Origin of the sequence: Neptunicoccus cionae (assembly GCF_014643735.1) — a bacterium.
Classification (GTDB): Bacteria; Pseudomonadota; Alphaproteobacteria; order Rhodobacterales; family Rhodobacteraceae; genus Amylibacter; species Amylibacter cionae.
The window spans coordinates 976,392-1,033,444 of record NZ_BMKA01000001.1; the positions used below are offsets into that span (position 1 = coordinate 976,392).

52 protein-coding genes, 1 tRNA gene and 2 pseudogenes (1 of these 55 only partly in view) are annotated in these 57,053 nt (G+C 55.3%); 28 read left to right on the plus strand and 27 right to left on the minus strand.

Annotated features, from left to right (window positions below; genetic code table 11):
• Positions 1–119 carry the beginning of a Hint domain-containing protein gene (locus IEX10_RS04270; protein WP_188671209.1) on the minus strand. Its footprint begins 805 nt before the window's first position, so only the first 119 of its 924 coding nucleotides appear in the window; the start codon lies at positions 117–119; its stop codon lies beyond the left edge, outside the window.
• Between the two features lie 423 nt (positions 120–542).
• Between IEX10_RS04270 and IEX10_RS04275 the strand changes: the two genes are divergently transcribed.
• The 4 genes and pseudogenes from IEX10_RS04275 to IEX10_RS04290 all read left to right on the plus strand — a co-directional run.
• Positions 543–1,634: an ABC transporter ATP-binding protein gene (locus tag IEX10_RS04275; protein WP_188671211.1), complete on the plus strand. Its 1,092-nt coding sequence runs from the start codon at positions 543–545 to the stop codon at positions 1,632–1,634.
• 91 nt (positions 1,635–1,725) lie between these two features.
• Positions 1,726–2,826, plus strand: coding sequence for an extracellular solute-binding protein (locus tag IEX10_RS04280; RefSeq protein WP_188671213.1), 1,101 nt, complete (start codon positions 1,726–1,728; stop codon positions 2,824–2,826).
• 78 nt (positions 2,827–2,904) lie between these two features.
• Complete coding sequence (locus IEX10_RS04285; protein ID WP_188671215.1) at positions 2,905–4,209, plus strand: ABC transporter permease; 1,305 nt, start codon at positions 2,905–2,907, stop codon at positions 4,207–4,209.
• Between the two features lie 36 nt (positions 4,210–4,245).
• A pseudogene (locus IEX10_RS04290) lies at positions 4,246–5,067 on the plus strand (ABC transporter permease); the annotation flags it as partial.
• Positions 5,068–5,133: 66 nt separating this feature from the next.
• Here IEX10_RS04290 and IEX10_RS04295 read toward each other — a convergent pair.
• The 7 genes from IEX10_RS04295 to IEX10_RS04325 form a co-directional block, all read right to left on the minus strand.
• Positions 5,134–6,072, minus strand: a complete 939-nt coding sequence (locus tag IEX10_RS04295) for an AEC family transporter (RefSeq protein WP_188671217.1) — start codon at positions 6,070–6,072, stop codon at positions 5,134–5,136.
• Between the two features lie 13 nt (positions 6,073–6,085).
• The gene (locus IEX10_RS04300; RefSeq protein ID WP_188671219.1) at positions 6,086–6,886 is read right to left on the minus strand and encodes an MBL fold metallo-hydrolase; all 801 of its coding nucleotides are present in this window, start codon (positions 6,884–6,886) and stop codon (positions 6,086–6,088) included.
• Positions 6,886–7,686 (minus strand): TatD family hydrolase, encoded by an 801-nt coding sequence (locus IEX10_RS04305; protein ID WP_188671221.1) that lies wholly within the window; start codon positions 7,684–7,686, stop codon positions 6,886–6,888. The genes IEX10_RS04300 and IEX10_RS04305 overlap by 1 nt, the downstream gene beginning before the upstream one ends.
• A 23-nt stretch (positions 7,687–7,709) precedes the next feature.
• Positions 7,710–8,840, minus strand: coding sequence for a DNA polymerase III subunit delta' (locus tag IEX10_RS04310; protein WP_188671222.1), 1,131 nt, complete (start codon positions 8,838–8,840; stop codon positions 7,710–7,712).
• Positions 8,828–9,451, minus strand: a complete 624-nt coding sequence (gene tmk, locus IEX10_RS04315; protein WP_188671224.1) for a dTMP kinase — start codon at positions 9,449–9,451, stop codon at positions 8,828–8,830. Before tmk ends, IEX10_RS04310 begins: the two co-directional genes overlap by 13 nt.
• Positions 9,452–10,579 (minus strand): D-alanyl-D-alanine carboxypeptidase family protein, encoded by a 1,128-nt coding sequence (locus tag IEX10_RS04320; RefSeq protein ID WP_188671226.1) that lies wholly within the window; start codon positions 10,577–10,579, stop codon positions 9,452–9,454.
• A 122-nt stretch (positions 10,580–10,701) separates the two neighbouring features.
• Positions 10,702–11,616, minus strand: a complete 915-nt coding sequence (locus IEX10_RS04325; protein ID WP_229678417.1) for an SPOR domain-containing protein — start codon at positions 11,614–11,616, stop codon at positions 10,702–10,704.
• Positions 11,617–11,878: 262 nt separating this feature from the next.
• On the opposite strand from IEX10_RS04325, the gene IEX10_RS04330 reads away from it, so the two are divergent.
• From IEX10_RS04330 to IEX10_RS04340, 3 genes are all read left to right on the plus strand, one after another.
• Positions 11,879–11,966 (plus strand) — tRNA-Ser (locus tag IEX10_RS04330).
• 256 nt (positions 11,967–12,222) lie between these two features.
• On the plus strand, positions 12,223–13,449 hold the full coding sequence (locus tag IEX10_RS04335) for a hypothetical protein (protein ID WP_188671228.1): 1,227 nt from the start codon (positions 12,223–12,225) through the stop codon (positions 13,447–13,449).
• A 154-nt stretch (positions 13,450–13,603) separates the two neighbouring features.
• On the plus strand, positions 13,604–14,068 hold the full coding sequence (locus IEX10_RS04340) for a c-type cytochrome (RefSeq protein ID WP_188671230.1): 465 nt from the start codon (positions 13,604–13,606) through the stop codon (positions 14,066–14,068).
• Positions 14,069–14,192: 124 nt separating this feature from the next.
• On the opposite strand, the gene IEX10_RS04345 is transcribed toward IEX10_RS04340, so the two are convergent.
• The 4 genes from IEX10_RS04345 to IEX10_RS04360 form a co-directional block, all read right to left on the minus strand.
• Entirely contained in the window at positions 14,193–14,717 is a 525-nt protein-coding gene (locus IEX10_RS04345; RefSeq protein WP_188671232.1) for a bactofilin family protein, read from the minus strand.
• Positions 14,707–16,047, minus strand: coding sequence for a DUF5930 domain-containing protein (locus tag IEX10_RS04350; RefSeq protein WP_229678418.1), 1,341 nt, complete (start codon positions 16,045–16,047; stop codon positions 14,707–14,709). The genes IEX10_RS04345 and IEX10_RS04350 overlap by 11 nt, the downstream gene beginning before the upstream one ends.
• 141 nt (positions 16,048–16,188) lie before the next feature.
• Entirely contained in the window at positions 16,189–17,001 is an 813-nt protein-coding gene (locus IEX10_RS04355; RefSeq protein WP_188671234.1) for a ferritin-like domain-containing protein, read from the minus strand.
• Positions 16,998–17,459, minus strand: a complete 462-nt coding sequence (locus tag IEX10_RS04360) for a peroxiredoxin (protein WP_188671236.1) — start codon at positions 17,457–17,459, stop codon at positions 16,998–17,000. Before IEX10_RS04360 ends, IEX10_RS04355 begins: the two co-directional genes overlap by 4 nt.
• 140 nt (positions 17,460–17,599) lie before the next feature.
• Here IEX10_RS04360 and IEX10_RS04365 point away from each other — a divergent pair, with 140 nt between their 5' ends.
• From IEX10_RS04365 to katG, 6 genes are all read left to right on the plus strand, one after another.
• On the plus strand, positions 17,600–20,887 hold the full coding sequence (locus IEX10_RS04365; RefSeq protein ID WP_188671238.1) for a YhdP family protein: 3,288 nt from the start codon (positions 17,600–17,602) through the stop codon (positions 20,885–20,887).
• 48 nt (positions 20,888–20,935) lie between these two features.
• Positions 20,936–21,994, plus strand: a complete 1,059-nt coding sequence (queA, locus tag IEX10_RS04370; protein WP_188671240.1) for a tRNA preQ1(34) S-adenosylmethionine ribosyltransferase-isomerase QueA — start codon at positions 20,936–20,938, stop codon at positions 21,992–21,994.
• A 106-nt stretch (positions 21,995–22,100) separates the two neighbouring features.
• Positions 22,101–23,375, plus strand: a complete 1,275-nt coding sequence (locus IEX10_RS04375; protein ID WP_188671242.1) for an MFS transporter — start codon at positions 22,101–22,103, stop codon at positions 23,373–23,375.
• 93 nt (positions 23,376–23,468) lie between these two features.
• The gene (locus IEX10_RS04380; RefSeq protein ID WP_188671244.1) at positions 23,469–24,047 is read left to right on the plus strand and encodes a DUF924 family protein; all 579 of its coding nucleotides are present in this window, start codon (positions 23,469–23,471) and stop codon (positions 24,045–24,047) included.
• Positions 24,048–24,177: 130 nt separating this feature from the next.
• A complete protein-coding gene (gene lpdA, locus IEX10_RS04385; protein WP_188671246.1) occupies positions 24,178–25,572 on the plus strand; it encodes a dihydrolipoyl dehydrogenase in 1,395 nt (464 codons plus the stop codon).
• Positions 25,573–25,798: 226 nt separating this feature from the next.
• Positions 25,799–28,006: a catalase/peroxidase HPI gene (katG, locus tag IEX10_RS04390; protein ID WP_188671248.1), complete on the plus strand. Its 2,208-nt coding sequence runs from the start codon at positions 25,799–25,801 to the stop codon at positions 28,004–28,006.
• A gap of 71 nt (positions 28,007–28,077) precedes the next feature.
• On the opposite strand, the gene IEX10_RS04395 is transcribed toward katG, so the two are convergent.
• Entirely contained in the window at positions 28,078–28,851 is a 774-nt protein-coding gene (locus IEX10_RS04395) for a hypothetical protein (RefSeq protein ID WP_188671250.1), read from the minus strand.
• A 200-nt stretch (positions 28,852–29,051) separates the two neighbouring features.
• Between IEX10_RS04395 and lipA the strand changes: the two genes are divergently transcribed.
• Positions 29,052–30,005 carry a lipoyl synthase gene (lipA, locus tag IEX10_RS04400; RefSeq protein ID WP_188671252.1) on the plus strand — a complete coding sequence of 318 codons (954 nt, stop codon included), beginning with the start codon at positions 29,052–29,054 and terminating at the stop codon, positions 30,003–30,005.
• Positions 30,006–30,051: 46 nt separating this feature from the next.
• Here the strand turns inward: lipA and IEX10_RS04405 are convergent, their stop codons facing one another.
• The gene (locus tag IEX10_RS04405; RefSeq protein ID WP_188671253.1) at positions 30,052–30,963 is read right to left on the minus strand and encodes a cytochrome c; all 912 of its coding nucleotides are present in this window, start codon (positions 30,961–30,963) and stop codon (positions 30,052–30,054) included.
• Between the two features lie 149 nt (positions 30,964–31,112).
• Between IEX10_RS04405 and guaB the strand changes: the two genes are divergently transcribed.
• The 3 genes from guaB to IEX10_RS04420 all read left to right on the plus strand — a co-directional run bounded on the left by guaB (position 31,113) and on the right by IEX10_RS04420 (position 35,593).
• Positions 31,113–32,567, plus strand: coding sequence for an IMP dehydrogenase (gene guaB / locus IEX10_RS04410; RefSeq protein WP_188671255.1), 1,455 nt, complete (start codon positions 31,113–31,115; stop codon positions 32,565–32,567).
• Between the two features lie 3 nt (positions 32,568–32,570).
• A complete protein-coding gene (locus IEX10_RS04415) occupies positions 32,571–33,740 on the plus strand; it encodes an RsmB/NOP family class I SAM-dependent RNA methyltransferase (RefSeq protein ID WP_188671257.1) in 1,170 nt (389 codons plus the stop codon).
• Between the two features lie 77 nt (positions 33,741–33,817).
• Positions 33,818–35,593, plus strand: coding sequence for a hybrid sensor histidine kinase/response regulator (locus IEX10_RS04420; protein ID WP_188671259.1), 1,776 nt, complete (start codon positions 33,818–33,820; stop codon positions 35,591–35,593).
• A gap of 27 nt (positions 35,594–35,620) precedes the next feature.
• Here the strand turns inward: IEX10_RS04420 and IEX10_RS04425 are convergent, their stop codons facing one another.
• Positions 35,621–36,217, minus strand: a complete 597-nt coding sequence (locus IEX10_RS04425) for a sulfotransferase family protein (RefSeq protein ID WP_188671261.1) — start codon at positions 36,215–36,217, stop codon at positions 35,621–35,623.
• Positions 36,218–36,409: 192 nt separating this feature from the next.
• Here IEX10_RS04425 and recA point away from each other — a divergent pair, with 192 nt between their 5' ends.
• A complete protein-coding gene (gene recA, locus IEX10_RS04430) occupies positions 36,410–37,486 on the plus strand; it encodes a recombinase RecA (RefSeq protein WP_188671263.1) in 1,077 nt (358 codons plus the stop codon).
• A gap of 305 nt (positions 37,487–37,791) precedes the next feature.
• Here the strand turns inward: recA and IEX10_RS04435 are convergent, their stop codons facing one another.
• A complete protein-coding gene (locus IEX10_RS04435) occupies positions 37,792–38,406 on the minus strand; it encodes an OsmC family protein (RefSeq protein ID WP_188671266.1) in 615 nt (204 codons plus the stop codon).
• Positions 38,403–39,146, minus strand: coding sequence for a methanethiol S-methyltransferase (mddA, locus tag IEX10_RS04440; protein ID WP_188671267.1), 744 nt, complete (start codon positions 39,144–39,146; stop codon positions 38,403–38,405). Before mddA ends, IEX10_RS04435 begins: the two co-directional genes overlap by 4 nt.
• Before the next feature lie 151 nt (positions 39,147–39,297).
• Between mddA and IEX10_RS04445 the strand changes: the two genes are divergently transcribed.
• Together IEX10_RS04445 and IEX10_RS04450 are read left to right on the plus strand one after the other, a co-directional pair.
• Positions 39,298–39,999 carry a winged helix-turn-helix transcriptional regulator gene (locus IEX10_RS04445; RefSeq protein ID WP_188671269.1) on the plus strand — a complete coding sequence of 234 codons (702 nt, stop codon included), beginning with the start codon at positions 39,298–39,300 and terminating at the stop codon, positions 39,997–39,999.
• 117 nt (positions 40,000–40,116) lie between these two features.
• Positions 40,117–40,323 (plus strand): annotated as a pseudogene (locus tag IEX10_RS04450) (helix-turn-helix domain-containing protein); the annotation flags it as partial.
• Positions 40,324–41,151: 828 nt separating this feature from the next.
• On the opposite strand, the gene IEX10_RS04455 reads toward IEX10_RS04450, so the two are convergent.
• Genes IEX10_RS04455 through IEX10_RS04485 form a run of 7 tightly spaced genes read right to left on the minus strand, consistent with a single transcriptional unit; the run spans position 41,152 to position 45,472 of the window.
• Complete coding sequence (locus IEX10_RS04455) at positions 41,152–42,504, minus strand: dihydrolipoyl dehydrogenase family protein (RefSeq protein ID WP_188671271.1); 1,353 nt, start codon at positions 42,502–42,504, stop codon at positions 41,152–41,154.
• Positions 42,505–42,524: 20 nt separating this feature from the next.
• Entirely contained in the window at positions 42,525–43,955 is a 1,431-nt protein-coding gene (gene merA / locus IEX10_RS04460; RefSeq protein WP_188671273.1) for a mercury(II) reductase, read from the minus strand.
• Position 43,956: 1 nt separating this feature from the next.
• Positions 43,957–44,094 carry a hypothetical protein gene (locus IEX10_RS04465; RefSeq protein ID WP_188671275.1) on the minus strand — a complete coding sequence of 46 codons (138 nt, stop codon included), beginning with the start codon at positions 44,092–44,094 and terminating at the stop codon, positions 43,957–43,959.
• Positions 44,095–44,478, minus strand: a complete 384-nt coding sequence (merF, locus tag IEX10_RS04470; protein WP_188671277.1) for a mercury resistance system transport protein MerF — start codon at positions 44,476–44,478, stop codon at positions 44,095–44,097.
• Entirely contained in the window at positions 44,475–44,726 is a 252-nt protein-coding gene (locus IEX10_RS04475) for a hypothetical protein (RefSeq protein ID WP_188671279.1), read from the minus strand. The genes merF and IEX10_RS04475 overlap by 4 nt, the downstream gene beginning before the upstream one ends.
• Positions 44,727–44,743: 17 nt before the next feature.
• Positions 44,744–45,049 (minus strand): heavy-metal-associated domain-containing protein, encoded by a 306-nt coding sequence (locus IEX10_RS04480; RefSeq protein ID WP_188671282.1) that lies wholly within the window; start codon positions 45,047–45,049, stop codon positions 44,744–44,746.
• Positions 45,050–45,064: 15 nt separating this feature from the next.
• Positions 45,065–45,472 carry a mercuric transporter MerT family protein gene (locus IEX10_RS04485; protein WP_188671284.1) on the minus strand — a complete coding sequence of 136 codons (408 nt, stop codon included), beginning with the start codon at positions 45,470–45,472 and terminating at the stop codon, positions 45,065–45,067.
• Between the two features lie 91 nt (positions 45,473–45,563).
• Here IEX10_RS04485 and IEX10_RS04490 point away from each other — a divergent pair, with 91 nt between their 5' ends.
• Positions 45,564–45,962 carry a MerR family transcriptional regulator gene (locus IEX10_RS04490; RefSeq protein ID WP_444543227.1) on the plus strand — a complete coding sequence of 133 codons (399 nt, stop codon included), beginning with the start codon at positions 45,564–45,566 and terminating at the stop codon, positions 45,960–45,962.
• Positions 45,963–46,270: 308 nt separating this feature from the next.
• Entirely contained in the window at positions 46,271–46,453 is a 183-nt protein-coding gene (locus IEX10_RS04495; RefSeq protein WP_188671288.1) for a helix-turn-helix transcriptional regulator, read from the plus strand.
• A gap of 69 nt (positions 46,454–46,522) precedes the next feature.
• Here the strand turns inward: IEX10_RS04495 and IEX10_RS04500 are convergent, their stop codons facing one another.
• Together IEX10_RS04500 and IEX10_RS04505 are read right to left on the minus strand one after the other, a co-directional pair.
• Positions 46,523–47,638, minus strand: a complete 1,116-nt coding sequence (locus IEX10_RS04500; RefSeq protein WP_188671290.1) for a hypothetical protein — start codon at positions 47,636–47,638, stop codon at positions 46,523–46,525.
• 624 nt (positions 47,639–48,262) lie between these two features.
• Positions 48,263–48,829 (minus strand): recombinase family protein, encoded by a 567-nt coding sequence (locus IEX10_RS04505; protein WP_188671292.1) that lies wholly within the window; start codon positions 48,827–48,829, stop codon positions 48,263–48,265.
• Between the two features lie 86 nt (positions 48,830–48,915).
• On the opposite strand from IEX10_RS04505, the gene IEX10_RS04510 reads away from it, so the two are divergent.
• The 6 genes from IEX10_RS04510 to IEX10_RS04535 all read left to right on the plus strand — a co-directional run bounded on the left by IEX10_RS04510 (position 48,916) and on the right by IEX10_RS04535 (position 55,846).
• Positions 48,916–50,358: an NCS1 family nucleobase:cation symporter-1 gene (locus IEX10_RS04510; protein WP_229678419.1), complete on the plus strand. Its 1,443-nt coding sequence runs from the start codon at positions 48,916–48,918 to the stop codon at positions 50,356–50,358.
• Between the two features lie 137 nt (positions 50,359–50,495).
• The gene (locus tag IEX10_RS04515; RefSeq protein ID WP_188671294.1) at positions 50,496–51,902 is read left to right on the plus strand and encodes an NCS1 family nucleobase:cation symporter-1; all 1,407 of its coding nucleotides are present in this window, start codon (positions 50,496–50,498) and stop codon (positions 51,900–51,902) included.
• Positions 51,903–52,793: 891 nt separating this feature from the next.
• Positions 52,794–53,936 carry a sensor histidine kinase gene (locus tag IEX10_RS04520; protein WP_188671295.1) on the plus strand — a complete coding sequence of 381 codons (1,143 nt, stop codon included), beginning with the start codon at positions 52,794–52,796 and terminating at the stop codon, positions 53,934–53,936.
• Positions 53,933–54,538, plus strand: a complete 606-nt coding sequence (locus tag IEX10_RS04525) for a response regulator transcription factor (protein WP_188671297.1) — start codon at positions 53,933–53,935, stop codon at positions 54,536–54,538. The genes IEX10_RS04520 and IEX10_RS04525 overlap by 4 nt, the downstream gene beginning before the upstream one ends.
• A 106-nt stretch (positions 54,539–54,644) precedes the next feature.
• The gene (locus IEX10_RS04530) at positions 54,645–55,127 is read left to right on the plus strand and encodes a GlcG/HbpS family heme-binding protein (protein ID WP_188671300.1); all 483 of its coding nucleotides are present in this window, start codon (positions 54,645–54,647) and stop codon (positions 55,125–55,127) included.
• A gap of 56 nt (positions 55,128–55,183) precedes the next feature.
• A complete protein-coding gene (locus IEX10_RS04535) occupies positions 55,184–55,846 on the plus strand; it encodes an ankyrin repeat domain-containing protein (RefSeq protein ID WP_188671302.1) in 663 nt (220 codons plus the stop codon).
• A gap of 234 nt (positions 55,847–56,080) precedes the next feature.
• Here IEX10_RS04535 and IEX10_RS04540 read toward each other — a convergent pair whose 3' ends face one another.
• The gene (locus IEX10_RS04540) at positions 56,081–56,761 is read right to left on the minus strand and encodes an NYN domain-containing protein (RefSeq protein ID WP_188671304.1); all 681 of its coding nucleotides are present in this window, start codon (positions 56,759–56,761) and stop codon (positions 56,081–56,083) included.
• Positions 56,762–57,053: the final 292 nt, after the last annotated feature.

The following is a 57,053-nucleotide window of genomic DNA, read 5'->3' on the forward strand; positions in this document are numbered from 1 at the left end:
TTTTTGATCTTGCTGCTTTTTATGCAAGTACCGGTGCGGAAATTGGCAAATCCGCCTTTGGTCACTGAAAACGGAGTGGTATTGGCGGCAATTGTATAGGTGTGAAGATTTGCAGACATATCCGATACTCGCTCACTAATTTATGCGCCGAAAGTTAAAACTGAATTAAATTATTGTGGCTGGCGCTTAAAAAATTGATGGCGGTCAAATGAGGCGCAAATGGGGCAGCAATTTGCTCAAACTTGGTTTTCTCACTCCCTTCAAATCCTATCCAGAGCGGCGTTTGCCGCTTGGAGGGGCATGGGCCTGTTGCCGCGATAGGTGCCAAATGTCTGACACTGTGTCGCAATTTAGCATTTCAAGGCCGTTTTTGACGGTTGCTATTCCGTGTCATGTTTGCTTAGTCTGAAACCATACCAACAGGGTCGCTTGGCCTGAACACAAAAAAACGGGTTAAAAACAGCCCGATAAAAATCCGGTCGCACAGATCGCACAAATTAAAAACGGGTCTTCAGGCCTGAAAAGTCAACTGGGAGATAGTTTTGACTGCAAATTCGCACGACGACGCATTTGTCGTATTTGATCGCGTTCAAAAAAGCTATGACGGCGAGATACTTGTTGTAAAAGATCTCAATCTACAAATTGCAAAGGGTGAGTTTCTGACAATGCTCGGGCCGTCAGGGTCCGGCAAGACGACTTGTCTTATGATGCTCGCCGGATTTGAGACCGCCACAAGCGGGGACATCCGGTTGGGTGGCAGCCCGATTAACAATATACCGCCTCACAAGCGCGGCATTGGCATGGTGTTCCAGAATTACGCCTTGTTTCCGCATATGACCGTTGGTGAAAATCTGGCGTTCCCTCTGGAAGTCCGCAAAATGGGCAAATCCGAGCGGGAAGCCAAGGTGAAACGCGCCCTTGATATGGTTCAGATGGGTGAGTTCGCAGGGCGGCGTCCGGCGCAGCTTTCGGGCGGGCAGCAACAACGGATCGCTCTGGCGCGGGCGCTGGTATTTGATGCGGAACTTGTGTTGATGGATGAGCCGCTGGGTGCGCTTGATAAACAGCTGCGCGAGCACATGCAGTTTGAGATCAAACACATCCACGAAAATCTCGGCATCACCGTGGTTTACGTGACCCACGACCAATCCGAGGCGCTGACCATGTCAGACCGGATCGCCGTGTTCAACGATGGTGTGATCCAGCAACTGGCCCCGCCGGAAGATCTGTACGAGCGGCCGGAAAATTCCTTCTGCGCGCAATTTATCGGTGAAAACAACACTTTGATGGGCACAGTTGAGTCAGTTTCTGACGGCGTGGCTGCGATTACACTGGATGATGGTGCCAAAGTACGCGGGCTTGCCGTGAATTGCGGTGGCCCTGGCAGCCGGACTACCATGTCGCTGCGCCCTGAGCGGGTTTACGTGGGCGGCGAGGAAGGGCTTGTCACCACAGAGGCCGAGGTCAAGGAATTGATCTATCTCGGCGATCACATTCGCTGCCGTATGCATGTACACGGAAACGACGAATTTGTCGTCAAAGTGCCCAATGCGGCCGGACACACCCACCTTCAAGTGGGCGAGAAAACCATGATCAGCTGGGAAACAGCTGACTGCCGGGCGCTCGACGCCTAGGGACACAATTCCACAAACACCGACCGTTCAGCACCCGTGGACGGATGGGCCAACTATAGAACGGGTAAACTGTAAACAAGGAGAAGTTTCTATGAAAATGAAGTCAATCATTCTGAGCACGGCAGCCGGCGTTGTTGCCGCATCTGCAGCCGGCGCGAAAGACATGACTATCGTATCTTGGGGCGGTGCTTATTCTGCCTCTCAGGATGCGGCCTATCACCAGCCTTATATGAAGGCAAATTCTGACGTAAACATCATCAACGACGAAAGCTCCGCCGAAGCGGTGGCCAAACTGCGTGCGATGGCGGAAGCTGGCAACACAACTTGGGACGTTGTGGATGTTGTTGCATCCGATGCGATCCGTCTGTGTGACGAAGGTCTGGCGATGGAAATCGACGCGGACACCATGCTTGCGGACGCACCTGACGGGACCAAAGCCTCTGAAGATTTCGGCGACCTGCTGGTTTCCGAGTGTTTCATCCCGCAAATCGTATACTCCACAACATTCGCCTACCGCACTGACGTAGACGCATGGGGCGGCAAAGAGCCAAACAACATCTGTGACGTGTTTGATCTGGAAGCTTTCCCTGGCAAGCGTAGCCTTGAGAAGCGTCCAATCAACAACATGGAGTGGGCGCTGCTGTGCGACGGTGTCGACAAAGCTGACGTTTACGATGTTCTTGGCACTGAAGAAGGCCAACAGCAGGCGCTGAACAAGTTGGATTCCATCAAAAGCGAAGTGATCTGGTGGTCTGCCGGTGCCGATACGCCACAACTGCTGGCTGACGGCGAAGTTGTTATGGGGTCCACTTATAACGGTCGTCTGTTCTCTCTGATCGTTGAGCAGGAACAGCCTGTAAAAATGATGTGGGACGCGCAGGTGTTTGACCTTGACGGTTGGATCATTCCAGCAAACCTGAGCGACGAGCGTAAAGAAGCTGCTCTGGATTACATCATGTTCGCAACAGACACACAGCGTCTGGCCGATCAGGCGAAATACATCTCCTACGGTCCAGCCCGTGCATCTTCTGCGCCACTGGTAGGCAAGCACGAAGCTCTGGGTATCGACATGGCGCCACACATGCCAACCGATCCGGAAAACGCCAAGAACACGTTCCTTTATAACTACGAGTTCTGGGCCGATTACCGCGACGATATCGACGCTAAATTCCAGGCTTGGCTGGCTCAATAATATATAATTCAGGGCGGCTTTCGGGCCGCCCTGATGCCCTGAACCCGATGGTTTCAACAGGTGGACAGTACTAAGATCATGGCAAACACAGCAGACAGCTCCCAACAAATCGCCCATTCCGCGCCGGTCACAGGTCCGGTGTTGGGCAATGACGGACGCCCCCTTAAGGCCAGTCTCGCCAAAAGCTTGCGGCGCCAGAAATTGCGCGCGCTTGGCCTGATCGCCCCGCTGCTGATTTTTGTTCTTCTCACCTTCATAGCCCCGATTGCGGATATGTTATTCCGCTCGGTCGAAAATAATATCGTCGGGGATGTTCTGCCCCGCACGGTTGTCGCCCTGAAAGACTGGGACGCAACTACCGGTGAACTGCCCGATAACGCCACTTTCAAAGCGATGGCGCTGGATCTGAAAGAGGCGGTCGAGGACAAAAGCCACACGCGGCTCGGGTCTCGTCTGAACTATGAACAATCGGGTATTTCCAGCCTGTTCCGTCAAACGGGCCGCAAGGTCAAACGACTGGACGTGGAAGAGACCACGGATTTTGTCGCCGCCTTTGAAAAGATGAACAAAAAGTGGGTGGATGTCGAAAACTGGCAAACCATCAAAGCTTTCTCGGGCCGGTTTACCGATGGCTATTTCCTTGCTGCCGCCGACCTGACAAAGGGGCCGGAGGGCGTCGAGAGGGTTCCTGAAAACCAGCAGATTTACTATACGCTGCTGCTGCGCACGCTGAAAATGTCGATGATCATTACCATCAGCTGTATTCTGCTTGGCTATCCGATCGCTTTCCTGCTGGCCACATTACCGCTGCGCACATCCAACCTGCTGCTGATCCTTGTGCTGCTGCCGTTCTGGACCTCGCTTCTGGTGCGAACCTCTGCTTGGAAGGTTTTGCTGCAACAACAAGGCGTGATCAACGATACGCTGGTCTGGCTGGGTGTCGTGGCGGATAACGCGCGGCTGGAGCTGATCAACAACCAGACGGGCACGATCATTGCGATGACGCATATTCTGTTGCCCTTTATGATCCTGCCACTGTTCTCGGTGATGAAAACCATCCCGCCATCCTATGTACGGGCGGCCAAATCGCTGGGCGCGAACGACTGGACTGCCTTCTGGCGTGTGTATTTCCCGCAGTCTGTTCCGGGTATCGGGGCGGGGTCGATCCTTTGTTTCATCCTGTCCATCGGCTATTACATCACGCCGGAAATCGTGGGCGGCACCAAGGGCGTCTTTATTTCCAACCGGATCGCCTACCACATTTCGTCCAGCCTGAACTGGGGCCTTGCGGCCGCGCTTGGGACGTTGCTGCTGGTTGTGGTGCTCGGACTCTACTGGCTCTACGACAAGTTCGTGGGCATCGATAACGTGAAACTGGGGTAAGGTAATATGGCTCTTCCAATCTACGCATCACCGCTGCAACGGGCCTGGTACTATGGCTTTCGCACCATCTGCACGCTGATCTTCCTGTTCCTGATCGTACCGATCCTTGTGATCCTGCCGCTCAGCTTTAACGCAGAGGATTTCTTTACCTTTACGCCGGAAATGCTGCGGTTTGATCCAGAAGGGTATTCGCTGAAACACTACCGCGACTTCTTTTCCAACTCTGACTGGCAGAATGCGGTGGTGAACTCTCTGCGCATCGCGCCAATGGCAACGTTCCTGTCGGTGTCCTTTGGCACACTGGCGGCGATTGGCCTTAGTCAACCCCACGTGCCATTCCGCCGTGCAATCATGGCGATCCTGATTTCGCCGATGATTGTGCCGCTGATCATCTCGGCTGCGGGTATGTATTTCTTCTACTCCCGTATCGGTCTGCAAGGCACCTACTGGGGCGTTGTGATGGCCCACGCCGCCCTTGGCATTCCGTTTGTGATCATCACTGTCACCGCCACGCTGGTTGGTTTTGACAACAGCCTGACGCGCGCTGCTGCGAACATGGGGGCAGGGCCGGTGCGTACCTTCTTCCGTATCCAGATGCCGCTGATCCTGCCGGGCGTGATCTCTGGCGGCCTGTTCGCCTTCATCACGTCGTTCGACGAGGTTGTCGTGGTGCTGTTTGTCGGCTCTGCCGGTCAGAAGACCCTGCCGTGGCAGATGTTTACCGGCCTGCGGGAGCAGATCAGCCCGACTATTCTGGCGGTGGCCACGATCCTGATCGCGATCTCTATCGCGCTGCTGACTGTGGTTGAACTGCTGCGCCGCCGCTCTGAACGGTTGCGGGGCATGTCACCGGGTTAAACCGGATAGGACAGTTTTGGATTTAGGACGGGGCCGCTTTTGCAGGCCCCGTTTTTTTTGGCAAGGTCACAAGGCGCGCAGGATGACCAGCCAGATAGAGACACTAAACACCGCGCCAGCCGTGCCAAGCAGGATCGCACCGGCGGCGCTGCCCTTGGCGCGGTCGTACATATTGGCAAAGACATAGGCGTTTACACCCGGCGCCATAGCCGCTGTCAACACCACGACACGGGTGACTTCCGGTTCCAGACCAAACACCTGTGTCGCCATAAACAGTGCAATCAGGGGATGAACCACCAAGCGCAGGGTCAGCACATAAAAAGTTTCGCCGATGTTGGCGGACAGACCGTAGCGCACCAAAACAGCCCCAAGGCCAAACAGCGCAGCAGGCAGGGCGGCCCGTGCCATCATGTCCGTCGCAGCCCACAGGCCCTCGGGCAGCCACATGCCTGTCAGATTCACCGTAAAGCCAAGCGCCAGGCCAATCATCAGGGCGTTTTTAAACATCGCTTTAACCACAATTTTCGCAGTGGTTGGCAGGCTGCGCCCGTCCGCGCGCACCAGTTCAATCGTAGTGATCCCGAGCAAGTAGCAAAAGGGCGCATGGATCGCGACGATTGCCGTAATTGGCCCCAAAGCCTCGGCTCCGAAGGCCCGTTCCACGATGGGAAAGCCAAGCAGAACAGAATTGGCAAAGAGGGCGCAAAAGCCAAGAACTACGGCCTCTCCGGGGCGACGTTTGAAGATGAACACCGCACCAAGGCACCCCAAAGTAAAACAACTGATAGAGCCCGCGTAAAAACTGCCAAGCAGCCGGAATTGGAAAACCGCGGATAGGTCGAGTTTGGCAATCGCGCCGAACAGCAGGCAGGGGATTGCGAAGTTCTGGGTGAATTTCATCAGTGCGTCCGCGTATTCGTCGCGGAACAGATTGAAATATACGGCGCCATACCCCGCGCCGACAACCAAAAACACGGGGAGGACGACCGTAAAAACTTCTAACATTTGATCTTCTTCTTCAGGCAGAGAGCCTGATTTTCATCCCGTCAAAGGCGGGTGTTATATGGTCCGGTGTCTCTGCACACAGGGTCTCATAATCCAGATCCACGTGCATATTGGTCAGCACCGCCCGCTTGGGCGCTGCCCGCTTGATCCAGTCGAGCGTTTGGGACAGGTGGGAGTGGGTCGGATGGGGATCGCGGCGTAGGGCATCGACAACCCAGCATTCCAGATCCGCCACGGCCTCCCAAGCATTGCCGTTCATGGCTGACACATCCGGCAGGTAGGCCAGCAAGTCGTCGATGCGAAAGCCGTTCGCCTGAATCGGTCCGTGATCTACCAGAAACGGTGTGAAGGAGATCGCGCCGCCTTCGCCGTCGATTGTGACGGGGCCGGTCATGTCGTTCATTTCAAGGATCGGCTTGTATAGCGTGCCGGGCACCTGTTCAAAGGTGTAACCAAAACGTTGGCGCAGGGTGGTTTGCGTAGTCGCGTCGGCCCAGATTGGCAAACGTTTGCGCATGTTGAACACCACCATTCGCAGATCGTCGATCCCGTGGGTGTGATCCGCGTGATCGTGCGTGTAGATCACTGCATCAAGGGCGCTGACCTCGGCATCCAGAAGCTGGCGGCGCAGGTCCGGAGAGGTATCAATTAGAACGGTTGTCTTGCCGTCTTCGGTGATCCGCTCCACCAGCATGGAACAGCGTTGGCGGGCGTTCTTGGGGTTGGTTGGATCACATGCCCCCCAGTTGCCACCGATCCGTGGCACGCCGCCTGATGAACCGCAGCCCAATATTGTGAAGATGTATTCCGCCATCAGGCCGCTGCCTTATATTGGGCCGCCTTGGTAAACAGCCGATCGAAATTGGCCGTGGTTTGCGCTGCGAACTCTGCGTAATCGAGCCCGAACAGCTCTGCTCCGGTTTGGGCTGTGTGGGCGGTGTAGGCCGGTTCATTCCGTTTGCCGCGATAAGGCACAGGCGCAAGATAGGGCGCATCGGTTTCCACCAGCACACGGTCAAGCGGTACAGTCGAAAAAATATCCCGCAATTCCTGACTTTTCTTGAAGGTCGCAATGCCGGACATGGACAGATAGAACCCCAGATCAAGTGCCGCTTTGGCCAGTTCCATACTGGAGGAAAAGCAGTGCATCACGCAGCTATAAGCGCCGTTGCGGTATTCTTCAGTCAGGATTCGGGCCATATCGTCATCCGCCGCGCGGGCGTGTATGATCAGGGGCAGGCCGGTTTCCCGCGCCGCTGCAATATGGTTGCGCAGGCTGTCTTTCTGAATCTGTGCCGTATCGGCGGTATAGTGATAATCCAGACCGGTTTCCCCGATCCCGACCATCTTGGGGTGGCGAGTCAGCGCGATCAGTTGATCGGATGGCACCAGATCGTAATCCCCCGCGCTCATCGGGTGGATGCCGGCGGCATAAAACACGGAGTCATACGTTTCGGCAATCTCGCGCACCGCCGGTTCGTTCTCCAGCTTGGTGCAGATGGTGACCATTCGGGCCACCCCTGCATCGTGGGCGCGTTTGATAATCTCGTCTCGCTCGCCGTCGAAATCCGGAAAATCCAGATGGCAATGGCTGTCTACAATCTGTGGTGTCATGTGATCTGCCTATTGGCGTGCGATCAGGCGCGCGCCGCTTCGTCTAGTTTGAGCAACATATCAAGGATCACGCCGGAGGGGTCAAGGTTAACCGCACGGGCATGTCCGACACGGGCCGATAACGCCTGCGCGAGGTTGGCCCATTTACGGGCTGCCGCACAGTTCGGGGCCAGCTTGGCCAGCATCCGCGCCTCTTGGGGGGCGGCCTCGGTCCAGATCGCGGGTTGCAGGGCACCAAAGCGTGCAAGGCGGGTCAACAACAGGTCGATCAGCAGAACGGTGATGTCGTAGTTTTCAGCATTGGCCGCACCGCCGCATTTTTCCGCAATAGCGGTGGCCTGCCCGCGATCAAGTCCGGGCGCTTGCTCCATCAGCGCCACGAGTGCCGCATACCGCTGCGCGCCATCGCCGTGGGCCAATCGCAACGCGGCCCCGACCGAACCGCCAGACAGTTCCGCAATTGCCGGATCACTGCCGATCTCAAGCCCTGCCGCAGTCAGGGCTGTGGACTGATCCTGTGGCGACAAAGCGGTGCAGCGCAGGTCGCGACAACGTGACCGGATCGTGGGCAACAGACGGGCAGGTTGGTGGCTGACCAGCAGCAGAACCGTCTTTTCAGGGGGTTCTTCTAGGATTTTCAGCAAAGCGTTGGCCGCACTGACGTTCATCAAGTCGATGTCATCCACAATCGCCACACGCCAGCCACCATCCGTCGCCGAAAGCGCGAAAAAGCTTTTCAGCTTGCGCACCTCATCTACGGTGATCTCTTTCTTAAGGCGCGGTGGTTTTGCCTTATCATCCCACGGGCGGCGGCACAGAAACAGGCGCGGCTCCCCCAAAGACATGGCGCGACGCACCGCAGGATGGTTTGGATCGGCATCAAGGCTTTCGGGCGGGGGCGGCGCACCGAACATGCCGCCATCGTCTTCGGGCTGTGACAGCAGGAACCTGGCAATCCGCCACGCCAGCGTCGCCTTACCCACACCACGCGGGCCTGTCAGCATCCACGCATGGTGCATCCGACCCCCGTTATAGGCTGACAAAAACGCCTCCTCGGCGCTGTGCTGACCGACCAGAAGCCCGGTTTCGCGGGGATGGGGTGCACCTTCTGCGCGGTCCGGCTCGGGGATTTCCTCTGCGCTTAGGACAGCCATTGTTCTACCACGGACTGTATTTCACCTGACACCGACGCTGGCGATTGGTTGCCGTTGATCACATGGCAGCGGTCGGGAAACTGCTCCGCTAACCCCAGAAAACCGGCTCGCAGTTTTTCCTGAAAGCCAAGACCCATCTCTTCGAAACGGTCCTCGCCCGATTCGCGTGCCAATCCACGCCCGAGCGCGATTTCAGGGTCCATATCCACGATAAAGGTCAAATCCGGTTCCTGCCCGATCATCAGATCGTGCAACTGGTCCACAGTACCGCGCAAATCTGCCCGCGCCGCGCCTTGATAGACGCGGGTGCTGTCGGCGAACCGGTCGGATATCACCACTTTCCCCGCGCCAAGCGCAGGGCGGATGGTGCGTTCCAGATGGTCCCGTCGCGCGGCAGTGAACAAAAGGATTTCCGTTTCAGGCGACCAGCGCCCGGGATCGCCTTCCACCAGCAAACGGCGGATATCTTCGGCCCCGTCAGACCCACCCGGTTCACGGGTGTGAATGACATCGCGGCCGTAATCGCGCAGCAAAGTTGCCAGAAGGCGGGACTGGGTGGTTTTGCCAGACCCGTCAATGCCTTCAAATGTAATAAAAAAACCGCTGTTCACTTATCGTAATGCCCCTTGGAGCTTTTGCGCAGAGACCGTCAGACGCTTCATAAGACCGGCATATTGCACATCACTAGAAGCGTAAACAGGGTAGCTTTGGGACGGAAGGCCCGGAATTTCGATATTCAGCACGCCCAGTTCGGTTCCTTTGGCAACTGGTGCCTGTATCGGACCTTCGTAGGTGACGCTCATCTTGATCTCATCCCGCGAGGAATAGGGGATCAATGCGGAAATGTCATCGGCAACTTCCAGCCCGACAGTCGTCTCTGCGCCCAACCAGACTTCTGCTTGGGCGACGTTCTTTCCCGCTTTGAGAAGGGTCTCCTGCGTGAATTGGCGGAATGCCCAGTTCATCAGACGTTCGGCTTCACGGGCGCGCTCATCCGCGGTGTTCAGCCCCGAAATCATTAGGATCACGCGGCGGTCATCCTGACGGGCAGTCCCGACGAGCCCGTAGCCAGCTTCTTCGGTGTGGCCGGTTTTCAGCCCGTCCGCGCCGATCCCTTTGTCCAGCAGAGGGTTGCGGTTCTTTTGGGTAATGTCGGCCCAAGTGAACGATTCTTCAGCGAAATAGCCGTAGTATTCGGGAAATTGCGTCATCAGGCGGTTGGCCAGTGTGACAAGATCCCTTGCGCTCATCCGGTGGTTGGGATCAGGCCAGCCTGTTGCATTGGCAAAGGTGCTCTCGTTCATGCCGAGCTTTCGGGCGCGTGCAGTCATAATCCGTGCAAAATCCGCTTCCGAGCCAGCCAGATTTTCCGCAACTACGATACAGGCATCGTTGCCCGATTGCACAATAATGCCGCGTATCAGGTTCTCAACCGTGACCCTGCCGCCCTGTTTCACAAACATTTTAGAGCCGCCCTTTTGAGAGGCCTTCTGGGAAACGGTAAATTCAGTGTCGAGGTTCACCCGTCCGTCCTGAAGCGCTTCGAACAGCATATTAAGGGTCATCAACTTGGACATAGAGGCGGGAGGGATCGGAATATCCGCTTCCTTGGCCAACAATACTGTGCCACTGGCCTGATCCAGCACCAGTGCCGAACGTGCAATGGTGTCAAAAGCCGAGGCGGGCAGGGTAGTGGCCAGCCAGATTGCCGCCGCGCTGAGAAGATATTTAGGTCGCATGCCGCGCTCCGTTGGAACGAAACAGATGGGTTGCCCCGACCCTTGAAAAGGGTATCGGGGACCGGAACTGTTCGGGGTTACATTGTCTTACCGCTTAACGCTGACATCCATTCGGGAAGACGTCAACCGGACACCATGTAAGCATCGGCGAACCCTTGCCCTTTTACCATGTTGAGAAGTTGGCGCTGTTCACTGGCAGAGCTTGCAGGACCGGCGAGAACCCGCCAGAAATCCTTGCCATTGGTGGTGGATTTCACAATTTTCGCTGGAACGCCGTTCTTTTTCAGGCGGGCAACATTGGCTTTGGCATTGGATTCGAGGCTGAAAAAACCGATTTGCGCGTATTTTGCACCTTTAGCGGCTTTGGGTTTGGAAACCGGTTTGACTGCCGGTTTGGGCTGGGCTTCGGCCTTTTGGACGGATGCACGGGCCTTGGCCGCCAGATCGTCCTCTGCGGGGGCGTCCAGTGCCACCGCGGTTACGTTCTCCGTAACATTGGCTTCAACCTGTGCGTCGATTTCGGCGTTTTCGTTAATGGTTTCCTTGCGCAAGGCCGTAACCCGCAGCTTGGTCGGCGAACCGGCCTGAACACCAAGGGCTGCTGCGGCCTCGGAGGACAGTTGCAGGCTTGGGCCGGGATTGTCCCGTTCGCGGCGGAAAAGGGCACCCACGACAAACTTGCCGTTGCTTTCGTTGCGAATGATTACCCGCTCTGGCTGCTTGCTATCAGGGTGTGCGATCCAGACCCCGCCAAGTGACGGGCGGCCATCCCATAGAGCGTTCTCGTTCTTTTCAAAAACCTCTGGGGCTTCTACATCCCTTTCCACCAGCTTGATCGGCTTGCCCGATCCTGGCGTCACTTCGCCATCTGTTCCGGTGATTGCTGTATCCGTGTCTTTCTTGCCAAAGCCGAGGTTCATACCCTCAAGGCCGCCACCCTCACAGCCTGCAAGCGCCACGCCTGCCAGAAGTGCGAAAACCAGTTTGCTTTTGGAAGAAGAAAAATTACCGTTGCTCATGTTGCCTGTCCAGATCATCGTGCCTGTCTCCTTGGTCGCGAAATTTGCTTCACCGATCTGGCGCCGGTTCAAAGTCAAAGACCGCGAAGTGTTCCGCCTCGCCCCGCTGTCTCGCGGGTTTTGATCATACCCTAACCATAAAGCACTTTGTTATGGAAGCCTGTTAATCCGGCGGCACCCAGAAACCAGCAGCCTGTTGCCGACAAAAAAATGGGCTTGCAGTTTGGCGCGCGCGCAATTACGAAACCCAAAGCAAGCGACAAGCAGGCACCCGAAAAGCGGAGAGGTGGCAGAGTGGTCGAATGCGGCGGTCTTGAAAACCGTTGAGGTGAGAGCCTCCCAGGGTTCGAATCCCTGTCTCTCCGCCAGCCTGTGGTCCAGATCACCCGGAAAATAACTTACGGTTGTCACAGTTCAGCCATTGGTTGAACGGCCTGTCTGCGGGTGATTTCGCGCGAATTCGGGTAAAAATTGCGCTAGATTCGCCGAAAATTCGCATGTCTTAAACTTGAGAAATTAGGATGCTGCCCGATTTGTGACCTTTTTTGGCCCAAATTGAAAACTATCAAATCTGAACGACACGAATACCAATCGACACCGCACTTCGCAGGTTAAGGACAGTTTATGTTTGCCAACACGCCGGACAGGCCCTTCTATTCCTACGTTATCACACAATCTGCCCTTGTTCTGATCGTCCTCACTGCATCTTACTTGCTGACATTCCTAGCGTTTGAGCACTTTGGCCTGCATATCGACCGGATTTTGATGTCATTTGGCCTGATCCTTATGACGCAACTGCCCGTGGCGGCCATGTATGCCCGCACTGAGGAACAAGAGGTAGATGGCAATCGGGGCTGGTTGCTCGCGTTTGTGTTCGTATCTGTCACTTTTATGGGCGAAGCGGCCCTGCAACTGGCCAGTGGCCACCTGCTGGAGACGTGGGAGAAGTTTAACGGATTGGCTGCAGCGGCCCGTTTTGACACATTGGTCACGGCGGTCTGTGGTGTGCTGGCAGCGGTGCTGCTTTGCGTAACATTCTCCAAAATTGTGTTCCGACTGGCCGTCACATGCCATTTGCGCCAGTTTGCAAAAGATAGCGATCTTTCCGCAGAACCTGACGAATTGGCATCAGAAACCGGCGAACCGCATGGCGTATCGCGCAATCTGCATCGCCCCAAAGTATCGCAGGATTTTTCCGAATTCTTCCGTCGTGAACTGGTGGGCGCCAATATCGGCATCTTCGGTCTGGCGCTGGTGATGTTCGGGCCGGATTTTATGACTATTCTCAAAATCAGCATTCCCGCATCGCTGGTTTTCTCGGTGATTTGCGTGGCCAACCGGCTGGCGCGGTCTGAAACGCGCACGTCGATCTCGGCCCGCAGTCTCCATATCTCCCTTCAAATGCTGCCCCTGACTGTGACCTGCCTCATCCTGTTGGCACTGGGTGAACTGTACAGCGCTTATACCGCAACACTCGCGGCGGAAGTTTCGCCGCTTGAATTTGCAAGCGTCGCGGCGAGCGGTCTGGCGCGTAACACGGATGTTCTTTGGGGCGTTTCCGTTGACCTTGGTATGATCTTTGCCCTGTCGCTGGCAGCCAACACGTTGATGTTGGTGCTGTTTACACGGCTGATCCGCCCGCTCGTGCGTGGCGCGGTACCCGCCGCGATAACACCGCGGGTTGAAGCCCCGCGGACCAGCCCTGAAAGCCGCCTGTTGCAGATACCGGTTGCGCCGGACACCATCGGTTTCACCAAAGGCCGCGACGTTGCAGCGACTTTGAAATACCGTGAGACAGCAACAGAACGCCCAAAGCTCATGCTGCAAATGAACCGCGTGTCTGCAGCTTAAGCCTCCTTTGGGGCGCTAACTGTTCTTTAAAATCCATCGGCGGCGTCCGCGGTCCTGCGGCAGAATGGCCCCAAGGTGTAATTGCCCCTAGTTCTGTTTAACCGGAGTGCTAAGTTCACTTTCAGGTTAGCCGATCAGGGGAAAGGATATTCTGATGAAGTCAAACCGTATTTGGATTGCAGCCACAACAGCCAGTCTTGTTGCTTTGGGCGGGATTGCAACGGCGCAGGACACCACGACCGCTACAGCAACAACCACCCAATCTGCCACTGTTGCAGCGGACACAGAGATCGCCAAAGTCGTGATTGATGGCGATGCGAAAAAGGGCAAGCGGGTCTTTAATAAATGCAAGGCCTGTCACAAGCTTGAAGCCGGTAAGAACGGTGTCGGACCTTCGTTGGCCGGATTATTCGGTCGCCCTGCGGCAGAAGTAGAAGGGTTCCGGTATTCGGACGCGATGGTGAACTCCGGGATCGTCTGGACGCCTGAAACCTTGGCTGCATATCTGCAAAAACCGAAAGATTATGTGCCTGGAACGAAGATGACCTTTGCCGGTTTGAAGAAGGACAAGGACATCAACAATCTGCTCGCCTATCTGGCGGAAGAATTGCAGGACTAAGCGTAAACAACAGCTTTGCGTTAGTTACGATTTAATACAAAACAGCCGCCGGATGACTGTCCGGCGGCTGTTTTGTATTTTGGACGGGGCGGTCTATCACCCCGATCCGAAAGAAAATGCGCATTTAGCTGTTGGTCGGAGTGCCCGCAGCAGGTTTTGCAGCAGCAGCGCTACCGGCGTTCAGGGGGTCTTCCTGACGCTGTACGGACCCTTCGAAGTGGGCACCGCTTTCGATAGCGATTGTTTTGTGAATGATGTCGCCTTCGACCCGTGCAGAAGAGGTCAAACGCACCTTCAAGCCGCGTACACGACCGATAACACGACCGTTCACAACTACATCGTCGGCCATGATCTCGCCTTCGACTGTGGCGCCTTCACCGACCGTCAGCAGATGGGCGCGGATGTCGCCTTTGATCTTGCCTTCAATCTGGATGTCGCCGGTGGTTTGCAGGTTGCCCGTGATCGTCAGATCAGAGGACAGGGCAGACGCCGGAGGCTTGGCCTTTGGTGGAGTGGACGGTGCGGAAGCCGGTGTTGGCGGCGTCGCTGGTTTGGAAGGGGGTGTGGCAGGGGCCGCACCGGATGGTTTGTTTGCTTCTGCCGAGGGGGCCGGCTTGTTGGTCTCACTGATTTTGCTTTTAGAAAACATTTCTAGCTGCCTTCATATATTTAGAGGGGTTAACTGCAGTACCATTTATGCGCACCTCATAGTGAAGATGCACGCCGGTGGACCGGCCCGTGTTGCCCATATCACCAATTCGCTCACCGCGCGAGACCCTTTGACCGGACTTCACGCGAATTTTGCTCATATGGGCGTAATAAGTTTCAAATCCCCGCACATGGCGGATTTTGACGAGCTTTCCATAACCGCTTTGGCGCCCTGCAAAGGTAACGACCCCGTCGCCGGTGGCAAGGATCGCAGTCCCGCGTGCGCCGGCCATGTCATTGCCTTTGTGCATCCGGCGACCGCCGGTCTTGGGATCTCGGCGATACCCGAACCCCGAGGTATTGCGATAGCCGCCATCAACCGGAAAGGACAAGGGCAGCTTGGACACAGCCATTTTTGCCAGACCGACGCGATCCATCTTGTCCAGAATATCAACCGCGTCACGGGTCAGCTGGTTCGCAGAATCCCCTTTGGTCGATACGGACAGTGCGGTCAAAGGACCGCCTGTGCCTGAATGGGTGCGACGCATTTCATCCAGAATACTGTCGGTGTTGATGCCAGCGTTGCTAAGCGCTTTTTGAAGCGGGCCGAGCGTTACATCCACCGCCTGTTCCAGACGGGCGAAGATCCGTGCGGTTTGCTGTTCCTTCAGCTGATGGGCCAACGACATTTCGGACATCTGTGTGTAAAGTTCCTCAGCCGTGGTTTCCAGCTGGTCTCGTTGCTGAACCGTGGCCTCAAGCGCCCGCGCCATTGTCGTCAGGGTTTCTTCTGTATCGTTCGCGCTGCCAAGTTTGGTGCTAAGGCTACCTGTGACAGCCTGCATTTCCGCCATCACGCTGTCTGATTGCTTTTGCGCTTCGTCCCGTTCTTTAATCGCCACTTGCAGTTTCTTCTGCATGATCTTCAGTCCGGTCGCCAGTTCGCGGCGTTCTTCTTCGGCCTGTAACAATTCACTTTGTTGTTGGGAAATCTGCTCCAGCGCGATGTAAAACCTGTCCTGTGCGGTTTGCGCTTCAAGGGCGCGGGTGTCCCGTTCCTTGGACAACTCGTTCAAACGGGCTTCATAGGCGCGCTGCATCACCTGGGCTTGGGTTTTGTCCGAACGTGCACTGATCCGGTCGATCATCAGGGTAGAGGTGGCGATAACAGTCCAGCAAACGCCCACAGTAATGACTGCCCCAATCGCTGTTTGAAACAGCGGGGTCGCCCGAAAATAGCGGGTTGTGCGCTCTGTGCGCATGTAAATGCGCTGCTCGGGCACATGGCGTGCCAACAGCGCGTTCAGTTTTGCAAACGGTCCGTTCATCATTTTCCCTTAGCCTTTGTATTCTGGCACCCTTAGTCGGGACCGTTGCTCGGCTTGTTTCAGAACACCCCAGTGGTTTACAAAACCCTTTGGAAACAGGCAAGAATTTCTTGCCTGCTCCGCAGGTTTCCGCCAATCGGGGTGTCAGTCGCCTGCCATCGGCCAATAGAAATCCAACGGCAATCCAGCCTCGGCGCGCTTTTCATCGTTGAATGGAGGCTTCAGCCCGCCCGGAAAATACTGCTGCACAAGGCGGTGGAATTCGTCCTTAGGATCAATGTCATGGCGGCCGCACAAAAAGTGAAACCATTTGGAGCCATAGGCCACATGTCCGACTTCTTCGGCGTAGATCACTTCCAGCGCGGCAACGGTTTCGGCGTCTTTGGCGGATTTGAACTGCTGGATCATGCCGGGTGTCACATCCAGGCCGCGGGCCTCTAGCACCATTGGCACAATGGCCAGACGTCCCATGAAATCTGTCGCGGTTTCCTGCGCGGCGCGCCACATGCCTGCATGGGCGGCAAAGGCGCCGTAGTGACTGCCGAGCGCTTCAAGACGGTCGCATAACAGGTTGAAATGCTTACTTTCCTCATCCGCCGCTTTTACCCAATCGTCAAAATAGCCCATCGGCATTTTAACATGGGCAAACCGTGCGATAATGTCCCAATGCAGGTCTACAGCGTTCAGTTCGATATGGGCAATTGCATGAATTAATGTGTTGCGGCCCTCAACCGAACCCAGCTTGCGGCGCGGCACTTTGTTCGGGGGCAGCAATTCGGGTTCGTCGGGGCGGGCAGGGAAATCCGGCGGCTGGCTGTTGCCGATCTCCAAAGGGGTACCTGCCTCTTTCGCGGAAAACCAAAGGGCTGCGGCGGCGTGGCTTTTGGCCGTTTTCTCGCGCCCGTCAGCTGTGTTCAGGACCGAGCAGGCGAGTTCCGTCAGGGTTGGCTGACTCATAAGGTTTTAACCGCTTCAAGGACCGCATCCACATGGCCGGGCACTTTTACCTTACGCCAGATTTCACGGATCACACCATCTGCATCGATCAGGAATGTGGCTCGTTCGATTCCCATGAACTTTTTGCCGTACATATTCTTTTCAACCCAGACACCCATGTCTTCGCACAGGGTTCCGGATTCGTCGGACACCAGCGTCACGCCAAGTTTGTGCTTGGCGACAAATTTATCGTGGCTGGCAACGCTGTCTTTGGAGACCCCGATGATTGTGGCTCCGGCAGCATCAAATTCAGCGGCTTTTTCGCTAAATCCGATGCTTTCTTTGGTGCAACCCGGCGTATTGTCCCGCGGGTAGAAATACAGCACCACCGCGCGGTCCGCGCAATCTGCCAGAGACACCGTTCCGCCACCGTCCCGTGGCAGTGTAAACATAGGCGCTTTTTCACCGATTTCAGGCATTTATATCCCCGTTCGCAAAAACTTGTTAAACTGGCGCTGGTATCAGCGGCCTGGTCACGTAAATAGGGTGGGCGCGCAGAGATCAAGTGTGGAAAATAACCGCATGTCACTGTTGCCGATGAAAGACGAGCGGAGAGGCATTGATCTGGATTAGACATGTTCTGGTGGGCTGCATGGCCATGCTGATGGCGGGTATCGTCCTAACGGTGCTGTCTGTTGGCGTGGTGAGCGTGCTGTTGCGCAACGGACCGCTGGAGATCCCCATGGTGCAAACGCTGGTGCAGGAACGTCTGAATACGCAGATGGCGGGGGAAACCGTTCAAATTGGCGGTGTGTCCTTGTTGTCAGGCACGCAGGGCGTTGGCAACAGCATCCAGTTGCGCGATGTAGAGATCGCGGATGCACAAGGTCGGACATTGTTGGTGGTGCCCGAATTGCGCACGCGGTTTTCGCTGCTGTCTCTGTTACACGGTCGTGTCGCCCCCGAGGACATCGGGATCGTCGGTTCGCAACTTTCGCTAGAGCGGGCGGAGGACGGGACGATCACCCTGTTCGGAGACGGTGCGGGCTTGACCAAAGGGCTGGACGTTCTTGCGCTGCTTGACGGGCTACAGACACGGGTTGGCCTGCGCAGTTTAAAAAAGATCGAGCTGTTTGACACCGAAGTGACCTATCTTGATCGTGCGTCCGGTCGCTCTTGGGTGCTTGCCAATTCGACGCTGGCAATCACACGGGATGGTGATCGCCTGTCAGGCCGCGCCGAACTGGCCCTGAGCGAGGGCAAAGGGGGCGCGGTGGCCAATGACGCCACTTCCGAAAATGCTACGATGATTTTGAACGGGGATTACGTTCTTGGCTCCGAAGAAGCCACAGTGTCCTTCCAGTTTGCAAACGCAGCACCGTCGGAAATTGCTGATATTTTCCAAGCCTTTGACTGGCTGCGCAATCTGGAAACCACACTCAGCGGTTCCGTAAGGGCGAGCCTTTCGGGCAATGGCACCCTTGGCGATCTACACGGTGTTTTGCAACTGTCCGAAGGGGCTTTGGCGGAAACACCAGACAGTCAGCCGATCACCTTCACTCAGGCCAAAGTTTATTTTGAATACAACCACGAAAATGACGCTCTGAACCTGACGCAAGTGGATCTGGAAACCAGTTCCGGCGCATTGCAGGCAGCGGGTTTCGCCCAGATGCACCGCGGCGCAGAGGGGCGTGTGGATGCGTTGTCAGGGCAGTTGCGCTTGTCCGACATCAGCATCCAGCGCCCCGATCTTTTCGATCAGGATGTGGGCCTGTCTTCAGCGGCGCTCGATGCGCGGGTTTCCTTTGCTCCGCTCACGATCGAAGTGGGCCGCTTGGCGGTTTTTGACGGGGACACAACGATAAAGGTTAAGGGGAAATCCGTCGCTGGAGAGACCTACTGGGAAAACAGTTATGATGTGGATGTGAACCGGATCGGGCTTGAGCGGTTAAAACAGCTGTGGCCGAAACCGGTCGTCGATAAAACCCGTCGCTGGATTAACGAGAACGTGTCTGACGGGCGTATCGTGAACTTCGCAGGTGGCATGCGGTCTTACGACGGGGACTATGAATATGCCTTTAACTTCGGGGTAGAGGCCGCGAACTTCCGCTTCGTTAAAACCGTTCCGAATTTGCAGGAGGGCGCAGGCTTTGGGTATCTCACCCATCAAGATTTGCGACTGGACCTGAGCAGCGGATATGTTGTGGCACCGAACGGAACCGAGGTAGACGTAGCGGGATCGGGACTGTTTATTCCAGATATCCACCAGCGGCCGTCCCCTGGAGAAATCACCCTGAGCGCGAAGGGCGATGTGGGGGCAGCGCTTGGCCTTTTGAACGTGGAGAAGTTTCAGTTCCTCAACAAGGTTGGCCTATCCGAGGACGTAGCCGAAGGGCAGGCGGTGGTGCGTGGCACGTTCAAGCTGCCGCTTGATAAACACGCCAAGACCAGCGACGTGAAGATGGATTTGACCGCTCAGCTTGGCGGTGTGCATTCCGATACGTTGATAGAAGGAAAATCGTTAACAGCGGATGCTCTGGTGGCCCATGTCACCGATCAGGGCGTGACGCTTTCCGGTGATGTGAAGCTTGATGCGGTTCCGGTAACAGCCCGTTGGACTCAGGCCTTTGGTAAAGATGTTCCAAAGCAAAGCACTGTCACAGCCGCGTTCGATTTGTCGGACAGGAACCTGCGTGCACTTGGTATTCAGTTACCCGACGGCACTATCAGCGGGCAGGCGCGCGGGGCGATGGAAATAACCCTTAAGAAAGGCGCGGCGCCGTCTTTTGTGATGTCGTCGAACCTGCAAGGGGCGCGGTTGTCCATATCGGCGCTGAACTGGTCCAAAGCGGCTGCAACGTCGGGCAAGCTTGACATGACCGGACACTTGGGCGACCAGCCGCAAGTACATAGCATTGCGTTCAGTGCGCCGGGACTGTCGGCACAGGGAACGCTGGACCTGAACGCCGACGGCAGCTTGCGCCGCGCGCGATTTGGCAGTGTTTCGGTCGGGCGTTGGCTTGACACATCCGCAGTGCTGACACCGACGGGAAATGGCAGCTCTACAATCTCTGTGAACGGCGGGCGCGCCGATCTGCGCTACCTCGACGATGCGTCCGATGGCGGAAATTCCGGCGGAACTGGCAGTTCTACTATCAATCTGGCACTGGATCAGGTGCGGATCACCGACAGCCTGACGCTCAGCGCGTTTTCTGGAAAGTTGAACACAGCCAAAGGGCTTCGTGGCAGTTTTGTTGGACGGATCAATGGTGGCACGCGGGTGGATGGTCAGTTGTTCCCCCAAGAACACGGCACCGCGCTGGAGCTGACCAGCAAGGATGCAGGCGGGGTTCTGCAATCCGCCGGCTTACTGAAAAACGCGCGGGGCGGAGAATTGCGCCTTGTGTTGGTGCCCCGCTCCGGTGACGGGAATTACGATGGGAGCTTGAATGTTAAGCGCACGCGGCTGCGGGATGCGTCGGCAATGGCCGGTCTGTTGAACGCAATTTCTGTGGTGGGGCTTTTGCAGCAGCTGGAGGGGGAAGGCATCCATTTCAATACAGTAGAGGGTCAATTCAAGCTGCGCTCTAACGGGGTGAAACTGGAACGGATCAGCGCGGTTGGTCCGTCTATGGGAATGACGCTGGACGGTTGGTACGACACCGCCCGCAAATCGGTGAATTTTGAGGGCGTCGTCACGCCGCTTTATGCGGTGAACGGTATTTTTGAACGTTTGTTTGGCCCGCTCATGGGGCGGCGTAAGGGTGAAGGTATGTTCAGCTTCACCTACAAAATGCAAGGCGCCGCTGATGATCCCAAAGTGTCGGTTAACCCGCTGTCAATTCTGACACCGGGGGCCTTTCGTGAGATTTTCCGCACCAAACCACCGGCACCGCCTGCGCAATAGCACCAATAATGGTTGCACTCTGGCGCGGGTTTGGGCATGGGCAGGGCCATGAGACTCTCTGATTTTGATTTTGACCTGCCCGACAGCCTGATCGCCCTGCGACCGGCCAAACCGCGTCCATCCTCCCGCCTGCTGGTGGCTGAGGGGACGGAGCTGTCAGACCATCATTTCTTTGACCTGCCGTGCTTTTTACGCAGGGGCGACCGTCTGGTGCTGAATGATACCAAAGTCATCCCCGCGCGCCTGAACGGCAAGCGGCGGCGGATGTCCGATCAGGGGGAAACCTTTGCCGCTGTTGAGGTGACTTTGCTGTCGCTGGACGGGCAGGGGGACTGGATGGCGTTGGCCAAACCGGGGCGGCGCGTGCGCGAGGGTGAGGAGATCGTCTTTTCGCCGGAGCTGTCAGCGGAAGTACTGGAAAAGGGCGCGGACGGATTAAAGCTGCGGTTCTCTCTTTCGGGGGCGGATTTTGATGCCCAACTCGCAGCGCTTGGCGCGATGCCGTTGCCCCCCTATATCGCGGCGAAACGGGCGGCGGATGAACAGGATGTGCAGGACTACCAGACGGTATTTGCACAGAATTCCGGTGCCGTGGCAGCGCCCACCGCATCGTTGCACTTTGATCAGGGAATACTTGATGACTTGTCTGACATGGGGGTGGAATTCTCTAAGGTGACCCTGCATGTGGGGGCCGGAACCTTCCTTCCGGTAAAGACCGATGACGTGAGCGAACATAAAATGCACGCGGAATGGGGGAGGGTGGACGAACAGGCCGCCGCTGAAATAGCCAGCACCAAAGCACAGGGCGGACGGGTCATCCCCGTTGGCACAACTGCGCTACGCCTGTTGGAAACAGCCGCGCGGGACACGGGAGAGATCGCGCCTTGGGTCGGGGAGACCGACATCTTTATCAAACCGGGCTTTAAGTTCGCCGTCACCGACGGTTTGATCACGAATTTCCACCTTCCAAAGTCCACGTTGATGATGCTCGTCAGTGCGTTGATGGGGGTGGATGCGATCAAAAGCATATATGCCCACGCGATTAACGAAAAATATCGTTTTTTTTCCTATGGTGACAGCTCTCTTCTCTTGCCCAAGCAGCGGTAAGCTGCGCAAGGGGACGAATAGCCGATCAAAGGTGTCGTGTTTGTCTTGTATCGGGGCAACCGAATCCCATATGGCTGGCGCAAATTGAACGCGGTTAGGCGACGACATGACACTTGTACTGAAAAATTCCTGGGCTCTGCTTTTGGGTATGTTCCTGCTGATGCTTGGCAATGGTGTGCAAGGCACATTGCTTGGGATCAGGGGCGCGCTGGAAGGATTTACGCCGGGCAGTATGTCGCTGATCATGTCAGGGTATTTCGTCGGCTTTCTAGGCGGATCGCGCATGGCGCCGGGCATGATCCGGCGGGTGGGACACGTGCGGGTTTTTGCGGCTCTGGCGTCAATGATTTCGGCTGCTTTGATACTTTATGCAGCAGTTCCAAACGAATACGTCTGGTTTTTCCTGCGGGTGGTTGTGGGGTTCTGCTTTTCCGGCGTGTATGTGGTCGCTGAAAGCTGGCTGAACGATTCTGCCACGAATGAAACGCGAGGGCAGGCATTGTCGGCCTACCTTATCGTGCAAATGATGGGGATTGTTGCCGCGCAGTGGTTGCTGAACTTTGCTGATGTGGCAGGGTTCATCCTGTTTATCATTATCTCGGTTGCGGTTTCCGTTTCTTTCGCTCCGATTCTGTTGTCCGTTAGCCCCGCTCCGGTGTTTCACACGACCAAACCGATGACCTTGAAGGAGTTGTATCACGCTTCGCCCCTTGGCGTTGTGGGCACTTTCCTTCTGGGCGGTATCTTTGCGGCGCTATTCGGGATGACAGCGGTTTACGGGACCGAAAAAGGGATGAGTGTTGGCGAAATCTCTATCTTCGTGGGGATAATCTATGTGGGCGGGATGCTGTGCCAGTTTCCCATTGGTTGGTTGTCGGACCGGATGGACCGGCGTCTTTTGATCATCGGAATCACCATGATCGGCACCGCAGCCACTCTGGTGGCCTTTGCCTTTGCGTCCAATTTCACCATCCTGATGGTTTGTAGTTTTGTGATTGGCGGCACGGCGAACCCGCTTTATTCCTTGCTGCTCGCTTATACCAACGACTTTCTGGAGCTTGAGGACATGGCCGCGGCCAGTGGTGGTTTGATCTTTGTAAATGGAATCGGCGCAATTGCTGGCCCGCTGATGGTGGGCTGGATGATGTCTACCTTCGGGTCGGACAGTTTCTTCCTTTATATCGGTGCCTTGACGATGACGATGGCACTTTATGCGATCTACCGGACCTTCCAGCGTGCGTCGCCGGATGTGGACGACACAAACAGTTACGCTCCGGTGTTCAGCACAGCATCGCCAGTGGCCTTTGAGGTGGCCCAAGAGGTCGCGATTGAAATGGCGCTAGAGGGTGAAGAAAACAACGATAGCGTTAACAGTTTGTAAAATAGTTAAAAAACTGTTGACGCGACGTGTTTCAGGCTCAAGTCTGGTCTTAAGGCCCAGTTATTTTGTGTATTAGCTATGTCGGAGGGAACTATGGACAAAGCGAAAGAGATTATTGAGTTCTGGATCAACGAAGTCGGACCTAGCGGATGGTATCAAAGCACCAAGGCGCTTGATAACAAGATTAAAGACCGCTTTATGGACGATTACGAGGCCGCCAAGAAAGGCGATTATGACGGATGGGGCAGTTGCCCTGACAAGTCGCTGGCCCTGTTGATCTTGCTGGACCAGTTTCCACGGAATATGTTTCGTGAAGACCCTCGCGCCTTTGCAACGGATGCCAAAGCGTTGAAGGTCGCCGCCCATGCGATAGATGAAGGCTATGATATGCGCACGGACGAGCCGCAGCGTCAGTTCTATTATCTGCCGTTCATGCATTCGGAATGTCTCACCCATCAGGAACGCTGTGTTCGCCTGATCGCCAAGCGGATGTCGGCCAACGGCAGCACCAATCTGCTGCATGCCAAGGTGCATCGCGCCGTGATCCGCAAATTCGGGCGTTTTCCTTATCGGAACAATGCTTTGGGGCGGAATTCCACGCAGGGTGAGGTCGCGTTTCTTGAAAATGGCGGCTACCAGCAGATGACCCAAGACGTTAAAGCCGCAGCCTGATCAGCGCTGCGGTAGTGTGTTGGGGACCGTTTTTCGCCATAGTTTTTGGTGCGCTCTTGCGAGATTGGATGAAATGTAGCATCCTAGTTGCAAGATAGTTTAACCTTGAACCAATTCTGCGAGGACGAGAATGGCCGACACCCAGTTTGATATGATTGTGATAGGCGCGGGGCCGGGCGGCTATGTCTGCGCGATCCGTGGCGCGCAAAACGGTTTGAAGGTCGCGGTGGTCGAACGGGAACATCTGGGCGGCATCTGTCTGAACTGGGGCTGCATCCCGACCAAGGCGCTGCTGCGCTCTTCCGAGGTGTTCCACCTGATGCACCGCGCCAAGGAGTTCGGTTTGAAAGCAGAAGGCATTGATTACGATATTGATGCAGTGGTCAAACGCTCTCGTGGGGTGGCAAAGCAGCTTTCCGGTGGCGTCGGGCATCTTTTGAAGAAGAACAAAGTTACCGTCGTGATGGGCGCGGCAAAGCTTGCCGGTAAGGGCAAGGTTCTTGTCACCAACAATGACGGCGAGCAAACGCTTTCAGCCAAGACCATCGTTGTCGCCACGGGCGCCCGTGCCCGCGAATTGCCGGGGTTGGAGGCTGACGGCGAACGGGTCTGGACCTATCGCCACGCGCTGAACCCGCCTCACATGCCTAAAAAGCTGCTGGTGATCGGTTCCGGTGCGATTGGCATCGAATTTGCCAGCTTCTTCAACACCCTTGGGACAGACACCACTGTGGTCGAGGTGATGGACCGCGTGCTGCCGGTTGAAGACGAAGAAATCTCAAAACACGCGAAAAAGCAGTTTGAAAAACAGGGCATGACCATCATGGAGAAATCCACGGTCAAGAAGCTGGACCGCGCCAAGGATAAGGTTACGGCCCATATCGAAAAAGGCGGCAAGGTTGAGAAGCTGGAATTCGACACGGTAATTTCGGCGGTCGGTATTGTCGGGAACGTAGAAGGGCTGGGCCTGGAGGAAGCGGGGATCAAGGTGGATCGCACTCATGTGATCACTGACGAATACTGCCGCACGGGTGCCGACGGGATCTTTGCGATTGGCGACATTGCCGGTGCGCCGTGGCTTGCCCATAAAGCGAGCCATGAAGGTGTTATGGTTGCTGATATGGTTGCGGGCAAACACGCCCATCCGGTGAAACCCGAAAGCATCGCTGGCTGCACCTACTGCCACCCACAGGTCGCCAGTGTCGGTCTGACCGAGGCGAAAGCAAAGGAGGCGGGTTATGATATCAAAGTCGGACGCTTCCCTTTCATCGGCAACGGCAAAGCCATCGCGCTCGGCGAACCGGAGGGCATGGTGAAAACCATATTCGACGCCAAAACCGGAGAGCTGTTGGGCGCCCATATGGTGGGTGCGGAAGTGACCGAGCTGATCCAAGGCTATGTGGTGGGCCGCCAGTTGGAGACAACCGAAGAAGATCTGATGCAGACTGTCTTCCCACACCCCACACTGTCCGAGATGATGCACGAGAGTGTTCTTGATGCTTACGGGGCTGCGATCCATTTCTAGGTTTCGGAAATACTAACACGATCAAAAGGCGGTTTCTGATAACAGAGCCGCCTTTTCTGTGCTTATCCATTGTTATAAATAAAAGCTATCAAATGTATTGTTTAATCAAACTTAATCTTCTTGTGTATCTGGGTTAGACAGGAGCCAGACTGAGGAAGCGGGATGGACTGTCAAACACGACATTCAGAACACCCATAAAGTTATAATTACCCAACGGAGGGACATCATGGACGGCAATGACGTAAACACAGGGGGCAAATGCCCCGTTATTCACGGTAGTACCAATGCGATGAGTCGCGGAACCGGTAATTCCGCTTGGTGGCCGAACCAGATTAACCTGCGGATTCTTAACCAGAACTCCATGGAATGCGATCCGATGGGGCCGGACTTTGATTATGCAGAAGAATTTCAGAAGCTTGATCTCGACGCACTAAAGAAAGACATTCACGCGTTGATGACGGATTCTCAGGACTGGTGGCCTGCGGATTACGGCCATTACGGCCCGTTCTTTATCCGTATGGCGTGGCACTCTGCGGGGACTTATCGGATGGGCGATGGCCGTGGTGGTGCGACCTCCGGCACCCAGCGTTTTGCGCCGCTGAACAGCTGGCCCGATAATGTGTTGCTGGACAAGGCGCGCCGTCTGCTTTGGCCGATCAAACAGAAATACGGTCGCCAGATTTCTTGGGCTGACCTGATGATCCTGACCGGTAACTGCGCTTTGGAGTCTATGGGTCTTAAAACATTCGGTTTTGCCGGTGGTCGCGCGGATGTTTGGGAACCGGAAGAAGACATCTACTGGGGCACGGAAACCACATGGCTTGGCGGGGACAAGCGCTACAGCGACGACCGCAAGCTGGAAGACCCGTTGGCAGCTGTGCAGATGGGCCTGATCTATGTGAACCCTGAAGGACCGGACGGAAACCCTGATCCGAAAGCCTCGGCTTTTGACATCCGCGATACATTCGGTCGGATGGCGATGGATGACGAAGAAACCGTTGCTCTCGTTGCCGGTGGTCACACGTTTGGTAAAGCCCACGGTGCAGGCTCGGCGGATCATGTAGGCGCAGAACCCGAGGGCGCTGCGATTGAAGAGCAAGGACTTGGCTGGACCAGCAAATTCGGAACCGGCAGAGGCGTCGATACAATCGGCAGCGGCATCGAAGGACCGTGGACGTCTAACCCCATCCAGTGGGACAACGGATATTTTGAAGCACTGTTCGGCAACGAATGGCAGCTGACCAAAAGCCCCGCCGGAGCGCATATCTGGGAAGCCAAAGACCTGCCATTGGAGCATCACGCCCCGCAAGTGGACGGTTCGGACACGCCTGTGAAGCTGATGATGACCACAGCGGATATGGCGCTGCGGATGGACCCGATCTATGAACCGATCGCCCGTCGTTTCTATGAAAACCCAGACCAGTTCGCCGATGCCTTTGCCCGTGCGTGGTTCAAACTGACCCACCGTGATATGGGACCGCGTGATCTGTACCTTGGACCGGATGTGCCACAGGAAGTGCTGATCTGGCAGGACCCGATCCCTGCTGTAGACCACGATCTGATTGATGCCGATGACATTGCATCACTCAAAGGCAAAATCCTTGCCTCTGGCCTGTCCATAAGCGAGCTGGTTTCGACCGCTTGGGCCTCTGCCTCTACTTATCGCGGGTCGGACAAACGGGGCGGTGCCAATGGTGCGCGAATCCGTCTGTCGCCGCAAAAGGATTGGGAGGTGAACCAGCCCGAACAACTCGCACGGGTGCTGGAAACTCTGGAAGGAGTGCAATCTGACTTCAACACGGCCCAGACCGGCGGCAAGAAGGTCTCTCTGGCTGATCTGATCGTGCTTGGTGGGTGTGCGGCTGTTGAACTGGCAACGCAGAATGCGGGTCACGTCGTTGAGGTGCCGTTCACGCCGGGCCGGATGGATGCGTCACTGGAACAAACAGACGTGGAGTCTTTCGAAGTGCTGGAACCAATCGTAGACGGTTTCCGCAACTTCCAACGCAAGCAATTCTCGGTTTCCCCCGAAGAACTGCTGGTGGATCGGGCACAGCTGCTGGGCCTGACAGCGCCGGAAATGACTTTGCTGATTGGCGGTCTGCGGGTGCTGGGGGCAAACACGGACCAGTCTGCACATGGCGTCTTCACAGAGCGCAAGGAAAGCCTGACCACAGATTTCTTCGTGAACCTGCTGGATATGGCGACAGAATGGAAGAAAGCGGACGAAGAAGGCATCTATGAGGGCCGCGACCGTCAGAGCGGTGATCTGCGCTGGACAGCAACCCGCGCAGATCTGGTGTTCGGTTCCAACTCGCAACTGCGGGCACTGGCCGAGGTTTACGCTAGCGAGGATGCAACAGATGCGTTCATCCCGAACTTCATCGCGGCTTGGACCAAAGTCATGGACGCTGATCGTTTCGACGTGAAGTAAGCCGCTGAGATCACTCACTTTTGAAGGGGGCAGGGCCGATTGGTTCTGCCCTTTTTTATTGGGGGAATGTATTAGCCTATTTGGTGTATGCCCTTATTGGCATTGGTTCCAAATTTGTAGTCGAGGCCTTTTCTTGACAGCTTAGCGGTCGGCTTGTCCTTTATGATACTAAAAAAGGCAAAGCCTTGATGATATTGAGCAAACACCATCGCCATATCTCTGGCTGGATCAACTTTGATTTTGTAACTGAACTGATCGGCCGTGAATCTGTTCGCTGTGTTGAGTGAATTACTTTTTCCCATGTATTTTATAATCTTATAAAGATCTTTGGGGGGATGCTTTGTATTGGTAAGTAATTCTACATCTACCACTACTCGATGTGACGCGATCTGTCCCGTATGTTCGAACCATAAGGCGAGCGTCTGTTTCGTTGCCCATTTCGCGATCTTTAGACTTACTTCTTTACGAAGTTCGGTAGCAACTGCTGAGCCGATGAGTTTATCAGCTTGATTGAATAAGGGAACTCTTTTCGCGCTACTGTATAAATTGGGTGTGTTGTTGGCTATTCCTTTGACGACTTTTAACTCATGTGCAGACATACTCTTGGTTTTCATCACAGCCTCGGGTGAAACACCAAAAGCAATATTCGCCACAAGTTGATCGAGACCGCCTGACCCATGATTGCAGCGATGGCAGGCTGGAAACTCTAGTCCCATTGGGCGCGATTTATCCCTAAACATAACTTTTGGCGGTGCGTGTTCTGGACCTTCTGCTACACGGTTTCCCCCGCAAAACACACATTTTTTACCCTTCCAAATTCCCATGAGGTATTTGCCACTGGCCATAAAATCTGTTCCTAAAATTGAATGTGACGAATTTAGCAGAAAATGAGTATTTTGGGAACGATGAAGCTGGATTTTGGTGTGTAAATAGGTGGCGTTTATTGATCGTTGGGAAGGCGCATGGCAGCCATGCGAAAACGCGACTGCTCCTGTTGCAAAAACGGGGTAATATGGGGATAAAGGGGCAACCAAGGAAGGCTCTCATGCGCGATCTGAAAATCCCGTCCCAACGGCATCCCGAAAAAGCCAAGCGGCCCGACAACGCCCAGCCCAAGAAACCGGACTGGATCAGGGTCAAGGCGCCCACCTCGAAGGGGTATTTTGAAACCCGCAATATCATGCGGGAAAACAAGCTCGTCACCGTGTGTGAAGAGGCTGGTTGTCCGAATGTGGGCGAATGCTGGTCACAGGGCCACGCTACCATGATGATTATGGGCGAGGTTTGTACCCGCGCCTGTACGTTCTGCAACATTGCAACCGGTAAACCGCCAGAGGATCTGGACGTGTTTGAGCCGGGCCGCGTGGCGGCTGCGGTGAAAAAGCTGGGGCTGAACCATGTGGTAATCACCTCGGTGGATCGCGACGATGTAGAAGACGGCGGGGCGGAACATTTCGCCCAGACCATCCGCGCCGTGCGCAAGCAATCGCCTGATACGACGATTGAAATCCTGACACCGGACTTCATCCGCTGCGCCCCGGAAGCGCTGGAAGTGGTGGTCGAGGCCCGTCCTGACGTGTTCAACCACAACCTTGAAACGGTTCCGGGGCTTTATCCCGAAGTCCGTCCCGGCGCGCGGTATTTCCATTCCCTGCGTTTGTTGCAGCGTGTGAAAGAGCTCGACCCGTCCATGTTTACCAAATCCGGCATCATGGTTGGTCTGGGCGAGGATAAGCAGGCGGTGATGCAGGTGATGGATGATATGCGGGCAGCCGATATCGATTTCATGACGATTGGCCAGTACCTGCAACCAACACCAAAACACCATGCGCTGGACCGGTTTGTAACGCCCGAAGAATTCGCCACCTATGAAAAGGCGGCTTACGGCAAGGGGTTCTTGATGGTCTCCGCTACGCCGCTGACCCGTTCAAGCTATCACGCGGGGGATGATTTTGCACGGCTTCGTGCATCCCGCAATAAGGCGTTGGGGCTGGCGTAAACCGCCCCATCTGCATCGTTCCCGACCAGTTGACCCGCGCGTGGAATTACTCCGCGCGGGGCAGTGGTACCAGTCTCTTCAGATAAGCCGCTATTGCTGCGTGATCTTCGGGTGGCAGAAGCTTTAGGTTTTCGACAACCTCTGCCATCTGCCCGCCCGCCACGTCAAATTCCGGTGTGAAACCGGAGTTGAGATAGGTTTCGATGTCCACCACAGCCCAGCCGCCGATCCCGTCTTCGTGGGGCGTAATGTTGGGGATGCGGCCCTCTCCATCAGGGTTGGGTCCACCAGCCATCCAGCGGCTGCGGTCCAGCCCGCCAATGGCATTGCGCGGCGTGTGGCATTCTGCGCAATGGCCCATCGCCTCCACCAGATAGCGTCCACGGGTTTCTTCGGCGCTCAGATCCCCCTCAAGCCCCCATCCTTTGCCCGCAAACAGGAACTTCCAACCACCAAGGGAGCGGCGGATGTTGAACGGGAAACCAACCTCATGAGGAAGGCTTGGCGTTTCCACGGCTGGAAGGGTTTTCAGATAGGCGTAAAGGTCCGCAATGTCCGACACTTCCATGTTTTCATAGGTGGTATAGGGGAAAGCGGGGTAGTAATGGCTGCCCTCCGGCGAGGTTCCAAAGCTCACCGCATTGGCAAGATCTGCAAAGGACCAGTCCCCGATGCCATGTTCGCCGCTTTGCGAGATATTCGGCGCGTAAAAGGTTCCGAATTCGGTCTCGAACGCCTGACCACCCGCAAGCGACAGTTTATTTGCGCCCTCGGTGCCTTTCACGGCATGACACGATGCGCAACCCGCCGCCGCAAAGACCAGCGCACCCTTGTCGGGATCGCCGTCTACATTGGCTAAGGCTTCGGGTTCCCAGACATTTGGCGTTGTGATCCACCAGAACAATCCAGCCCCGATTACAACGCCCAAAAGGCCCAGCCTGACCAGTTTTCCCAACATCCTGTATTCCTGCTTTTGCCACGATTTTTCCAAGGGTAGCCCTTATGCCGCGCCCCCTGCAATTGGATTTCTGTGATCGGGTCTTTTCTTTTCTCTGAACCCATGAGATAGGGACGTGCCAACAGCGGTATTCCAGCAGGAGATATGCAATGGAGATTCGTGAGGCCCTTACCTTTGATGATGTACTCTTGGTGCCAGGTGCGTCCAGCGTTTTGCCAGCCACGGCAGACACAAGAACTTTTGTCACTAAATCCATCCCCCTCAACATTCCTTTGCTAAGCTCGGCAATGGACACAGTGACCGAAGCGCGCATGGCGATCGCTATGGCGCAATATGGCGGCATGGGGATTTTGCACCGGAATCTGACACTGGACGAGCAGCAAAAGCAGGTGCGTCGGGTGAAACGGTTCGAAAGCGGGATCGTTTACAATCCGGTGACACTGCGCCCTGATCAAACGCTGGGGGATGCCAAGGCGCTGCAGGAACGCTATCGCGTGACCGGTTTTCCGGTTGTGGATGAGCAGGGCCGCGTTCTTGGGATCGTAACGAACCGCGATATGCGTTTTGCCAATGCAGACGATACGCCGGTTCATACGATGATGACCGGCGATAACCTTGCCATCCTGCGCGAACCTGCCGACCTGACCGAGGCGCGCTCCATGATGCACGCCCGCCGGATCGAAAAGCTGCTGGTGGTGGATGCTGAAAACAAGCTGACGGGTCTGTTGACCATCAAAGACATTGAACAGGCAGTTCTGAACCCGCAGGCCTGCAAGGATGATCGTGGCCGCCTTCGGGTTGGTGCGGCCTCTACCGTTGGGGATGCGGGCTATGAACGCTCTGTTCAGTTGATCGAAGCGGGGGTTGACCTGCTGGTGATCGACACCGCCCATGGCCATTCAGCCAGCGTTTCCGAAGCGGTTTCGCGGATCAAAGCCTATAATAATGATGTGCAGGTTGTGGCCGGTAATGTTGCCACCGCCGAAGCCACGCGCGCGCTGATTGATGCGGGTGCGGATGCGGTGAAGGTCGGGATCGGACCGGGCTCTATCTGTACCACACGGATTGTTGCCGGTGTGGGCGTGCCCCAGCTTACTGCGATTGACGATTGCGCCAGTGAAGGCGCAAAAACCGGCACGCCGATTATTGCGGATGGCGGGATCAAATTCTCGGGCGATTTCGCCAAGGCGATTGCGGCAGGGGCGTCATGTGCGATGGTTGGCTCTATGCTCGGTGGTACGGATGAAGCCCCCGGCGAGGTGATCCTCTATCAGGGGCGCAGCTACAAATCCTTCCGCGGCATGGGCTCGGTTGGGGCGATGGCGCGGGGGTCTGCGGATCGTTACTTTCAGAAAGAAGTCACTGCCGAGAAACTGGTGCCAGAAGGGATCGAAGGTCAGGTGCCTTATAAAGGTCCAGCCGGCACAGTGATCCACCAGATGATCGGTGGTTTGCGGGCCGCGATGGGCTATACCGGTAGCGCCACAATCGACGAGATGCGGACAGATTGCAAATTCGTGCGGATTTCCGGCGCTGGCCTGAAAGAAAGCCATGTGCATGACGTGCAGATCACGCGGGAATCCCCGAACTATCGGGTTGGGTGATCCATGACACCTGCCGCGCGCTATGCTGCTGCTATCGAAATTTTGGACGGTTTCCTTGACGGGGAACCGGCGGAAAAGCTGTTGTCCAACTGGGCGCGGCGCAACCGTTATGCTGGCAGCAAGGATCGGGCGGCGGTGCGGGATATTGTGTTTGATTCCTTACGCAACCTGAACAGCTTTGCAGCGTTGTCCGGCGTGGGGCATGGGCGGGGCATCGCCCTTGGCCACTGCATCGCGGCGGAGCTTTCGCCCGAAGATATTTTCAATGGTGCAGGTTATGGACCTGCGCCGTTGCAAGAAGAGGAACGCAGTGCAATTGAAGCGGCACAAGCGAGTTCTGCGGAGGTGACAGACCTACCAGACTGGCTGGTTGAAGTGTTCAAGTCCGATCTTGGGGAGGACGCGCAGGCTACCGCTGCCGCATTGCGCGACCGTGCGCCTGTTGATCTGCGGGTGAATATCGCCAAAACCACGCCGGAGGCTGCCGCGCGTGCCTTGGCGATGGAAGATATAGCAACGGAGCCTGTTGCTGGCGTGCCAACTGCGCTGCGCGTGGTTGAAAACCCCCGCCGTGTGGCAGGCTCAAACGCCTATCAGTCGGGCCATGTTGAGTTGCAGGATGCGGCGTCACAAGCGCTCGTCCAAATGCTGGAGCTGAAAGAGGGCCAGACAATTCTGGATTACTGCGCGGGTGGTGGAGGCAAAACGCTGGCAATGGCTGCGCAACAACCCCGCGCACGGCTAAGCGCGTGGGACATCAGCCAATCCCGTCTTGCGCCTCTGGAAGAGCGGGCGGAACGGGCTGGGGCGCGGGTTAACCTGCTTTCTGCAATGCCTGCAAAGGCAGAATACGATCTGGTGCTGGTGGATGCGCCGTGTTCGGGCTCCGGCGCATGGCGGCGTAATCCCGAAGGCAAATGGCGGCTGGACGCGGACGGTTTGGATGCACTGCAAAAGCTTCAAACAGAGGTGCTGGCCAAGGCGAGCAAGTGCGTCGTGCCTGGGGGGGCGTTGGCCTATGGAACGTGTTCGTTGCTTCCCCGCGAAAATAGCGAAGTGGTTAACGGCTTTTTAAACAGTCACAGCGATTATGAGTTGCAAATATCCCGCAGCTTTGCGCTCAATCAACCGGGTGACGGCTTTTTCTGTGCGATTATGCAAAAACAACTATGACGTGCATTTGCGTCGTGATACTTTCTTAACGGGAGAGTGAAAGGGTGGGATTTTGATAGTTAAAGCCGGGGGGCTTAATGGCTGGTTTCAAAATTTCACAATACGTTACGCAAGTAGCGCTGATTTGGATCGTCGGCACAAGTCTCGGCTTGTTATGGCTGATGCCTGATCCGATCGCGTGGTTCGGAATTATCGCCTTCTTGGGCGGGTTCAGTTTGGTCTTGATTGCTCGCAGGCAGAATGATGCTGCGGCACAACAGGCTGAAATAAAGGAAGAATTTTCAGTTGGTTTGCCGCCTGCCAAAGCGGAATACACGCCACCGCAGCCGGCTCTCGCCCCGATGAGCGAGACATTGATTACGGAAAAGATGCAGCAGTTGTTTGATCGCCTTCCGGTCGCGCTGGTGCAGATCGACAGTCGCGGTCGGGTCGGACAGTCCAACGCAGCCGCGCGGGAGTTTCTGCGTCTGGAGCCAGCAGAATCGCCCTTATTTGACAGCCTTGTCGAAGGCATGGGGCGCAGTGTGTCCACTTGGATAAAATCTGCGCGCGATCTTCAGGAACCGACCAACCCCGAAATGGTTCATGTGCGCCGTTCCAACGGCGAAGAGATTTTGCAAGTCTCTCTAATGCCGCCGCCTGTTGCGGGGCAAGGTGGATTGATCGCTACGCTTAGCGATGCAACAGAGTTAAAATCGCTTGAAGCCCAGTTCGTCCAGAGCCAGAAAATGCAGGCAATCGGACAGCTCGCCGGTGGTGTAGCCCATGATTTTAACAATCTTTTGACAGCGATTTCAGGCTATTGCGACTTGTTGTTGCTACGCCACGAAAAAGGTGATCCCGATTACAACGATCTGATCCAGATCACCCAGAACTCCAACCGCGCCGCCGCTTTGGTCGGCCAGTTGCTGGCGTTCTCACGCAAGCAGACATTGCAGCCAAAGGTCGTATCGGTGAATGAAGCGCTGTCCGATCTGACCCACCTTTTAAGCCGGTTGCTGGGAGAAAAAGTGCAGTTGAATGCGGAATATGGCAAGGATCTGCCCCGCGCATATGTAGACGGCCGCCAGATTGAACAGGTGATCATGAACCTAGTGGTTAATGCGCGCGATGCGATGCCGGACGGAGGAGAGGTGATCATCAAAAGCGGAATGCGAGTGTATGACCGGCCGACCCGCGTCGATCGTGCCCAGGTTCCCAAAGGCACTTATGTGACGGTCAGCGTGGCAGACACGGGCTGCGGCATCCCGCCGGAGCATATGGAAAAGCTATTCGAACCTTTCTTCACGACCAAGGAATTGGGGGAGGGCACAGGGCTGGGTCTTTCGATGGCCTATGGCATCGTTAAACAAACCTCCGGCTTCATTTTTGCCCATAGCACTGTGGGCGAAGGATCGGAATTCACGCTTTTGCTGCCTGCCCATGACGGACGAGAGCCGACCGTAGCAATCCCAAAACCGAACCGCGCAAATCTCTCCAAGAGCTTGAACGGGCTGTCGGTCATGCTGGTGGAAGACGAAGCCCCTGTGCGGACCTTCGTGGCTCGCGCCCTTGCGATGCAAGGGGTGCGGGTGACCGAAGCGGCCTCGGCAGAGATTGCGCTGGAGAAGCTGGAAGACGCCGATCTGCACGTGGATCTGATTGTCTCGGATGTGGTGATGCCAGGGATGGACGGGCCAACTTGGGTTGTGAAAGCACAAGAAAGCAGACCGGATGTAAATGTGATTTTCGTTTCAGGATACGCCGAAGAGAGTTTCACCTCGGAATACGGTGAAATCCCCAACGCCCATTTTCTGCCCAAACCGTTTTCTTTGAAGCAGTTAACAGAAACCGTGCGCGATCTTGCGGCCTAACGGGGACAGTCGCGGATTTTGACCCCTCTAAGGTGCTAGCCTGGTGTAAAGTTCGAAGTCTTGCGCGTAGGCTGTTTGGTACTCGGACAGAAGTGCAGGGCTGAGGCTGATCTCTGCTTTGGGGGACTGGTTTGCCCGACCCAACGTGAACTGGCGGTTCAGGCGGTTTTGCAAAAAACGCACGAGCCCGTCCATATCGTCATAGCGGAACAGGTGGGACAGGCCAAGCGCGCCGTCCTTGTCTGACATGAATTTTGCTTGCGATCCGACGCGGGCGAATTCGGGGGGGGTGTCGGACAGGTAAGCCGCGACAAAATCATTGAAGCTGACGCCTGCGGTTGAATTGGACGCGCCGTTCAATTCCTCGCGCGAGCGATAGCGATACCAACTGCCAAGCCATTCTACCGGTTCACGGATCACCGCAACGGTGTCCGGTTCATCCTTGGTCAGCGTCATGATGAAGGGTTCGAGCAACCGCTGATATTTCCGATAGGGGGTGTGTTTCGCATTTGGAACTTTGGAAATGCGAATGTCACAATTCGGACCGAGCGCCATTTCGATCGAGGTCGAGGCCGTCTTGGGGGTCGCAAAGAACACCAGCTTTTCTTTAAGGAATACCATCATCCTGTTTAGTTGCCCCTATTCAACTTAGAAATGAATCTTGTTTACCATTCTTAAACATTCATCGTGGATTGTTAAATTGAATATTTTACTTGAAGTGTTCCCGTTTTGGTCTCATATACGGTTGGAGAACAAGAGGCGAACATCAGCAGCGATTGCCGAGTCTCCGGCGATGTGAAATAAGGGATGTCAAAGATGGCTACGAACCTACTCGATTTAACTGAAAGACAGTCCATGGATAAGCAAAAAGCACTGGAATCGGCCCTTGGGCAGATCGAACGTCAGTTCGGCAAAGGCTCCATCATGAAGTTGGGCGCCAATCCTGTGATGGATGTGGAAGCAACCTCTACGGGGTCAATCGGGCTTGATATTGCGCTGGGGATTGGTGGCATTCCAAAGGGGCGGATTATCGAGATCTACGGCCCTGAAAGCTCCGGTAAGACAACGCTGACGCTGCATTGCATTGCGGAAGAGCAGAAAAAAGGTGGTGTTTGTGCCTTTGTTGACGCGGAACACGCGCTGGACCCGACTTATGCCAAGAAACTGGGCGTGGATCTGGACGAACTGCTGATCTCGCAACCGGATGCAGGTGAGCAGGCGCTGGAAATCACCGATACGCTGGTCCGTTCGGGCGCGGTTTCTATGGTTGTTGTTGATTCGGTTGCGGCACTGACGCCAAAATCAGAACTCGAGGGGGATATGGGCGACCATCAGGTTGGCGCACAGGCCCGCCTGATGAGTCAGGCCATGCGCAAGCTGACAGGCTCTATCAGCAAATCCAAATGTACCGTGATCTTTATTAACCAGATTCGGATGAAGATCGGCGTGATGTTCGGCTCTCCGGAGACCACTTCCGGTGGTAACGCGCTGAAATTCTATTCCTCCGTACGTCTGGATATTCGCCGCATTGGTGCGATCAAGGACCGTGACGAAGTTGTTGGCAACGCAACCCGCGTCAAGATCGTCAAAAACAAAGTGGCGCCGCCGTTCAAACAGGTGGAGTTCGATATCATGTATGGCGAAGGCATTTCCAAACGTGGGGAACTGGTCGATCTGGGTGTTAAGGCCGGTATCGTTGAAAAATCCGGCTCCTGGTTTTCCTACGGGGACCAGCGGATCGGGCAGGGGCGTGAAAACGCTAAGAACTTCCTGCGGGACAATCCGCAGACTGCCTGGGAAATCGAAGATAAAATTCGCGCCTCCCACGGGTTGGATTTCGACATGCCAAAACCCGCTGCCGATGATGGCGGGGATGATGTGATCGAAGGGTAAAGTTCGCCGCTTCCGTTCGGGCCTCCGGCGGTCATATCGTCGAGGCTATAACGGATAATTTTTCTTAGTTGGAATGCGTCAGATACAAAAAGTATCTACAAGTTTATCTTACTCTTCGCGGTTGATGAAATGCTGACACATTTTAGCCCGTGACCCATGCGCGTCCTTTCTCGGACGGCCTTAATCATGCATGGGCGGTAACGGTGAATTCTTCAGTGTTTTGGTGTGTAGTCGGGTGCAAAGTTGCGAATTTTAGCGATTTGTCGCATTTTTCTTGGTATTCCGCTTTCGAAGACAACAATTGTTCAGCTCGAGGTGACGTTTCCAACACTTGAAACACTGAAGCTGCGTTCAATTTCCACGGTTGGTGGAGCGCGTAAGGTTTGCAGGATGACACAGCTTCGCTCTGCCGCATCAATCAGTGCGTTTAGGTGCGGTTTTGAGTTCTCGCACTCTGTGTTCAGTTCAACCTTCAAGTGGGCCGTTTGAAATCCGACCGGCACATTGTCACCTGTCATCAACGCTCCGCGAACGTCGGCTCCCAGGCTGACCTGAACTTCGAGGCGGCTCAACTCTATGCCTTTAAGATTAGCAATCATGCGGATGGCTGTATCAAGACAACTGGCCAAGGCCGCGGCCAGAATTTCGCCTGGACATGGAAAGTCGCTTTCGCCACCTACAGCTTTGTGGACGGACACTGGGACGTCCACCGGAATGCCTTCGCCGCAAACCACATGCCCGTGGAGCGGATGGTTTGCGGGAGCTTGGGCATCAACTGTTTTTGCATGATCGTACACCCAAGCTGCTTCAGGTTTACTATGATAACGCTTTCGCAATGGGAGTTGCCGGTCGAGAATGCGTGGTGGTTTAACATTTGTGAAAGACTGAATGTGGTGCAGATGTTTAGGATCCAATGTCATTTGGCCGCCCCCCGCCCAAATCTCGGAAGAAATGCAGGAACCTTGTTTTGATATGTGATGTAATCCTCACCGAACTGGGCAATCAGATCCCTTTCCTCAAGACGTAACACCGCGATGACGATGTATCCTGAGGTCACGAACGTAAACAAAAGATGACCGACTGTCATGGTCGGCGCGGTCCAAAAGGCGATCAGAAATCCGGTCATGATTGGATGGCACATGAAACGGTAAAGCCCGACTTCCATAAATCCCAGTTGGATTGGTTGGCGCTTTTTTAAGTTTGCGCAAACTTGTTTCAGCCCAAACAGATCAAAGTGATCAATCATGAAGGTTGAGGCCAAAACGACCAGCCAGCCGCCCCAAAAAAGAACGGTCAATGCTGTGCCGAGGACCGTATTTCTGACGTCCCATACAACCGCCGGAAGCGGCTGCCAGAACGCGAAAATCATGATCAGGGCACCGCTTGTCATGAGTATATACGTACTACGTTCGGCAGCTTGCGGGATAACTGTAGTCCAGAGTCGTTTGAATGCTGGACGCGCCATAATGCTGTGCTGAAGAGCAAAGACAGACAGCAATACCAGATTGATAATCAGCGAGGAGGCGATTGGTCCTTGCGCGCCGGAATCGATTGATTTTGGCACCAGCATATTTCCGACAAAGCCGATGGAATAGAGGAACGTCGCCAGAAAAATAACGTAGACGACGATGCCGTAGATAAATGTTAATGAGCGGCCCATGCCAAACCCCTTTCGACAAGAAATCTCTCAGAAAACCGGACTTGGTCATATGGTGCGCGCATCGTGCAACGGGGGATACTTCGCAATCCGTATCAAACCACTACGCAATCCGTAGTAGTCAAGTTGCCCTTTTTCGCTGTAGGCTTGACTGATGGACAGCAACTCAAAGAACGTTTCGGGCAGCTTGTGTCCGGCGATGGCCTCTGCCGAAATTTTGGGGGACAAATGGACTCTGCTACTTTTGCGCGAAATGTTTCTGGGTACAACGCGCTTTGGCGGTTTTCAAAAAGCGATCCCGCGCATGTCTCCTTCGATCATGAGCAAACGGCTTAAAACCTTGGAAGCAGCAGAGATTATTATCCGGAAATCGGCGCCGACCACTCAAATAGCAGACTATAAACTGACGCGTTCGGGGCGAGAGCTTGGACCAATTGTCGAAAATATGGCCATCTGGGGAATGCGGTGGCGCAAACGCAGTATCGCAGCGCAGGATTGCGATGTTGGTGGGTTCATGTGGGATTTCCATCGCACACTGAATACCGAAGGCTTGCCGGATGGAGACACGGTGATCCTTGTGCAAATTTCTGACCGTACCGATCTTAATACGTGGTGGGTAATTGCGAATGCCGTATCAGTTGATCTGTGCCCCACCGACCCGGGCCATGAGGTTGATGTGTACCTCACGGCGACGCTAGCAAACTTGATAGCCCTGTGGTTGGGGGATACGGACGTGCGGAACGCGGTTGAAACCAAATCAATCTTTTTGGATGGGCCGAGGCATTTAATAAACACAGCGCAAGACTGGATGGCGCAGTCCCCACTCGTCGGGGTAAAACCGGCCCTCTCGGACTGAAGGCTTCTTCGCTTTAAGGGGCTGGGGTGACAACGGCCTTGTGCGAGATCGCGCGGCACACCTCTTAAACGAAATGTTGGCTGTTCTTTTTGATGGTGGCGGGAACCGAACCATCAAATAAGGAATCCACAAAAAGTAAATTCTACTGACAAGACCATCAAACATAAAACCGGTCTTCTAAGCTTGGCCGAGGAATTGGGTAATGCGTCGAAGGCTTGCCAAGTTAAGGGCATGTCGCGCGACACATTCTACCGTTACAAATCGGCAGTCGAGGCTGGCGGCGTTGAAGCGTTGTTCGAGCGCACGCGGCGCAAGCACAATCTGGCGTCCTGACTACTTCGACTATCATAAATATCGCGACATCACTTCCATGACTGTGTTCGCGCACATCTAATGTAAGACATTCGAAACCACTCTTGAAGAACGCAAAGATGAGATATTACCACGGATGCGCAAGATACACATCGGGCTCTATGGTGATTGGATGTGGATGGATGATCAGATCGTTAAAGTCTTAAAAGAGATCTAGGACATTAGCCGCACGGAAAAGAACTACGTCAACGTGATGACGGTACCTAGAATTGCTCAAACGTTCTCGCCTGATTTGGCCGCACCGATGGTCTGACTTTAGTTTCGGTGCATGACTCACACGCGCACCAGAGCGAACGCACCGCAATAAGCAGGCCATCGCTTTAGCGGTTGAATTGGCCCGGATGGCATGGCGTATAATGAGACATGAAACGGCACTTGATGCGCTTAAAGATGAGATCATACTGGCGTCTAAGGCACCACCACGATCCAAAGGAGCTCGTGATAGATTGAAAGAATGGAACGGAAATATTACGCCCCCAAAGTCTGGCGGCCCAAATGGTCATAATCGACTTTGCAGCTAATGAGATCACGGTGCGAGCGTAACCCAAGCAATTCCACTACCCGCGTGTCGATCAACAGGCCTGAAGCCAATAAGCGACTTCCGAGAACTCGCCAGAAATGACTTGTGAACAGCAGCGTTACATAAGTAGGACCGTTCGTGTTCCTAGGCACACTTAGGCGGGATTGCATTCATTCGCTGCGCGTTACATGAAAGTCTGCTTAGCGGACTTTGCAGTCATTCATGTCTTTGCCTTGGATGTCTCTTTTTTAGGACGGCTTCTACAAGAGCGAACCTAAGTCCGATCCGACGCTGGGATAGGCCGCTGTCGTCGACTTGAGCTGCTTGGCCGTCAGCCCCAACTTAATCGCCAACCCAAAAAAGTTGATCAGCTCGCCGTATTCAGGACCGAACAGGTGCGCACCGAGGATTTTACCGTCCGACTTGTCCACCAGAACCTTCGCGGCGGCAGATTTTTCACCAATCCGGTAGTTGGAATACCAGCCTCCCGTGTCGGTGAAACGGACATCGACATCGTGTCCTGCTTCTTTGGCCTCGGCTTCCAACATTCCGACGCGGGCCAGTTCGGGGACCGTGAACACCGCCGCCGGAATACCCGCGTAGTCCGGCGCGGTCTGGGCACCCTTGAGCATGTTCGAGGCCGCGACCTTGCCCTCGATGACCGCAACGGGTGTTAGCGGCATTCCCTTGGTGTCGGCAGAATCCCCAGCGGCAAAGACCGCGCTGTTAGTGCTGCTTTGCAGGTGCGGTGCTACGACAATGCCCTTGTAGCCATAATCGACACCGGCGGCCTCAAGGTTCAGATCGGCGAGGGCGGCGACGCGGCCTGCGCCATGAACGACCAGATCGGTTTCAATGGTCCTAGTCTCGCCGCACGACTTCACTGCGACCATGAAAACGTCATCTGCCTTCGCTATGGAGACGATCTCGGTTTCACGTTGCAATTTCACACCGACACCTGCGCTGCGCTCGATCAGCATCTCGACCAGATCGGGGTCAAAGGCGTTCAGAGGCCGTGCGCCGCGATCCACGATGACCGGTGCGGCTCCTGCCCGCGCCGCGATATGCGCGAACTCGAAGGACACGAAACCGCCTCCGACAAACAGGATGCGTTTGGGCAGCGCCTCAAGACTTAGAAAATCCGTGCTGTCGATCATCAGATCGGCCCCGGCGAAACTGGCGGGCCTTGGGATTGCTCCGGCAGCGACGAGAAAGCGGCGTGACTCGTAGGGTTGTCCGTCAACTTCGAGCGTGTTCGCCCCGGTGAACCGTGCTGCCCCGTGCAGCGTCTCAACGCCGTTCCCCTTCAGACCCTTTTCCATCTTACTCGGCACAGGATCGGTAAAGCCACGTTTGTGGGCCATCAGATCGGACCAGTTGATCGCCAGCCCATGCGGATCGACGCCTTTGCCCCGCATCAGGTTCGCGGCATCGACAATCTCCGCGCCACGCCGAAGGATTTTCTTGGGATCACAGCCACGCAAAGCGCAGGTACCGCCATAGGGCAGCGCATCGACAACAGCCACGCGCCAACCAGCCGCCCCGCATTTATTGGCCGCCGCAACCCCAGCCATGCCAGCCCCGACAACGATCAGGTCATACGTCTCACTCATATCTCAATCCTCTTGATTTCTTATCCTGCGCAGCAGCTCAACTTTGCCACATCCATGTCGAAGGTCTGCGCAGCCAGCTTTAGCCCTTCCACTGTCGTCAGATAGGGAAAAATCGTTTCGCCCAATGCCTTGGTCGTCATGTCGAATTTTAAAGCCATGACCAGCGTCTGGATCGTGTCCGACCCTTCCGGTGCCACAATCTGACCGCCAAGCAGTCTGTCGGTGGCCTTGTCCGCCACCAGCTTGATCAATCCACGAGTATCGCGTGCGGCCAGCGCGCGCGGCACCTGATCGAGCGGCACAATGGACGTCTTCACATCGAATCCGGCGTCCCGCGCCTGTTGCTCACTCAGGCCGACACCAGCAACCTGCGGATCGGAGAACACGACCCACGGCATGACAGAATTGTCATAGGTTCGATCATCGCCCAGAACTGCGTTCCTGACCGCCAGTTTTGCACCGTAAGCCGCCATATAGACGAACTGGTCGCGGTCGGTCACATCGCCCGCCGCGTAAATGCCGGGCACCGTGGTCTGCATGTTGTCTCCGATGACGATGGACCCGCGTGCATCCGTCTCGACGCCAATCTCAGCGAGGCCCATACCGTCGGTGTTGGCGCGTCTGCCAGCCGTCGATACAAGATAATCCGCCGTGACCTCGACAGGTTCGCCGTCCTGCATGATCCGCAAGGTCACGCCCTGCGCATCGCGGCTCACGTTGTCATAGCTCAACCCGGTCAGAAGAGTGATCCCCTCAGCCGCAAAGACCTCGGTCAGAGCCTCCGACACTTCGGGTTCGGCACCCGGCAGCAGGTGGGATCGTGTGACAAGTGTGACCTTCACACCCATCCGGCTCATCATCTGCGCCAGTTCGGCCCCGATGTAGCCCGCACCGATAAAGATCAGGCTTTCCGGCAGGGTCTCAAGCTCCAGCAGGCCGGTGCTGTCGAGAGCGTCGATGTCCTCGATGCCGTCAATCGTCGGCAGGATCGAATGACCGCCTGTCGCGATGATCAGTTTCGGTGCGGTCAGGGTACGACGGCCGACAGTGATGCCGCCCTTTACCAAGCGCGCCGGACCCTCGTCGATGTAATCGACACCAGGATATTCCGGCAGAAGGTCGGCGTATTTCTTCTGGCGCAGGGTTGCGACCAGATCGTCTTTCGACTGGACCAGCGTGTGCCAGTCATCGACCTGGGCGTGACCGGACAGGCCAGGAAACCGCTTTGCCGCACGTGCGCCATGGATTGCCTCTGCCGCGCGGATCATCGCCTTGGACGGAACGCACCCGACGTTCACGCAGGTGCCGCCGATGGTGCCATGCCCGACAAGCGCGACCCGCTTGCCTGCGTCAACAGCGGTGATCGACGCGGAAAATCCCGCCGATCCGGCTCCAACTACAATCAGGTCATAGCCGCCGTTTCCGTCGTCATTCTCGTTGATATCTTTCATTTCAGCGTGCCTCGTCCAAATTAGAGTTCTTTCGTTTGGCAACGATCAAATAGATGATCGCACCAATGGCTATGAGCGGTGTCGCCATGCCAAGCATTCCGAAAAACATGCCGACCGCCGTGCAGGATTCCATCATCATTCAAGTCGTTCCTTTGGATTTCATTCGATTGAGGAAAAAGGCGTAGATGCCGACAGCCACGAAAGCACCGACCGTAAGGCGCAAGGCAAAGCGGAACTCGATCCAGATGATGAGAATCGACAGAACAGCAGCAAACGCCGTCGTCCAGAGTTTCGGGTTCGGTCCGACACGTCCGGCGCGCAGCCAGAGCGCCTGCGCCACGACGGCAAGGCAAAAGAACAGCAGCGGAAACAGCGCGTAGTCGAGCCAGCCGGAGAACGCCGACAGGCCCACGCCAGCAACGACGACGACCAGAAGGGGCGTGAAGCAACACAGGGCCGCAAACAGCGCGCCGCCCACTCCCCATTTCAACATGCGGTCGGAATTTTCATTTGTTTGGGTCAAGTTGGGTTCTTTCTGTCTGTTCGATGTTCAGTTGTCGCACGTCGCTTGGCTGCGCGACGGACCTCGCGGACGACAAGGAAGGTGAGCGCTGTTACCAGCGCGATGGAAACAACGCCAAATCCTGAAAGCCACGCTCCGATGCCGCCAAAGACCGCTACGAGAAGGGCCAGTCCGCCACCGCAGCACACGACCACGACCGGGGCCGCAATACCAAAGGCCAGCAGCCCGCCCATCAAATTGTCACGCATCGCCCGATCCCCTCGCGTCAGGACGCAGTGTCGGGCAGAATTTTGGCGGGATAGCCGTTCGCCATCACGGCCTCGATGATGCCTTCCGCGGTCGTCTTGGCATCATCAAAGGTGACGCTGTAAACGCCCTGACCATACTCGGGACCGTCCACGAAACCGTCGATCTCGACCGAGGGGACACCACGCATGGAGCTGGCAACGATGAAGGAACAGGAGGGACAGGTCAGCTCGCTGACCCCGATTTCGACGGTACGCTCTTCCGCGAACGCCGCCGAGGCGAACGCTGCAAGGCAAACAGCTGATGATAGCAAAGTGTGTCTCATGATTTTAATCCTTTCTCAGAATTTCAGAATCAAGGGTGTGATGTAGGGAAAGGCCATCGCCACGGCGACGATCCCAGATGCGGCCCATAGGGTCGCTCGCATGACTTTCCGGTTGATCGGACGAGCACAGGTCCCGTCAGCACAGGTAACCGGATCCACGGGTTTGTACGCCTTGTGGAACCCGTACCCGAGGAACGCGGCACTCAGCGCAAAGGTATACCATTTATAAGCGTAGAGCGCCCCGAGCTGCGCGATGAACACGCCGGTCACGCCGAAGCTCACCAGCACAAGCGGCAGGATGCAGCATGAGGTCATCGCCAGCGCACCGAGAACGCCGAAGCCGGTCGCGCCCCAGACTCCTGCCGTTTCGTTATTGGTTTGGCTGGTCTGATTGGCTGTCTGTGTCGCAACACTCTGTTCCATAGAATCGTCCTTGATCGGATATTTTCGCCGTTCTAAGGTCTGTAGCTGATACAGGCTCAAGAGGTTTTTGAGAAAAATGGATAACAGAAGCGTGAAACCAATCAGCCGGGGTGAACTGGCGCGCGTCACAGGCTGCAACCTCGAAACCATCCGCTACTATGAAACGGTCGGGATAATGCCGAACCCGCCGCGCACCGCAAAGGGGTATCGAAGCTACGACGATTCGCTTGTCCGACGATTGAAATTCGTAATGCGGTCTCGCGATCTGGGTTTTTCACTGGAAGAAATTCGTGGCCTACTCGGGTTAGTCGATGATCGGACCCAAACCTGCGCTCAGGTCCAAACCGTCGCAGAAGCCCATCTCGACGATGTGCAGGCAAAAATTGCCGACCTTATGCGGATCGAGCGTGTCTTGTCAGAGACAGTCGCACGATGCACCGGTGACGGCGCCCCTAAATGCGCTGTCATAGACGCGCTTCTAGAAGCATAAACTAACTACAATTCTGGGGTGCTAAATCGTTGGTAGCGCATAAAGCAGCCACCCTCCGCATCGCAGAAAATCGGTGGTTTGGGCTCGAAGCTGTCTTTCCCCGCAAAGTGGGAGGTCGGCTGCATTGGGCCGTTCGCGTAACATTGCAAACTCCACTTCCTCCGCTTAGCTGCCCTCGACTTACGCTTCAGCGGTGCACCGATATCGACCCAAAGACCTAGCCGCGTCCTTACTTCCCAGCCCACCCTTGAACCTGATATTAAACATCTCCTGCTAAGTTGTGACAAATCGTTCAAAAAGGAGAATACATGACGATTGATCGCATTTTGAGGCAGAAGGAGGTGATGCACCTGACGGGGTTGAGCCGGTCCACAATCTACCGACGGATACAGAGCGGGGAGTTTCCGTCTCAGATCAAGCTGACCGCTCGGCTGGTGGGCTGGCGGCAGAGTGATCTGCAGCGCTGGTTGGATAAGAGAGAGGACGCCTGACGCGCGCAGTGCGGCTGAACCGTCTCCAGGAGAACTGATACACATCCGCCATACCTACACACTTTTGTTTCAGGGCCCTTTCGCGGGCCCTGTTTCATTTTCATCGTCGGGCATCGGCTCTTCCTGTTCCAAGAGGGTCTCTAAATCGTCGATTACCTCTTCATCGTTAACGTCATCGGCGAAGGGTGCTCTCTGCTTAGGCAGGTCGAACTCACGAACTGTTCTGCCACCCGAGCGTTCTCGATGGTCCGGTGCGTTTTGTGTCGTCCAGTGAGACCTGTTTGCAGGTGTCAGGGGTGGCGGAACAGGCAGTGGCTTCTGCGGGCGCCCCAGAGTGGCCTTGATGCTGCGGCTCCAGTTCTTGAAGAACCGGAACAAGGCCTCCCAACCATCCCCGTCTAGAAAGCTCCAATCCAGAACGCTATGAGCAAGCCCAGCATCCCCAGTTGGAGTATCCCGAAGGCGATCTGCCCTATCAACAGCCTGCGCTGAGCCGATTGCATTTCCTTTGTCCGATTTTGGATCAGACTGCCTAGGGTTTTCAGCTGCTTGTGTGTTTCCGTTTGGCGGTTCGCCAGTACCGTCATGTCTTGCCTGATCTTGTCCGTGGACTTCTTTTGAATCTGGAAAGTCTTCTCTACCTGATGCAGTGACTTGAGTGTCGGGTGCATCGCTTGCTCCATCAGGGCGGGCATCTCGGCGATCCGCGCCTGTGTCTGTGTGTTCGAGGCGCGGGTCTGTGCCAGTGCCTCCTGTAGTGGTACGGCCAAGGCTACGCTTTTTTGCTCCGACAACTGCCGGAAAGTCTCTGTCTGGCTCATATGAAAATCCTCTTTCTGTTAAATTCTTTAAGGTAAAACTGCGGCCGAGCTTGGAGGCCGATATGTGATGCTCCTCAAGCCCAAAGGAGAAGCCGGATAACCTGCCGGTCGTCTCGGAGACATTCGGGCGCACATCGACGCCGCAGGCCTCTAACGCCTCTACAAAGTCGGTGGCGGTGATCCGCGCGGAAGTCAGATCCTTCAGCAGACCTTTCAGTTGGGCTTTACTGGAGATCACACCCCGATGGGCCATCTCGAACTCACCGCGTTTCGGTGCTGCGATATGATCCCGTGCCTTGTCAGGGTCGAGCAGATGGGACGGGTCCACGCGGACCAGATCAAAGCGCTCTCGAGAAAAGATCATCCTGTTGCCTGAAGACATGCACCGTAGCGTGCCCTGCGTTGGGCACTTCGCTTCCCATTTCGACAAAGTTCAAATTTCGTCCGGACACTTCGCAACCGCTGCATATTACCGTGTGAATCTAGACTGCGACTTTTACTTTGATGACGAGTTCGGTCACGAAGACGAAGGCACACCATACTGGTCTTGGTAGTGTCACGTATCTTTTGCTGTCGAAAACAAAAAGCGGTCGTTGGCGCAGCCGCAGCGAATTTCCGCAAAGTCCGCATTTTTCCAGTTCGCGGCAGCGATTATGGAGGTCGGCTATCGCAGTTTGAGATCACAACCTGTTTGGTAACTTTGGGCTGGGACCAGTCATCCAGCTGGTCGCGATGCTGCGTGCAACGTCAAGTTAGGAGTGCCGCAGCGCCGCAAGTCCGGTTTGAGCCCAGACTAACCGATGCTGCAAGGTGCATGAACGACCGAAAAGTCTCATTAGCTGCCATTTGCATTGGGCCCTTCTGGATTGTCTGTCCATTGGCGGATCTCGCCGAGAACCATTATGCCTGGGCTGAGAACAGGCCGTTAGATTGGCAGAGAAGTAAGCCCGCTATCGTTGTGCCATCGATTAAGCTGAAACCGAACGACCTAGCCCGTTTCGGTTGGCATCGTCTTGAGGCGGGAGATTGTTGATCTACTTACGCCCAAGAGCCTGCCGATCTCTGCTGCGGTCTTGCCCATCGACAGTAGGGAAAGCGCCTCAGCCCGGTCGGTCTCGCTTAGCTTCTTGGGTCGCCCTTTGCTCAGCCCGATAGACTTTGGGCGATCTTCGACAGCGCGGCTTTCCAGATCAGCCAAACCCAACTCGTAATCTATAACACCGCCAAGGATATCCAGAACCACCTCTGCGCGTTCGCCCTCAGTGTTGGCCCAAGGCTCTGCAATTGAACGAAATGCAGCTCCTTTTTTGCGCAGCATTTCTATCAGATTAAGAAGCTCAGCGATTGAATCGGCGACGGCTGACAACCTTGACACAACGACAACGTCCCCGGCTGAAACATCCGCTAGAAAAGTTTCCAGCGAGTTCGCCCCATCATCTCCGTCTGCAGTAGTATCGCTCCAAACACGATCGCAGCCTTGCCGCTGAAGCTCGCTTAGCTGGACTTCATTTCGATACAATTTTGCCGATACGCGCGCATATCCGATTTTTACCATTTGCGTTCATACTCGCCGTTGTTCTTGACTAATGCACGCGGTTCTGCACGACCATAGCGTTGGGCCAAAGAAAAGACAATCACTCCATGAGCCATCGGGACGCTATGCGGGACGCATCAACTCAAATTCACAAAGATCCCAGCCTCTATAATGAGGATCTAGCACCGACGCCTTCAGGCGAGCGCGACTGGGGCTGGTTTGAGCTGCTCAACGTATGGGCCAATGATGTGCAATCGCTGTTTGGTTATACATTGGCGGCATCACTTTTTGTGACCTACGGACTGAATGGGTGGGCGGTGTTTGCCGGAATCGTACTGGCAGGTTTTGTCGTCATGGGCCTGGTCAATCTGATCGGCAAACCCAGCGTCGAACACGGGATTCCATTTCCCGTTATGGCACGCGCCAGCATGGGCGTGCGGGGCGCAAATTTCCCAGCCATGATCCGCGCCGTCGTCGCCATCTTTTGGTTTGGAGTTCAGACCTATTTTGCTTCAACCGCGCTGGCGCTGGCGCTTATTGCACTGATTGGGTCAAATGGCCCGTCCGTCTTTCTGGGCTTTAGTTCCATCCAGTGGATCGCCTTCTTGGCGGTATGGGCATTTCAGATCACGTTATTTTGGAACGGGATCGATCTCATCGTGAATTTCCTCAATTTCGCGGGTCCATTTGTCTACGTTGTGATGGTGACACTTGCCGTTACGATCTGGATCGAGGTTGGTAATGATCTGTGGCTGGAACTTGGTACGATCTTTCGTGGCACAGGCAACTATCATGGCAGTTCGCTGGGGGCATTTGTCGCCATTGTCGGCACTATGATCGCCTATTTTTCAGCTGTTATCATCAACTTTGGCGATTTCTCGCGGTTCGTGCGCTCGGAGCATGAGATGCGCAAAGGCAACCTGCTGGGTCTACCAATAAACATCGCCTTCTTTTCATTGATTGCCCTGATCGTGACAGCAGGGACTGTTGCGCTTTGGGGTGAGCCGATGACCAATCCAACAGACATTGTTGCCCGCATAGATTCATTGCCTTTGACAATACTTGCAGCAATTACATTTTTCGCCGCCACGGTCGGGATCAACCTTGTCGCAAACTTCATCCCACCCGCCTATGACCTTGCAAACCTGATGCCCAGCCGGATCAATTTCCGTGTCGCTGGCATCATCACGTCTGCCTGTGCGTTGGTGATCGGGGGCCTTTGGGTGTCGACAATCAGTCAGATCGGAATCTTGGGTCTTGTGAACACATTGGGGGCCGTTCTGGCACCGGTCTACGGCATCATCGTTGTCGATTATTATCTGGTCAAATTCGGCAAGCTGGATGTTGACCAGCTCTTCTCGGCGGCGTGCGACGGAGAATATTTCTACACCAACGGCTGGAACATTGCGGCAATCGTGTCCTTCGTTTTACCAGCAACATTTTCAGTCCTGACGGTTTGGGTTCCGATGCTGAATGCTCTTTCGGGATTCGCATGGGTGATCGGCGCAGGGTTTGGAGGCGTCTTCTACTGGGCAATCGCGAAGCGTTAGCGCGGTAATTTATCCGAAGCCTTCGGGCGGGGGAGTGGCCACGTGACAAGGCCAAGATTGGACAGGGCAGTCAGCCCAAGCCAAGTCACGCACAAAACAAATAGGGGACAATCCCCACATCCATCTTGGAGGAAGACATGGACAGTAAAAGCACGACGAATCCCGAAGGGGATACACTAAATCCTGCAACACCGGACGAAAAAACTTGGGGGTCGTTCGCGATCTTCAACGTCTGGGCCAACGATGTGCAATCGCTCTTTGGCTATTCATTGGTTGCCTCGCTCTTTATCTCGTTTGGCGTCGGGGGTTTGACAGCATTTGCAGCGTTGATCGCCTCTGGGCTTTTCGTAATGTTCATGGTGAACCTTTCTGGTGCACCCGGTGAAAAGTACGGCATTCCGTTTCCGGTTCTAGCGCGCTCCAGCATGGGCACGGCAGGTTCCAAATTGCCAGCTGTCCTGCGCGCCGTTGTGGCGGTGTTTTGGTACGGTGTTCAGGTCTATTTCGCATCCACTGCACTCTCGTTGCTGATCCGTTCGCTAACAGGCATCAGTGGTGGAACGGAGATGCTGGGATTGACCGGAATTGATTGGCTCTCTTTCGTTGTTGTTTGGGCCATCCACATCGCGATCTTCTGGCGCGGCATGGGCTGGGTTGAAAAATTCCTCAATTTCGCCGGGCCGTTTGTCTATATCGTAATGATCGGTCTTGTGATCGTGCTTTGGCAGCGTGCTGATGGGCAATTGCTGAGCGCGACTGCAACAATCTTTGCTAATCCAGAGGGGACATTCAGCACTGAACTCAAAGGCTTCATCGCTATTTTTGGAACCATGGTCGCCTATTTCTCAGCTGTGATGATCAACTTCTCTGACTTCTCACGCTATTCTCGTAGCAAGGCATCCATGAAAATAGGCAACCTGACCGGATTGCCGCTGAACATGATCCTGTTCTCAGCATTGGCGCTTTTGACAACAGGTGGTGCTGCCGTTGTGTTTGGCGAAGCTATCATCAACCCAACCGAGATTGTCGAAAGAACTGACAGCGTTTTGTTGGCCATTATCGCGGCGATCACGTTCTTCGCAGCGACTGTAGGCATCAATCTGGTTGCGAACTTCATCCCTGCGGTGAATGGCATCGCCAACCTCGCACCGGGCAAGATCAGCTTCCGTCAAGCGGGTTTGGCCACGTCAGTCTTTGCCTTGGTTATCGGTGGACTGTGGACGGCCGTCATCTCAAACATCGGGATTTCTGGGTTCGTTAACACACTTGGTGCAACGCTGGCACCGATCTTCGGTATCATGATTGTTGATTACTACAAGATTCGCAAAGAAGAGCTGAACGTTGATGACCTCTACAACTTGGAAGGTGGAGACTATCATTACGGGAATGGCTGGAACGACAAGGCACTGATGGCCTTTGGGATTGCTTCCGTGTTCTCAGTCGCGACGGTTTGGGTCCCAGCATTGGGCTTCTTGTCAGGCTACGCTTGGATCATCGGCGCAATCCTTGGCGGCGTTGTCTATCTTGCGGTTACAAAAAAGTAACTTTCGAACGACGCCTAGCTATGGGCTGCCCCCAACTGGGTGCCATTCGTGGCACCCTCTTTTACTCACGACTTGCGATGGCTTCGGTTTGGCGGTCGTTGCTGCTTTAGAGAACAGACCAGACATTCCTAGCTATCTCCGCAATGTCGGTTTTGTCCGCACACCGGACCTTCGCCCTTCAAAAATGCTGCACGATGCACGAATGGCTGGTCTCGGGAAGCCGCAATGCGGCACCCACGCTAGGCATGAAGGTCGGCTCTGGGCTGGGACCGGTCATCCGGTTGGTCGCGCCGAAGCCTGCAAGGTCAAAATTTGCGTGCCTCACCGCCGCAAGTCCGGTTTGAGCCCAAATTAACAAATGCTGCAAGTTGCATAGATATCCGCTCCCTTACCCCGACGAAAGTATGGAAATTGACAAATCATTTATGCGCGGAATCTCGATCGGGTTGTCATCGCGGCAAAGCCTTTGACCGTAGAAATACGGATTGGAGTTTGCGGCTACACCTGCGATGAATGCTGATGACTGCCACAACCTCAAACAATTTCTGGCGATACGCTTTGTTATGGGCGTTTGCCGTCATGCTCACGCTAAGCGGGATGGCGCTTTTTGAACGACAAAGTCTGGTCCGTGAACTGACCGTCAAAAGTGCGACGCTGCATCGCTTGGCCTCCCAGCGGGCGGATCAGCATGACGCGCATCTGACATCTCTGTCTGCGATTTTTGTGGCGGGCGGGGGTGAGCGACAAGATTTGTTGTTGGATGTCGCCGCGACTATCACTCGATTCTATCCGCGTATCACGTCGGTGAATGTCGTCCCATACGACCCGTCGCAACCGGTGATAGAAACGCAGCCCAGGCAATCGGCACAACCGAGGGAGCGCATTATTGAAATGGCCCGCCGCTCAACCGGAGCTTTGGAAATCGGCCAAGTGACAGAACTACCGGATCACTACCTGCTTGTAAAACGCACGCCCAATTCTGATGCGGCACAGCACGGTTTGGCGCTTATAATCGACGCGCGTGCGCTGATTGCCACGGAAGATCCGTTTTGGGACGCGCCATCGGCGTCTTTGCGTCTTTCCACACCGGACGGCCAAACGGCATTGGTGGGTCAGGTTTCACCGGCTGAGACCGGGTTTTCCAAACCGCTTGGCAGTGTGTCGCAACCTTTGGTGTTTGAAACCTCCTTGGCCATAGGGCTGTCTGATCTCTTGCCGGTTGGGAAAGCGGTTTCAGTCATTGCACTGGTCACGACACTCTTTTTGCTGTCGGCTTTCGGTTTCAAGCAACGCGCGCGCACCAAAGATGCAGAGAACAGCGCCAAGCTGAGCGCGCAGGAAACGCGGCTTGCCCATGCCTCTCGCGTCAATGCGATGGGTGAAATGGCTAGCGGCATGGCCCATGAGCTGGCCCAACCGCTGACCGCGATCCTGAGCCAAGCACAGGCTGGCAAACACTTAGCGCGGCGCGGTGACGTCGCGCGTCTTGGCACTGTGTTGGACGACACGGTATCCCAAGCACAGCGTGCGGCGAACATCCTTGATCGCTTGCGACGATGGAGCAAACCGAACCGTGCCCCATCTGAGGCCTGTTCGGTCCATGAAGCCGCCCAAAGCGTGCAGAACCTGCTGACATTGGAGGCCAAGACGAACGGGGATGCGATTATCTTATCGTTGCATGATAGTCCCCTCTTTATCGACGCCGATCCGGTCGAGTTAGAACAGGTTGTAATTAATCTGGTGCGCAACGCGCTCGATGCCTCGGACGCGGCACAGGTCATGATCCGCACACATGTCGTAGGTCACTCGGTCATTTTAGATGTCAGCGATACTGGGCCAGGAGTGCCTGAGCACCTCAAGCCCCGCATCTTTGAACCTTTTGTAACTGGCAAACCGGATGGAACGGGGCTTGGCCTCGCGCTGTGTCAAAGCCTGGTTGATGAAATGGGCGGCGATATCGCGCTGTTGGACAACACCAAACAGACCACGTTCCGCTTGTCCCTGCCGCTTTCGACCAAGGCTGTCGCACCATGACGAACCATGTTTACCTCGTTGATGATGATGAGGCCGTTCGCAACGCCTTAAGCCTTCTGTTGGAAACCGTCGGGCTGAATGTGCGCAGCTTTGCATCGCCCGAGACATTTTTGGCGCAAGCGGCAGACCTGACGCCGGGCTGCCTGATCCTTGATATTAGAATGCCTGCGATTTCGGGCCTTAAACTCCAAGAAAGGCTGACCGACCAAGGCGTGTCATGGCCCACGGTGATCATCAGTGGACACGGCGATATCGAGGCGTGTCGGCGCGCTTTTCGCAATGGGGCGATTGATTTCCTCAGCAAACCTGTGGACGAACAAGACCTGACCGACGCGATCCAGAAGGGTCACGGCGAGCTTGAAACCCACCAACAAGCCTCGGCAGAACGTGCCGAGGCAGTGGCGTTGGTCCAGCACTTGTCCACACGGGAGCAAGAAGTTCTTGAAATGATCGCGAAGGGTCTGACGACTAAACAAATCGCCGATGCGCTGACCCTGTCGCCCCGAACGGTTGAAAGTCACCGCGCAGCAATTGCGGCCAAGGCAGGCACGTCTTCGGCGGCTGAACTCACGCGGTATTGGCTGGACGCCAACGCGGAATAACACGCGGATCAGTAGAACTACGGACACCTTTGCGGATGCTACGAATATCGCGAGTCAGCGCGGCGAATTAGAAACGGAGCATCAGTTCAACAAAAGGAAATACACAATGATCCGTTCCATCACTCTTGCCACAGCTCTGCTGACACCCATCGCAGCCTTCGCCCAAGACCTGCCCACAGCACCTTACTTGCCGCTCGAGATGGCAACCACAGCCGCCCAAGCCGCTGTCGCTGCATGTTCTGCTGAAGGCCACAACGTCAGCGTCGCAATCGTTGCGCGCAGCGGTGAGACCAAAGTGCTTTTGCGCGCTGACAATGCAGGCCCGCATACTGTCGGTTCCAGCACAGGCAAAGCGTTCACATCCGCCAGCATGGGCCGTGACACGGCAGGTATTGCGGACTTTATCGGTGGAAACCCTGAGAATGGTGGTCTGCGCGATATGGACAGCCGTTTGGTCATTCAGGCTGGCGGTCTGCCAATCCGGATCGGTGGCGCATTGGTCGGTGGCATCGGTGTCGGTGGCGCACCATCCGGCGCGATTGACGAGACATGTGCCCGTGCAGGTCTTGACGCAATCGGCGCTGAATAATCCAATCGCGGCTCGCCCTTCATCGCGGCGGGCCACTCACTTTGAAAGGTGACACGATGTTTCGTTTCTTACTGCTTGCCGTAATTCTTACCGCTGGAACCGCCCAAGCTCAGACCGCTCCATCCGCCTCAGACATCGCTTCTTACACAGGCTTGCACCTTGCCGCCCACGAGGGCGACGTGGATGAGATCAACCGTTTGATCACAACAGGTTCCGACGTGGACATCCGCGATCTGTCACAGCGCACGCCTGCACATGTCGCAGCATTTGCGTCGCACGATGACGCTCTGATCGCACTGGCCAATGGTGGCGCAGACATGAATGCCCTCGAAAATCGTGTTTATGATGTGCTGACAATCGCAGCCGTCGCCGACGATCCTGAAATGGTATCGCTGGCAATGGAACTTGGAAACGCACCGGATCTGATCACCAGCGTTTATGACGGCACAGCCCTTATTGCCGCCGCTCACCTTGGACATCACGACGTGGTCGCGCGTCTTGTCGAAGGTGGCGCACCGCTTGACCATATCAACAATCTCGCATGGACTGCTTTGATCGAGGCAGTCGTCTTAGGTAACGGCGGCCCGGATCATATCAAAACAGTGCAAATCCTCGTTGATGCAGGAGCAGATAAATCCATCGGAGATCGCGATGGCGTCACACCGCTTCAATACGCCACGTCACGCGGTTACGCCGAAATGATCGAAATCCTGCAATAGGAGGTAGGGCAATGACCCTACCAAATCGTGCTATTTTGAAGGCAGCCGTGCCCACCAACCTCAATGCAACCTTCCCATAGCAGCCGTTGGCGCAACCGCAGCGAAATGGCGCTCTGTCCGCAGACTGTGAGGTCGGCCACCGCTGAATTTTGCGCTCGCAGCGAATGGCGGCAATACGGGCTGCGACCGCAGCATAAGAGCTGGTCGGTGAATGTCTCTTATGGGCCGATTTGTTCAATTGCCAAAACCTTGAGGCACAAACCTAACCTTCGCCTCTGGTCCACGTGGGTCAAGCTGGTAGAGTTCTGGACGCTTTGAAAGATAAGCGCGCCAAGTCCGTTCGACATGTGAACTTATCTTCACACCATGCGAAGAGTGCATTTTGGGTGCTAATTCCGAAATTCGCATGCCAAGTCCATTTTTGCTATGAATGGCAATCATTGCACGTATCTTTTCGTCCAACTTGGATGGGCCATCACGCCGTTGAATTGTTGATTTCGGAGGCATGACATCAAGTTTGGAGATCACGGTCGAGAATTCGGTACAAGCCGCAGGAAACGAGAATTGTGCCTTGCCTTCGCCAAGACCATACACCTCAGCGCCTCGTTCACGAAGTCGGTAAGCGAGATGAGAGAAATCTCCGTCAGATGTTGCTATTACGAACGTCTGAATCTCACTAAGTTGACAGGTTTCAATGGCGTCGATGGAAAGCAGAATGTCTGCACCATTCTTTCCTGGACCTGCATGGACAAAACGGAAACCTAGAGCTTCCATCCTACCCGAGGCCGGATGTGCGCCGCCGTACACGCGGGCCACATCTAAACGCCCCAATTGCTTTGCGAAGGCCATTATCTCTTCGCTGAAACAAGGGCTGATGTTGTCTCCATCAACAAAAAGAGCAATTGACGATCCCATGCTTTATTCCATTCTCATATTCTCAATATCAACGTTAGATAGACTTCGAACTTGTCAAAAATTGGTCCTAACGTTGATCCAGCCAAATCCAACGTCCGCAATGCGAAAGCTGCACCGCAGAGCTTTATTGGATGACCAAGGAAAGCATTGGGCCGTTCATGTTCATTAAAGCTAAGGTCAGAATTTTCTCGATGCAGGCGAAGTCGATGGATTTCTGCACCAAGAAATGGTTTGAGCTCTGCGTCAGACTTGAATGTCCACCGTTGACACATACCAGTCATACGAAGGCTTA

What these genes read in the sequence shown, in the direction of transcription:
- IEX10_RS04345 (WP_188671232.1), bottom strand. Translation starts at nt 14,717, where the DNA reads ATGTTTTCTAAAAGCAAAATCAGTGAGACCAACAAGCCGGCCCCCTCG.
- IEX10_RS04355 (WP_188671234.1), bottom strand. Translation starts at nt 17,001, where the DNA reads ATGAGTCAGCCAACCCTGACGGAACTCGCCTGCTCGGTCCTGAACACA.
- IEX10_RS04485 (WP_188671284.1), bottom strand. Translation starts at nt 45,472, where the DNA reads ATGGAACAGAGTGTTGCGACACAGACAGCCAATCAGACCAGCCAAACC.
- guaB (WP_188671255.1), top strand. Translation starts at nt 31,113, where the DNA reads ATGGAGATTCGTGAGGCCCTTACCTTTGATGATGTACTCTTGGTGCCA.
- IEX10_RS04360 (WP_188671236.1), bottom strand. Translation starts at nt 17,459, where the DNA reads ATGCCTGAAATCGGTGAAAAAGCGCCTATGTTTACACTGCCACGGGAC.
- IEX10_RS04350 (WP_229678418.1), bottom strand. Translation starts at nt 16,047, where the DNA reads ATGATGAACGGACCGTTTGCAAAACTGAACGCGCTGTTGGCACGCCAT.
- IEX10_RS04420 (WP_188671259.1), top strand. Translation starts at nt 33,818, where the DNA reads ATGGCTGGTTTCAAAATTTCACAATACGTTACGCAAGTAGCGCTGATT.
- IEX10_RS04530 (WP_188671300.1), top strand. Translation starts at nt 54,645, where the DNA reads ATGATCCGTTCCATCACTCTTGCCACAGCTCTGCTGACACCCATCGCA.
- IEX10_RS04395 (WP_188671250.1), bottom strand. Translation starts at nt 28,851, where the DNA reads ATGGCCAGTGGCAAATACCTCATGGGAATTTGGAAGGGTAAAAAATGT.
- IEX10_RS04300 (WP_188671219.1), bottom strand. Translation starts at nt 6,886, where the DNA reads ATGGCGGAATACATCTTCACAATATTGGGCTGCGGTTCATCAGGCGGC.
- IEX10_RS04305 (WP_188671221.1), bottom strand. Translation starts at nt 7,686, where the DNA reads ATGACACCACAGATTGTAGACAGCCATTGCCATCTGGATTTTCCGGAT.
- lipA (WP_188671252.1), top strand. Translation starts at nt 29,052, where the DNA reads ATGCGCGATCTGAAAATCCCGTCCCAACGGCATCCCGAAAAAGCCAAG.
- IEX10_RS04465 (WP_188671275.1), bottom strand. Translation starts at nt 44,094, where the DNA reads ATGATGATGGAATCCTGCACGGCGGTCGGCATGTTTTTCGGAATGCTT.
- lpdA (WP_188671246.1), top strand. Translation starts at nt 24,178, where the DNA reads ATGGCCGACACCCAGTTTGATATGATTGTGATAGGCGCGGGGCCGGGC.
- IEX10_RS04480 (WP_188671282.1), bottom strand. Translation starts at nt 45,049, where the DNA reads ATGAGACACACTTTGCTATCATCAGCTGTTTGCCTTGCAGCGTTCGCC.
- IEX10_RS04435 (WP_188671266.1), bottom strand. Translation starts at nt 38,406, where the DNA reads ATGACATTGGATCCTAAACATCTGCACCACATTCAGTCTTTCACAAAT.
- IEX10_RS04325 (WP_229678417.1), bottom strand. Translation starts at nt 11,616, where the DNA reads ATGATCTGGACAGGCAACATGAGCAACGGTAATTTTTCTTCTTCCAAA.
- recA (WP_188671263.1), top strand. Translation starts at nt 36,410, where the DNA reads ATGGCTACGAACCTACTCGATTTAACTGAAAGACAGTCCATGGATAAG.
- IEX10_RS04520 (WP_188671295.1), top strand. Translation starts at nt 52,794, where the DNA reads ATGGCCCGCCGCTCAACCGGAGCTTTGGAAATCGGCCAAGTGACAGAA.
- IEX10_RS04405 (WP_188671253.1), bottom strand. Translation starts at nt 30,963, where the DNA reads ATGTTGGGAAAACTGGTCAGGCTGGGCCTTTTGGGCGTTGTAATCGGG.
- IEX10_RS04500 (WP_188671290.1), bottom strand. Translation starts at nt 47,638, where the DNA reads ATGATCTTTTCTCGAGAGCGCTTTGATCTGGTCCGCGTGGACCCGTCC.
- IEX10_RS04510 (WP_229678419.1), top strand. Translation starts at nt 48,916, where the DNA reads ATGAGCCATCGGGACGCTATGCGGGACGCATCAACTCAAATTCACAAA.
- IEX10_RS04375 (WP_188671242.1), top strand. Translation starts at nt 22,101, where the DNA reads ATGACACTTGTACTGAAAAATTCCTGGGCTCTGCTTTTGGGTATGTTC.
- IEX10_RS04320 (WP_188671226.1), bottom strand. Translation starts at nt 10,579, where the DNA reads ATGCGACCTAAATATCTTCTCAGCGCGGCGGCAATCTGGCTGGCCACT.
- IEX10_RS04455 (WP_188671271.1), bottom strand. Translation starts at nt 42,504, where the DNA reads ATGAGTGAGACGTATGACCTGATCGTTGTCGGGGCTGGCATGGCTGGG.
- IEX10_RS04540 (WP_188671304.1), bottom strand. Translation starts at nt 56,761, where the DNA reads ATGGGATCGTCAATTGCTCTTTTTGTTGATGGAGACAACATCAGCCCT.
- merA (WP_188671273.1), bottom strand. Translation starts at nt 43,955, where the DNA reads ATGAAAGATATCAACGAGAATGACGACGGAAACGGCGGCTATGACCTG.
- queA (WP_188671240.1), top strand. Translation starts at nt 20,936, where the DNA reads ATGAGACTCTCTGATTTTGATTTTGACCTGCCCGACAGCCTGATCGCC.
- IEX10_RS04525 (WP_188671297.1), top strand. Translation starts at nt 53,933, where the DNA reads ATGACGAACCATGTTTACCTCGTTGATGATGATGAGGCCGTTCGCAAC.
- IEX10_RS04285 (WP_188671215.1), top strand. Translation starts at nt 2,905, where the DNA reads ATGGCAAACACAGCAGACAGCTCCCAACAAATCGCCCATTCCGCGCCG.
- mddA (WP_188671267.1), bottom strand. Translation starts at nt 39,146, where the DNA reads ATGGGCCGCTCATTAACATTTATCTACGGCATCGTCGTCTACGTTATT.
- IEX10_RS04335 (WP_188671228.1), top strand. Translation starts at nt 12,223, where the DNA reads ATGTTTGCCAACACGCCGGACAGGCCCTTCTATTCCTACGTTATCACA.
- IEX10_RS04415 (WP_188671257.1), top strand. Translation starts at nt 32,571, where the DNA reads ATGACACCTGCCGCGCGCTATGCTGCTGCTATCGAAATTTTGGACGGT.
- IEX10_RS04280 (WP_188671213.1), top strand. Translation starts at nt 1,726, where the DNA reads ATGAAAATGAAGTCAATCATTCTGAGCACGGCAGCCGGCGTTGTTGCC.
- IEX10_RS04380 (WP_188671244.1), top strand. Translation starts at nt 23,469, where the DNA reads ATGGACAAAGCGAAAGAGATTATTGAGTTCTGGATCAACGAAGTCGGA.
- IEX10_RS04425 (WP_188671261.1), bottom strand. Translation starts at nt 36,217, where the DNA reads ATGATGGTATTCCTTAAAGAAAAGCTGGTGTTCTTTGCGACCCCCAAG.
- IEX10_RS04515 (WP_188671294.1), top strand. Translation starts at nt 50,496, where the DNA reads ATGGACAGTAAAAGCACGACGAATCCCGAAGGGGATACACTAAATCCT.
- IEX10_RS04535 (WP_188671302.1), top strand. Translation starts at nt 55,184, where the DNA reads ATGTTTCGTTTCTTACTGCTTGCCGTAATTCTTACCGCTGGAACCGCC.
- IEX10_RS04445 (WP_188671269.1), top strand. Translation starts at nt 39,298, where the DNA reads ATGGACAGCAACTCAAAGAACGTTTCGGGCAGCTTGTGTCCGGCGATG.
- IEX10_RS04340 (WP_188671230.1), top strand. Translation starts at nt 13,604, where the DNA reads ATGAAGTCAAACCGTATTTGGATTGCAGCCACAACAGCCAGTCTTGTT.
- IEX10_RS04310 (WP_188671222.1), bottom strand. Translation starts at nt 8,840, where the DNA reads ATGGCTGTCCTAAGCGCAGAGGAAATCCCCGAGCCGGACCGCGCAGAA.
- IEX10_RS04495 (WP_188671288.1), top strand. Translation starts at nt 46,271, where the DNA reads ATGACGATTGATCGCATTTTGAGGCAGAAGGAGGTGATGCACCTGACG.
- IEX10_RS04475 (WP_188671279.1), bottom strand. Translation starts at nt 44,726, where the DNA reads ATGCGTGACAATTTGATGGGCGGGCTGCTGGCCTTTGGTATTGCGGCC.
- IEX10_RS04295 (WP_188671217.1), bottom strand. Translation starts at nt 6,072, where the DNA reads ATGTTAGAAGTTTTTACGGTCGTCCTCCCCGTGTTTTTGGTTGTCGGC.
- IEX10_RS04505 (WP_188671292.1), bottom strand. Translation starts at nt 48,829, where the DNA reads ATGGTAAAAATCGGATATGCGCGCGTATCGGCAAAATTGTATCGAAAT.
- katG (WP_188671248.1), top strand. Translation starts at nt 25,799, where the DNA reads ATGGACGGCAATGACGTAAACACAGGGGGCAAATGCCCCGTTATTCAC.